Annotated in this window: 47 protein-coding genes and 1 pseudogene (2 of these 48 cut by a window edge); 30 read left to right on the forward strand and 18 right to left on the reverse strand. The window is 59.0% G+C overall.

Annotated elements, in window-relative coordinates; all coding sequences use genetic code 11:
• The 4 genes from CLV84_RS08045 to CLV84_RS08060 all read left to right on the forward strand — a co-directional run.
• On the forward strand, positions 1–1,046 hold the end of the coding sequence (locus CLV84_RS08045) for a sensor histidine kinase (RefSeq protein WP_104419200.1). The gene continues 1,297 nt to the left of window position 1, outside the view; only the last 1,046 of its 2,343 coding nucleotides appear in the window; its start codon lies beyond the left edge, outside the window; its stop codon occupies positions 1,044–1,046.
• Positions 1,036–1,788, forward strand: a complete 753-nt coding sequence (locus tag CLV84_RS08050) for a LytR/AlgR family response regulator transcription factor (RefSeq protein WP_104419201.1) — start codon at positions 1,036–1,038, stop codon at positions 1,786–1,788. The genes CLV84_RS08045 and CLV84_RS08050 overlap by 11 nt, the downstream gene beginning before the upstream one ends.
• A gap of 201 nt (positions 1,789–1,989) precedes the next feature.
• A complete protein-coding gene (locus CLV84_RS08055) occupies positions 1,990–2,895 on the forward strand; it encodes an NAD(P)/FAD-dependent oxidoreductase (protein WP_104419202.1) in 906 nt (301 codons plus the stop codon).
• Between the two features lie 12 nt (positions 2,896–2,907).
• Positions 2,908–3,534 carry a hypothetical protein gene (locus CLV84_RS08060; RefSeq protein ID WP_104419203.1) on the forward strand — a complete coding sequence of 209 codons (627 nt, stop codon included), beginning with the start codon at positions 2,908–2,910 and terminating at the stop codon, positions 3,532–3,534.
• Between the two features lie 13 nt (positions 3,535–3,547).
• On the opposite strand, the gene CLV84_RS21815 is transcribed toward CLV84_RS08060, so the two are convergent.
• The gene (locus tag CLV84_RS21815; RefSeq protein WP_170067619.1) at positions 3,548–4,072 is read right to left on the reverse strand and encodes a cupin domain-containing protein; all 525 of its coding nucleotides are present in this window, start codon (positions 4,070–4,072) and stop codon (positions 3,548–3,550) included.
• Positions 4,073–4,241: 169 nt separating this feature from the next.
• On the opposite strand from CLV84_RS21815, the gene CLV84_RS08070 reads away from it, so the two are divergent.
• Positions 4,242–4,913, forward strand: coding sequence for a hypothetical protein (locus CLV84_RS08070; RefSeq protein ID WP_170067620.1), 672 nt, complete (start codon positions 4,242–4,244; stop codon positions 4,911–4,913).
• A 154-nt stretch (positions 4,914–5,067) separates the two neighbouring features.
• On the opposite strand, the gene CLV84_RS08075 is transcribed toward CLV84_RS08070, so the two are convergent.
• Together CLV84_RS08075 and icd are read right to left on the reverse strand one after the other, a co-directional pair.
• Positions 5,068–5,445 carry a four helix bundle protein gene (locus tag CLV84_RS08075; protein WP_104419206.1) on the reverse strand — a complete coding sequence of 126 codons (378 nt, stop codon included), beginning with the start codon at positions 5,443–5,445 and terminating at the stop codon, positions 5,068–5,070.
• Between the two features lie 192 nt (positions 5,446–5,637).
• Positions 5,638–6,867: an NADP-dependent isocitrate dehydrogenase gene (gene icd, locus CLV84_RS08080; RefSeq protein ID WP_104419207.1), complete on the reverse strand. Its 1,230-nt coding sequence runs from the start codon at positions 6,865–6,867 to the stop codon at positions 5,638–5,640.
• 164 nt (positions 6,868–7,031) lie between these two features.
• On the opposite strand from icd, the gene CLV84_RS08085 reads away from it, so the two are divergent.
• Positions 7,032–8,135 carry an AI-2E family transporter gene (locus CLV84_RS08085; RefSeq protein WP_104419208.1) on the forward strand — a complete coding sequence of 368 codons (1,104 nt, stop codon included), beginning with the start codon at positions 7,032–7,034 and terminating at the stop codon, positions 8,133–8,135.
• Here CLV84_RS08085 and CLV84_RS08090 read toward each other — a convergent pair.
• Positions 8,132–10,654, reverse strand: coding sequence for an AsmA family protein (locus CLV84_RS08090; protein ID WP_104419209.1), 2,523 nt, complete (start codon positions 10,652–10,654; stop codon positions 8,132–8,134). The two genes, CLV84_RS08085 and CLV84_RS08090, sit on opposite strands and share 4 nt — an antisense overlap.
• Before the next feature lie 176 nt (positions 10,655–10,830).
• Between CLV84_RS08090 and CLV84_RS08095 the strand changes: the two genes are divergently transcribed.
• Positions 10,831–12,693 carry a DNA topoisomerase IV subunit B gene (locus tag CLV84_RS08095; protein ID WP_104419210.1) on the forward strand — a complete coding sequence of 621 codons (1,863 nt, stop codon included), beginning with the start codon at positions 10,831–10,833 and terminating at the stop codon, positions 12,691–12,693.
• Between the two features lie 253 nt (positions 12,694–12,946).
• Here CLV84_RS08095 and CLV84_RS08100 read toward each other — a convergent pair whose 3' ends face one another.
• Complete coding sequence (locus CLV84_RS08100) at positions 12,947–13,771, reverse strand: universal stress protein (RefSeq protein WP_170067621.1); 825 nt, start codon at positions 13,769–13,771, stop codon at positions 12,947–12,949.
• Positions 13,772–13,872: 101 nt separating this feature from the next.
• On the opposite strand from CLV84_RS08100, the gene CLV84_RS08105 reads away from it, so the two are divergent.
• The 3 genes from CLV84_RS08105 to CLV84_RS08115 all read left to right on the forward strand — a co-directional run bounded on the left by CLV84_RS08105 (position 13,873) and on the right by CLV84_RS08115 (position 16,046).
• Positions 13,873–15,075, forward strand: a complete 1,203-nt coding sequence (locus tag CLV84_RS08105; RefSeq protein WP_104419212.1) for a GNAT family N-acetyltransferase — start codon at positions 13,873–13,875, stop codon at positions 15,073–15,075.
• Positions 15,076–15,255: 180 nt separating this feature from the next.
• On the forward strand, positions 15,256–15,486 hold the full coding sequence (locus CLV84_RS08110; protein ID WP_104419213.1) for a hypothetical protein: 231 nt from the start codon (positions 15,256–15,258) through the stop codon (positions 15,484–15,486).
• Between the two features lie 122 nt (positions 15,487–15,608).
• Positions 15,609–16,046, forward strand: a complete 438-nt coding sequence (locus CLV84_RS08115; protein ID WP_104419214.1) for a hypothetical protein — start codon at positions 15,609–15,611, stop codon at positions 16,044–16,046.
• On the opposite strand, the gene CLV84_RS08120 is transcribed toward CLV84_RS08115, so the two are convergent.
• Positions 16,022–16,924, reverse strand: a complete 903-nt coding sequence (locus CLV84_RS08120; RefSeq protein WP_104419215.1) for a hypothetical protein — start codon at positions 16,922–16,924, stop codon at positions 16,022–16,024. The genes CLV84_RS08115 and CLV84_RS08120 overlap by 25 nt on opposite strands.
• 37 nt (positions 16,925–16,961) lie before the next feature.
• Here CLV84_RS08120 and trpS point away from each other — a divergent pair, with 37 nt between their 5' ends.
• Positions 16,962–17,966 (forward strand): tryptophan--tRNA ligase, encoded by a 1,005-nt coding sequence (trpS, locus tag CLV84_RS08125; protein ID WP_245911413.1) that lies wholly within the window; start codon positions 16,962–16,964, stop codon positions 17,964–17,966.
• 6 nt (positions 17,967–17,972) lie between these two features.
• On the opposite strand, the gene CLV84_RS08130 is transcribed toward trpS, so the two are convergent.
• The 8 genes from CLV84_RS08130 to CLV84_RS08165 all read right to left on the reverse strand — a co-directional run bounded on the left by CLV84_RS08130 (position 17,973) and on the right by CLV84_RS08165 (position 25,725).
• Positions 17,973–19,286, reverse strand: a complete 1,314-nt coding sequence (locus CLV84_RS08130; protein WP_104419217.1) for a gluconate:H+ symporter — start codon at positions 19,284–19,286, stop codon at positions 17,973–17,975.
• A 45-nt stretch (positions 19,287–19,331) separates the two neighbouring features.
• Positions 19,332–21,377 carry a 3-deoxy-D-manno-octulosonic acid transferase gene (locus tag CLV84_RS08135; protein ID WP_104419218.1) on the reverse strand — a complete coding sequence of 682 codons (2,046 nt, stop codon included), beginning with the start codon at positions 21,375–21,377 and terminating at the stop codon, positions 19,332–19,334.
• Complete coding sequence (locus tag CLV84_RS08140) at positions 21,378–22,127, reverse strand: hypothetical protein (RefSeq protein ID WP_104419219.1); 750 nt, start codon at positions 22,125–22,127, stop codon at positions 21,378–21,380. It abuts the gene before it with no gap.
• Positions 22,127–22,942, reverse strand: a complete 816-nt coding sequence (locus CLV84_RS08145) for a TPR end-of-group domain-containing protein (RefSeq protein ID WP_170067622.1) — start codon at positions 22,940–22,942, stop codon at positions 22,127–22,129. Before CLV84_RS08145 ends, CLV84_RS08140 begins: the two co-directional genes overlap by 1 nt.
• A 93-nt stretch (positions 22,943–23,035) precedes the next feature.
• Entirely contained in the window at positions 23,036–23,617 is a 582-nt protein-coding gene (locus tag CLV84_RS08150) for a hypothetical protein (RefSeq protein ID WP_104419221.1), read from the reverse strand.
• Between the two features lie 70 nt (positions 23,618–23,687).
• Positions 23,688–24,182, reverse strand: a complete 495-nt coding sequence (locus CLV84_RS08155) for a TlpA family protein disulfide reductase (protein WP_170067623.1) — start codon at positions 24,180–24,182, stop codon at positions 23,688–23,690.
• A 72-nt stretch (positions 24,183–24,254) separates the two neighbouring features.
• Positions 24,255–25,058, reverse strand: coding sequence for a phosphatase PAP2 family protein (locus CLV84_RS08160; protein WP_146088753.1), 804 nt, complete (start codon positions 25,056–25,058; stop codon positions 24,255–24,257).
• Between the two features lie 10 nt (positions 25,059–25,068).
• Entirely contained in the window at positions 25,069–25,725 is a 657-nt protein-coding gene (locus tag CLV84_RS08165; RefSeq protein WP_104419224.1) for an RluA family pseudouridine synthase, read from the reverse strand.
• A 189-nt stretch (positions 25,726–25,914) separates the two neighbouring features.
• On the opposite strand from CLV84_RS08165, the gene CLV84_RS08170 reads away from it, so the two are divergent.
• From CLV84_RS08170 to CLV84_RS08180, 3 genes are all read left to right on the forward strand, one after another.
• Positions 25,915–28,938 (forward strand): SusC/RagA family TonB-linked outer membrane protein, encoded by a 3,024-nt coding sequence (locus CLV84_RS08170; RefSeq protein WP_104419225.1) that lies wholly within the window; start codon positions 25,915–25,917, stop codon positions 28,936–28,938.
• Positions 28,939–28,949: 11 nt separating this feature from the next.
• Positions 28,950–30,638: a RagB/SusD family nutrient uptake outer membrane protein gene (locus CLV84_RS08175; RefSeq protein ID WP_104419226.1), complete on the forward strand. Its 1,689-nt coding sequence runs from the start codon at positions 28,950–28,952 to the stop codon at positions 30,636–30,638.
• Between the two features lie 346 nt (positions 30,639–30,984).
• Positions 30,985–32,487: a nucleoside hydrolase-like domain-containing protein gene (locus CLV84_RS08180; RefSeq protein ID WP_104419227.1), complete on the forward strand. Its 1,503-nt coding sequence runs from the start codon at positions 30,985–30,987 to the stop codon at positions 32,485–32,487.
• Positions 32,488–32,539: 52 nt separating this feature from the next.
• Here the strand turns inward: CLV84_RS08180 and CLV84_RS08185 are convergent, their stop codons facing one another.
• Together CLV84_RS08185 and CLV84_RS08190 are read right to left on the reverse strand one after the other, a co-directional pair.
• Positions 32,540–33,271 carry a LytR/AlgR family response regulator transcription factor gene (locus tag CLV84_RS08185; protein ID WP_104419228.1) on the reverse strand — a complete coding sequence of 244 codons (732 nt, stop codon included), beginning with the start codon at positions 33,269–33,271 and terminating at the stop codon, positions 32,540–32,542.
• Positions 33,268–34,308 (reverse strand): sensor histidine kinase, encoded by a 1,041-nt coding sequence (locus tag CLV84_RS08190; protein WP_104419229.1) that lies wholly within the window; start codon positions 34,306–34,308, stop codon positions 33,268–33,270. Before CLV84_RS08190 ends, CLV84_RS08185 begins: the two co-directional genes overlap by 4 nt.
• Before the next feature lie 328 nt (positions 34,309–34,636).
• Here CLV84_RS08190 and CLV84_RS08195 point away from each other — a divergent pair, with 328 nt between their 5' ends.
• Entirely contained in the window at positions 34,637–35,824 is a 1,188-nt protein-coding gene (locus CLV84_RS08195; protein WP_104419230.1) for an outer membrane beta-barrel protein, read from the forward strand.
• Positions 35,825–35,863: 39 nt separating this feature from the next.
• Here the strand turns inward: CLV84_RS08195 and dnaE are convergent, their stop codons facing one another.
• Both dnaE and CLV84_RS08205 read right to left on the reverse strand, forming a co-directional pair.
• On the reverse strand, positions 35,864–39,403 hold the full coding sequence (gene dnaE / locus CLV84_RS08200) for a DNA polymerase III subunit alpha (RefSeq protein WP_104419231.1): 3,540 nt from the start codon (positions 39,401–39,403) through the stop codon (positions 35,864–35,866).
• Between the two features lie 559 nt (positions 39,404–39,962).
• On the reverse strand, positions 39,963–40,229 hold the full coding sequence (locus CLV84_RS08205) for a hypothetical protein (RefSeq protein WP_146088754.1): 267 nt from the start codon (positions 40,227–40,229) through the stop codon (positions 39,963–39,965).
• A gap of 146 nt (positions 40,230–40,375) precedes the next feature.
• On the opposite strand from CLV84_RS08205, the gene CLV84_RS08210 reads away from it, so the two are divergent.
• The 15 genes and pseudogenes from CLV84_RS08210 to CLV84_RS08285 all read left to right on the forward strand — a co-directional run.
• Positions 40,376–40,792: a hypothetical protein gene (locus tag CLV84_RS08210; RefSeq protein ID WP_104419233.1), complete on the forward strand. Its 417-nt coding sequence runs from the start codon at positions 40,376–40,378 to the stop codon at positions 40,790–40,792.
• A 39-nt stretch (positions 40,793–40,831) separates the two neighbouring features.
• Positions 40,832–41,695, forward strand: coding sequence for a fumarylacetoacetate hydrolase family protein (locus CLV84_RS08215; protein WP_104419234.1), 864 nt, complete (start codon positions 40,832–40,834; stop codon positions 41,693–41,695).
• Position 41,696: 1 nt separating this feature from the next.
• Entirely contained in the window at positions 41,697–42,083 is a 387-nt protein-coding gene (locus CLV84_RS08220; RefSeq protein WP_104419235.1) for a RidA family protein, read from the forward strand.
• Position 42,084: 1 nt separating this feature from the next.
• Positions 42,085–43,200 carry an alanine racemase gene (locus CLV84_RS08225; RefSeq protein WP_104419236.1) on the forward strand — a complete coding sequence of 372 codons (1,116 nt, stop codon included), beginning with the start codon at positions 42,085–42,087 and terminating at the stop codon, positions 43,198–43,200.
• Between the two features lie 511 nt (positions 43,201–43,711).
• Positions 43,712–44,815: a dipeptidase gene (locus tag CLV84_RS08235; protein ID WP_104419238.1), complete on the forward strand. Its 1,104-nt coding sequence runs from the start codon at positions 43,712–43,714 to the stop codon at positions 44,813–44,815.
• Positions 44,816–44,927: 112 nt separating this feature from the next.
• Positions 44,928–45,647: an RluA family pseudouridine synthase gene (locus tag CLV84_RS08240; protein WP_104419239.1), complete on the forward strand. Its 720-nt coding sequence runs from the start codon at positions 44,928–44,930 to the stop codon at positions 45,645–45,647.
• A gap of 72 nt (positions 45,648–45,719) precedes the next feature.
• Positions 45,720–48,098, forward strand: coding sequence for a TonB-dependent receptor (locus CLV84_RS08245; protein WP_245911414.1), 2,379 nt, complete (start codon positions 45,720–45,722; stop codon positions 48,096–48,098).
• Between the two features lie 3 nt (positions 48,099–48,101).
• A complete protein-coding gene (locus CLV84_RS08250) occupies positions 48,102–49,037 on the forward strand; it encodes a DUF4249 family protein (RefSeq protein ID WP_104419240.1) in 936 nt (311 codons plus the stop codon).
• 99 nt (positions 49,038–49,136) lie between these two features.
• A pseudogene (locus CLV84_RS08255) lies at positions 49,137–49,424 on the forward strand (ion channel); the annotation flags it as partial.
• Between the two features lie 199 nt (positions 49,425–49,623).
• The gene (locus tag CLV84_RS22295; RefSeq protein ID WP_406603336.1) at positions 49,624–49,827 is read left to right on the forward strand and encodes a DUF6624 domain-containing protein; all 204 of its coding nucleotides are present in this window, start codon (positions 49,624–49,626) and stop codon (positions 49,825–49,827) included.
• 165 nt (positions 49,828–49,992) lie between these two features.
• On the forward strand, positions 49,993–51,150 hold the full coding sequence (locus CLV84_RS08265; RefSeq protein WP_104419243.1) for an outer membrane beta-barrel protein: 1,158 nt from the start codon (positions 49,993–49,995) through the stop codon (positions 51,148–51,150).
• Positions 51,151–51,291: 141 nt separating this feature from the next.
• The gene (locus CLV84_RS08270; RefSeq protein WP_104419244.1) at positions 51,292–52,467 is read left to right on the forward strand and encodes a hypothetical protein; all 1,176 of its coding nucleotides are present in this window, start codon (positions 51,292–51,294) and stop codon (positions 52,465–52,467) included.
• A gap of 160 nt (positions 52,468–52,627) precedes the next feature.
• Positions 52,628–53,005, forward strand: coding sequence for a BlaI/MecI/CopY family transcriptional regulator (locus CLV84_RS08275; RefSeq protein ID WP_104419245.1), 378 nt, complete (start codon positions 52,628–52,630; stop codon positions 53,003–53,005).
• On the forward strand, positions 53,002–55,716 hold the full coding sequence (locus tag CLV84_RS08280) for an ankyrin repeat domain-containing protein (protein WP_104419246.1): 2,715 nt from the start codon (positions 53,002–53,004) through the stop codon (positions 55,714–55,716). The genes CLV84_RS08275 and CLV84_RS08280 overlap by 4 nt, the downstream gene beginning before the upstream one ends.
• Before the next feature lie 60 nt (positions 55,717–55,776).
• A protein-coding gene (locus CLV84_RS08285; RefSeq protein ID WP_104419247.1) for an outer membrane beta-barrel family protein crosses the window boundary here: on the forward strand, positions 55,777–57,671 show its 5' portion. The gene runs 493 nt beyond the window's last position; the window shows 1,895 of its 2,388 coding nt (coding positions 1–1,895); its start codon is at positions 55,777–55,779; its stop codon lies off the right edge, out of view.

Here is a 57,671-nt window from a genome sequence, read left to right on the forward strand (position 1 = left end):
CAACAACCTTAGAGGGGATTACCCTTTTCTACGACACCATTACTGCGGGCAAATCGGAATTTCAGGCCCGGGAAAACCACCTCGGATTTCGTTTTCGGGCGGTCGACCTGACTTATCCGGAACGGGTCCGCTATCGGTATCGACTATCGCCACTGGAACCCGACTGGTCTCCGGAAACGCGGGAGAACGCCGTAAGCTACGCCGGTCTGCCCGGAGGTACCTACACCTTTAGCGTAGCGGCCAGCACGGACGGGAACACTTGGGGGCCGCCGGCGACCTATGCCTTCACGATTGAAAGTCCGCTGTTACTCCAGCCCGCCGTCCTGATCGCCGGGGTCTTGCTGCTCAGCGGTATACTGGTCTTGGGCTTTTACGTTTACCACCGCCGGCTACTGAAGCAACAGTTGGCGATACGCGACGGTCTGCAGCGGCAAAACGACTTGCTCCGGCTGGAACAGCAGGCTAGGCAATTGCAAATGAACCCCCACTTTCTCTTCAATGCCCTCAACGGCATCCGGGGGTTGGTGGACCGTACCGAAGCCCGCGAACAACTCAGTAGGTTTGCTGCCCTCATGCGGGGCATTCTGCACAATAGCCGACAGGAAACAATCACCCTCGCCGAAGAGCTGGCGACCCTCGAGCAGTACCTAAAAATGGAACAATTTTGCCAGCCGCGGCCCTTTACCTACCGCATCGAAACCGCCGAGGGCCTGGACCCGGAAGAAGTTGCCCTGCCGCCGATGCTCTTACAGCCCTTCGTAGAAAATGCGATCCTTCATGGCTTCGGTGGCCTGGATCGGGAGGGAAGCTTACTCCTTCGATTCTTTTTGCGCGGGCGCAGGTGCCACGTTGAAATCCAAGACAATGGTGTGGGCCGGCACGCAGCCGAAAAGCGGCGGGAAACCCGTAGTCCCGGTCACAAATCCGTAGCGGTCGGGATCACGCGCGACCGTATCCTCGCTATGGGTGGGCGGCTGACCATTACCGACGCGGTTCCCCACGGGACGCAGGTTCAACTTGAAATTCCCGTATTCTATGCCTGGTAGCGCCACCTATACCGCCGTCATTGTCGAGGATATGCTTCCGGCCCTGGAAAGCCTGCGCCGGGACCTGGCCGATTACTGCCCCGAGGTTAACGTGATCGGTACCGCCGGCGGGGTGGTGGAAGCGGCCAAACTGCTGCGAAAATCGCAACCCGATCTGCTTTTTTTGGACATTCTGCTCGGGGACGGAACCAGTTTCGACCTCCTCGAGATCTTGCCGGAACTGACGGCCCGCTTGATCTTCGTGACCGCTTCGGATGAATTCGCCGTCCGGGCATTTCGCTTCGCCGCGGTGGATTATCTCCTTAAACCCGTGGAAGGGGCGCAACTTCGCGCGGCCGTGGACCGTGCCCTCGCTCAGATCGGCCCCGCCCCCGCCGGCCGACTGGACCTGCTGCGGGATACGCTGCGTAATCCCCAATCGCTACCGGACCGGCTTTCCTTACACACCGCCGATAATATCCTAGTCACCAAGATCGACGACATTATCCGCTGCGAATCCGACAACAACAATACCCGCTTCATCGTCGAAGGACAGAAGCCAGTTTACGTGACCAAAACGCTCAAGCACTACGAGCGCCTGCTGACCGAACATTCCTTCGTGCGGGTCCACCAATCGCATCTGGTCAACTTTCGCCACGTGATCGAATTTAAGAAAATAGACTCCGGCTATTTGCGACTCAGCAACGGTGATGAAGTGCCGGTGGCCAGCCGCAAGCGTGCCGAGGTGGTAGCCCGACTATAGGCATGGTCCCGGGGTTGCGTGGAAGCACCATTGTCCGGGGGATCCTGGATTGAGCGAAGGCGAAAGAAGCGCGGTTTGCCGGCCCCGCGATTCACCTGCGCACCGTCGCCCACTTCCCGATTTTTTACCAGAAGAGGGAAAACGAACCATGCTAATGCAACTCAATCGCATTAGCGTGGTTTTCCTGAAAAATCTCCTCATATGCAGCAGTCTTACGAAGTGATCATCATTGGTGGCAGCTACGCCGGTCTTTCAGCGGCCCTGGCGTTGGGCCGGTCGCTGCGGCGTACGCTCGTGATCGATGCGGGCGATCCCTGCAATAAGTCCGCCCCGGCTTCCCATAATTTTCTCACCCACGACGGGGCCGCGCCGGCGGAGATCGGCCGGATGGCGCGGGAAGAGGTGCTCCAGTACAAGACGGTCGCTTTCCTGGAGGATTCGGCTAGCGCGATTAGCGGGGCGGACGGTGACTTCCGGGTATCCACGCACGCTAACGGGAGCTTCCAGACTAAAAAGGTCGTTTTTGCCACGGGACTGCACGACGAGCTGCCGGACATTCCCGGCGTACGGGAATGCTGGGGAAAAAGCGTCATCCACTGTCCCTACTGCCACGGCTACGAGGTGCGCCACCAGCCTACCGGCATCCTGATGAATAGCGAGCATACCCTGCAGATGGTCAACCTGATCCGCAACTGGACGGAGCAGCTCACGCTATTCACCAACGGGCCGGCTACGATCGACCGGGATAAAGTGGCGGCCACCGGTACCCGGCTGGTCGAGCAGCCCATCGATCATCTGCTGCACGACGCCGGTCAGCTGCGGGGGATCTGCCTGACGGACGGCTCGGAAGTCGACCTGCGGGCGCTTTACCTCCACCCGGTCCTGACCCAGAAATGCCCCCTGCCCGCCGCGATGGGCTGCGAACTCGCCGACAACGGTACGCTGTGGGTGGACGAGTTCAGTATGACCACCGTTCCGGGCATCTACGCCGCAGGAGACTGTACCACCCATATGCGGGCCGTTTCTTACGCTACGGGCGGCGGTACGCTGGCGGGCGCCATGGTCAATCACGGACTGGTCATCGATCAATCGGCCGCCCGGGCCTAAACCACCAGCCAGATGCACCCGATCGCGATCCTCCTAGTCGTCCTGACCTGCTGCGTCGTTGCCTGCGGCGAATCGAATCCGACCGATACCGACTCCGACTCCGGCCAGACCCCGGTTGCGGTCGATCCTACTACCTTGATCGTACCCGGTCGCCAGCTGGGCCGGGTGCCCGTCCACGCCCGCCCCGAGACCCTGGACAGCCTGCTCGGCGCCCCGTACCGGAGCGATTCGGGGGCGGGCACGACCGTGGCGTACTACCGCAGTCCGTTCCCCGGCGATACCACCACCCTCACGGCCATCCTGACCTTCGAGCCGGACGACAACATGCGCAAGGAACTCCAGACCCTTCGCACCGCCTCACCGATGTACCGGGACAGCTTCGGCCTGGGCGTCGGCAGCGCGCGGGCGGATATCCTGCGCCGATACGCTCTCCGGAATCCGGTCGGCCGCTTCCCGGACGGTCGCGATTCCGTGGTGGTGTACCCGACGGGAACCGGGCTGACCTTCGAACTCGATCCGGCGGGTGTATGCAGAGGCCTTAGCGTGCACGCCACCGACCACCGCCCGACCGGGAATTATCGGCCGGATTATCCGGAGATGGCCACGGAGGAGGTCGCTCCGGATGAGGCAAGGGAATAGCGATGGCTGGTCCTTATCCCATCGTATTCGGTACCGACGCCCAAACCCGCTTCAGCACCCCCCGCTCGCCGATAGGGTCCTGCTCCGGTACCGGCAGGTCGTCCGGTTCGCGGTGCTCGGCCGCGCCGGTGATGAGATTCCAGCTGCGCCCGCCCGGGTAGGCACCGAAAACGCGGTAGTCGGTCTGGGAATAGCAGGCGTGACCGGTGCCGGCGGGGAGGACGATCGCGTCGCCCGCGGAAGCCTGCAAATCGTAGCCTTCCGGGCCGCCCAGCTGGACGGTACATCGTCCGCTGAGGAGAACCAATACTTCGTGGGTGTTGCTGTGGTAGTGGGGGTAGGGGTAAATACCGGCGATCCAGGTGTTGCCCCAGCCGCGGGTTTGCAATTGTTTGGCGACCCGGTCCTTGATGCCTGGCTTGTTGTCCGAGAAAGCGTTCGGGTAGATGATAACGGGCAGCCGGTTGTTGGGAATCCACTCCCAGGGTTGCAGGTAAATGAGGGTGGCGTTGTCCAGTTCTTTTATTTTGGTATCCATGTTGCTTCGGTTTGGGGCTAGGGATTGATAAAAGGTAGTGGGGGGCACCGGGGTTCGTCGCGCCACCTGGCACCCGCGCTCCGGCGCCAGTCTAGCTCTTCCGGACGAAGGCGGGGGATTAATCGACCAAGCGGTCAACCACCGGGGGCTCAACCGCTGTTTTCCTCCCATGATTCTCTTGCTAATTATTTCCCTTTTGCTGGTCGCCATGATGGTGTATATGTTCAACCAGTGGAGCCGCAACCGCATGCCGTCCAAAAAGCAGCGCGCCCGGGTGGTGCGCGAGTTGAAGGCGGACATGGACACGTGGAGCTCGGACTTGGTAAAAATGAACAAGGAGGAGCTCGACCTCTTTAGCCTCACCCAGGACAAGCAGGTGGTCAAGCGAGGAACGGGCACCACCGCAAAGGGTACCTTCACTACGATCTTTCACGAGCCCGTGGTCAGCTACAGCTACCGCAAATACTTAGGTAAGCAGGTGAACGAACTGCTCTACGCCCGTACGGCCCAGCACGACTTCGTGTACTGGACCGAGAACGGCATTACGAGCCTCGAGATTGACGATCAGCCCGTCGGCAAGATCGACAACAACGTGCTGCTCGGTCAGCGCACCGGGAAGGAACTAGCCCGCATTGAAGCCACCCCCCGCGAGAATTACCTTCCCGTCAGCGTCGGCAACCGCGAGGTCGGTGCGCTGGCGAGCCGAGCCGCTAAGGCGGACGATCCGCTGAGTCAGCGGGCCTTCGAATTTATCCCGGACGATTTGAACGATAAGGAGGAGCAGTTGCTGATGTCGTTGACGATGCGGGAGTTGGTTAGGCGGAGTGTGGTTGTTGGGTAAGGGGGGATCGGTTGTCTGTTGTCAGGTATCGGTTGTCGGTTGTCTGTTGTTGGGTGTCAGTTGTCGGGTATCGGTTGTTGGGTGTGGGTTATTTGCTTTTGGGTGTGGGGTGTCATTTTTCGGGTGTCGGTTGTCGGGGAGGGTGCGGTATGAATTAATCGGTTGTGGTCTTCCAGTTGGTTGAAACGTACTTCGTGAAACTGTAGAGTCGCTTGCCTAGCTCATCGTATTGGTAATATAGTTTGACGGCCTCCGCTTTGCGATCTGGATAAAGCTTCGCGATTTTACGTAAGTGATTGATCGTCTCCAGGTTGCTAGCGTAGGAAAAGGTGAGGAACCTGATAAAGTCCTTTTTGTAACGCCGTCTCCCGTATCCTTCTACAATATTGCTGTTGACGGAATCCGCCGATCTACGGATTTGGCTCCCGAGTTCGTATTTCTCGTGTTTCGGCAGGCCCAACGAGAACTTGTGGGTAGCGAAAAACAGCTCTAAGGAAAGCTTGTACACTTCCAAATCAAGGTAGGATTTCATTTTCTCTAAGTGCAAGTGAGGTTTAATATTAAACAATAAGTGTGAGATTAAAAAATATTAAACAAATAATTTAAAAACCCACAACCCACAACCCACAACCCACAACCCGACGACCCCAACCAGAAAAAAAAGGGGCCATCATCCGAAGACGACGACCCCTAGGGTGAATCTAAAATCAGCTCAGATTCGCTTCTACATGTTCGCGATGATCTCGTCGCCGAACTCGCTACACTTCAGGAGGGTGGCGCCGTCCATTTGGCGTTCGAAATCGTAGGTGACGCGCTTCTTGGAGATGGCGCCTTCGATGCCTTTGATGATGAGGTCGGCGGCTTCCGGCCAGCCCATGTAGCGGAACATCATCTCTCCGGAGAGGATGACGGAGCTGGGGTTGACCTTGTCCTGGCCGGCATACTTCGGGGCGGTACCGTGGGTAGCTTCGAAGATCGAAATGCCGGTGGTGTAGTTGATGTTGGCACCGGGAGCGATGCCGATACCGCCTACCTGGGCGGCGAGGGCGTCGGAGATGTAGTCGCCGTTCAGGTTCAGGGTGGCGATGATGCCGTATTCCTTCGGGCGCAGGATGATCTGCTGGAGCATGGCGTCGGCGATGACGTCCTTGATGACGATCTCCTTACCGGCGTCGGTTTTGAGTACGTGCCAGGGACCGCCGTCTAGCGGGGTGGCACCGAAGTCCTTGGCGGCGGTTTCGTAGCCCCAGTCACGGAAGCTGCCCTCCGTGTACTTCATAATGTTTCCTTTGTGGACCAGCGTTACGCTATCCTTATCGTTGTCGATCGCGTACTGGATGGCAGCCTTCACGAGGCGGCGGGTACCTTCCTGGCTGACGGGCTTGATACCGATGCCGGCCGTATCGGGGAAGCGAACCTTGGCGTGCTTATCCGGGTAGTTTTCCTTGAGCCAGCCGAGAAACTTCTTGTTCTCCTCGGTGCCTTCGGCGAACTCGATGCCGGCGTAGATGTCTTCGGTGTTCTCCCGGAAGATGATCATGTCGACGTCCTGGGGATTCTTGACGGGGCTGGGTACGCCGGTGAAGTACTGTACCGGGCGAACGCAGGCGTATAGGTCCAGCTTCTGGCGCAGGGCCACGTTCAGGGAGCGGATACCGCCGCCGACGGGAGTCGTGAGGGGCCCCTTGATGGACACGAGATACTCCTCAATGGCGTCGAGGGTGGCTTGGGGCAGCCATTCGCCGGTCTGGTCCATGGCCTTTTGTCCGGCGAGGATTTCTTTCCAGACGATTTGCTTTTCGCCGTCATAGGCTTTTTCCACGGCGGCTTCGAGGACGCGGCTGGCGGCGGCCCAGATGTCGGGACCAATACCGTCGCCTTCGATGAAGGGTAGGATAGGGTCGTTAGGTACGTTTAATTTGCCGTCGGTTATGGTGATTTTGGATCCGGTCATTGGATGTTCTCAGGTTTAAGTTGATGCGCCCTAAACAGGGCTGGCCGGCGAAAATAGCGAATTGTCGCAGACTGTCTAGTCTAACTGGTCAATAAGGGTCGAGGTTTAATAACACATAACTACGGTTTGCATCGTTTAAGCTACACGAATACTCAACAGCCTAGATGTCCATTTTTCGCGTTGCCGCCTGGTTACTAACGATCGGTATGATCATCACGCTGATCGTGGTGGGCAAAAGCTACCTGGTGCCCATTTTCGTTGCCCTGGTACTGTGGTATCTGGTGAACGCGCTCAACGATCAGTTTCGCCACCTTCCCTTCGTAGGTACCCGCCTCCCGAACGCCGTCACCCTGGGGATGTCGTTGGTGTTTATCGGCCTGGCGCTCTACGCCATTTCGGACATGATCGTCAATACCGTCAACGGCTTTATTCTGGAGAGCGGCATTTATCTACCCAAGATCGAAGCCCAGATCGCCCGGGCCTACGAGCGCCTCGGTATCGATCGCACCCCGCCCTCGGTATCCGACCTGGAGCTCGGCCAGCAGGTGCTCGGCAACTTCGCACTGGTGCTGGCCGGCGTCACCAGCGCGGCCAAGGGAGTGGCATTGGTTCTGCTGTACGTGCTCTTCTTCCTGGTCGAGCAGCAGACGTTTCCCCGAAAACTGGAAGCCCTGGGCCTGGATATGCGGGGCAGTACCCGCTTTACTCGCACCCTGGCCGAGATCAACTCCGCCATGCGGACCTACCTGGGGGTGAAAACCGTAACAAGTATTGCTACCGCGGTCCTTAGCTTCGTGATCTTCGTCGCTATCGGGCTGGATTACGCCCTTTTTTGGGCCTTCCTGATCTTTCTGTTCAACTTCGTACCCACCATCGGTTCCATCACGGCCACCGCCCTGCCGGCCCTGTTGGCGCTGGTCCAGTTCGATAACCTCACCCCCTTCCTGGTCGTGGTGCTGGGCGTTACGGGGGTGCAGATCCTCGTCGGCAACATCATCGAGCCACGACTCATGGGCAGTACGCTTAATATCAGTCCGCTGGTAGTCGTGCTGACCCTGATCCTCTGGTCCATGTTGTGGGGAATCGTCGGTATGCTGCTGAGCGTGCCCATTACGGTTGCCATCATCATCATCTGCGCCCAGTTCGAACAGACGCGCCCCATCGCGATCTTGCTGAGCCGTACCGGGGAGGTGAACACCAAAAAACTCAAGCGGGACCGACATACGGTGCCCACTCCGCAGGAAGAAGCCGTCGCCGATCCAACTTAGTCCAGTTCTTCCGGCAGGGCGATATCCGACAGCGCGGTAGATTTCATGCCGCTCACCAGCCCCTTCCAGTAGCTGTTGAAGAAACTGCGAATCGGTTGGTGCTCGTGGTATATTTCACCCAACCGGAACTCCTCCCCCCGGCTGTTGCCGTCTTTCACCACTACTCCCGACAGTAGGTTCTTCAGCCAGGATAAGCCGCCGTCGACCAGCTTCACGTTCAGGTCGCGGTAGAGCATGGTCAGGGTGCCGCGGATCGTGTCCTGGTGCATGCGCGCATCATAGGTCAGCTTTTCGATAACGCCTTCCTCGATGACCGCGCCGGCCGCTACCCGCATTAATGGATTGACCCGGGCCAGGTCGTAGGTGCCCAATTCGCCCCGTGCGGAATAACCCCGACCGGGCTCCCGGCGGGACAGTCGGAACTCGGCGTGCAACGGCGTCGTCTCCTCAAACGTAGCATCGATTATGGCCAACACCGAATCGCTGCGGCAGATTTCGGTATCCAAATCCTCGAGCACGATCACCCCGTCCGTGAAGTGGATGGTTTTTGCATCCATTACCGAATCCACGACTCCGTAAGCGATATCCGTCGAGCGAAAGCGGGCCTTATTCAGTACGATGCGCATTCCCAACTTACGCAGGGCCTCTACCGGCATCGGCCGTTCGTTGCCGCTCACTTCGATGGCCAGGGATTCCACTACCCGCAGGCGAAAATCGCTGGCGGCCAGGGAGTCGATATGCATGACTTCGCCGCGCAACAGCCCGTCCCGGCGAATCCCCGCCATGCGCAGGTCGTCGAAGGAGAAATCCATATGGGTCTTTGCCAGTTCTCGTTCGAATAGTTCCGCTTTGCTCACCCGTGTCTGCCGTTGCAGGCTATCCATGGTGAGCAGGGCGGCCCGGCTGTCGTACGCGATTTGACTGAAGTAGTAATCGACGGGGAGCTCTTCGCTGCCGATCAGTCGGAGCTCCCGCATCCGGACGTTCCCTTCGCCCAGGGCCTCCGGCTCGAAAGGAACCGGAATGTCGCGCTGGTCCACGTAGAGGCCTTCTCCCTGCATGTCCTTCCGGCCGTCGGAGCCGTAGCGGCTAAAGGTGGCGTTTTCGAGGCGGGCGCGTCCGGCGGAGATGGGTGGCTGTACCTGGACGTCGTTGAGGGTAATTTGGGGCACGGAAAATTCGTAGTGACCGCCATCCGCCCGGTACACCGCGGCCCGGGCCCCGTCGAGTACGGCTGATTCCAGTACGGCGGGGCGGTCGCCGAGGACTGCGGCCCGGTCGATGCCGGCTACGGTCAGTTTGTCGGTGGACCCGTTAACCTTGTCCCCTTCAACTTGCACGTTTTCCACCGTAGCCTCGCCGGACGCGCTGCGGTAGTTCAGGTTTTCGCCGCTGATCGTTTGTTTATCCAGCATGACGGTGAAGGATGGGAGTACCAACTCCGTAGCGCCGAGTTCACCGGCCGCTAGCGGAAATTGGAGCCCTTGCTGTTGCAATTCCAGTTGCCGGAGGATCACCGCGAGCCCTTTTTGGTTATCGAAGCTCAGGCTGTCGCTATCGACGGAAACCCGTTCCAAGGATAGGCTGTCGCGGTACCTCAGTCCGCTGGCCGTCACGCCCCCCGCGTAGCTGGCCGTTCCGAAGTCTCCGGACAGCTCCAGGTCGATTTGGGGAAAGCGAATCGTGCCTACCCGCAGGGGGGAGGTTTGCGACGTATCACGGGAGTTTCCGGAAGTTGCCGGCACCTGCGCGCTGCCGCCCAAACTGCCGATGGAAAAGCTGTCCACCGATACGGTTTCCGAAAGATCGCCGGCGTTTAGGCCGGAAAGCACGAGGTCCTCGGCCCGAATGTCCGTTTCGGAGCCCCGGCGCAGCGTAAGCGCGGCAATGGCCACGGATTCGGAGCCCGTGCCGTAACCGATACCGCTGGCCACGATGCGGAGATCATTGGTGGTATTGGCGTACACCGTGGAATCGGCACTCAACTGGAGGGATCGGATTTCCGCCGGCCGCAGGGGGAAGTGAAGGGACTGTACCGAGAGTCCGAGGTCGACCAGCTGGACCTCCCGGCCACTGACGTCATCGGTGAAATCGAGATAGATGCTGTCCAGTTCGACTTCTACCAGTTCCAGCGCGAAAGAACTGCTGTCGTTGCTATTCCCGCTGCCGGTGCGCCGCAGATCGGCATCGAGACCGTGCAGGCGAAGGAGCTCGATTTCAATCGGGTCGGATCCGAAGAGGCTAAAGAGGTGCAGGCGGTCGACGGCCACGGTGCTGAGCCGGCCCCGGGCCGAGAAATTTGCCCGCTCCTGGTCGAAATTCACCTGGCGGGCCTCCAGCCGAAGGGGGAACAGACCGTAGGAATATTCTCCTACCGTGAGCTGATTGCCGCCTTCGTTGGCCGAAGCGATGGCCTGATCGATCCGGTGGTCAATGTACCAGCGCGCGCCGAGGTACAGGGCTACGGGAAGGAGGAAGAATAGGTACCACCAGTGCAAGCGGAAGGGGCGGACGGACATAGGCGAGCGGGCAAGAAGCGAAGACTTTGGATAAAGCGCAGCCCGTTGGCGAATGTTTGGGCGCCGGGGCGCAGGTGCAGCGATCGGAACGCAATCTACCCGGTAAACGATAAACAAATTGTTTGATAATATTCTACGGATTTCGTATGTTTGCGCACTAAGATCAGTAGCGTTCCATGGCAGAAACCACTTATACGGAAGATAACATCCGCTCCCTCGACTGGAAGGAGCACATCCGCATGCGGCCCGGCATGTACATCGGCAAACTGGGCGATGGTTCCAGCCCCGATGACGGGATCTATATTCTGCTTAAGGAGGTAATCGACAACTCCATAGACGAGTACGTGATGGGGCACGGCCGGCAGATCGACGTGACGATTGAGGATGGCACCGTACGTATCCGCGACTACGGGCGGGGCATTCCACTCGGAAAGGTCGTCGACGTCGTATCGAAGATCAACACCGGCGGTAAGTACGACAGCAAGGCCTTCAAGAAGGCGGTAGGACTGAACGGCGTCGGCCTCAAGGCCACCAACGCCCTTTCCGACGACTTCCGGGTCTACGCCGTCCGGGAGGGCAAGCTCAAGCAGGCCGACTTCTCCCAGGGAAACCTGGTGAAGGACCACAAGGCGACTAAAACGGAGGAAACGGACGGTACTTACGTGAGCTTCGTTCCCGATAGCTCCATCTTCAAGAAATACCGCTTCCGCAATGACTTCGTAGAGAATCAGCTCTGGAATTACGCTTACCTCAACGCGGGACTGAAGATCAACTTCAACGGCAAGACGCTGGTGTCGAAGAACGGTCTTCGCGACTTGCTGGAGCGGAAGACCAACGTGGAGCAGCTGCGGTACGACATCATCCACCTGAAGGATACCGACATCGAGGTGGCCATTACCCACGGCAACGCTTACGGGGAAAATTACTTCAGTTTCGTCAACGGTCAGTTCACCACCCAGGGCGGTACCCACCTGACCGCCTTCCGCCAGGCGTTGGTCGAGACGGTGCAGAAGCACTACAATAAGAACTACGACCGCAAGGATATCCTGGCCAGTGTGATCGCGGCCATCGCGATCAAGGTGGAGGAACCGGTCTTTGAATCCCAGACCAAGACCAAGCTCGGTAGCACCGATATGGGACCACAGGGGCCAACCGTCCAGACATTCCTCCGGAATTTCCTGATGGAGAAGCTGGACAATTTTCTACACAAGAATCCTACCATCGCCCAGTCGCTGGAGAAGCGGATTAAGCAAAGCGAACGGGAGCGCAAGGAGATCGCCGGCATCAAGAAACTGGCCAACCAGCGCGCGAAAAAAGCGAACCTTCACAACAAGAAGCTCCGCGACTGCCGCGTCCACTTCAGCGACAATGCCAAGACGAAAGACGAGGAGACCCGTTTGGCGACGACCATCTTCATTACCGAGGGTGATTCGGCGAGCGGCTCGATTACGGTTGCCCGCGACGTACAGACCCAGGCGGTCTTCTCGCTCCGGGGTAAGCCGTTGAACTGTTTCGGCCTAACGAAGAAGGTAGTCTACGAGAACGAGGAATTCAATCTCCTCCAGCACGCCCTCAACATCGAAGACGACGTCGACGAAATTCGGTACAACCGGGTGGTGATCGCCACCGACGCCGACGTGGACGGGATGCACATCCGCCTGCTGTTGCTCACCTTCTTCCTGCAGTTCTTCCCCGATATGGTCGAGAAGGGGCACCTATACATCCTGGAGACACCGCTCTTCCGGGTTCGGGACAAGCAGAAAACCTACTACTGCTACAGCGAGGAGGAAAAGCAGGACGCCGTCCGTAAGCTGCGCGGCAAGGCGGAGATCACCCGATTCAAAGGACTCGGCGAGATTTCGCCCAACGAGTTCAAGGACTTCATCGGAGAGGGCATTCGCCTGGAACCCGTCGTCATGGCCGCCAATACCAACATCGATGATTTACTGAGCTACTACATGGGTAAGAATACGCCTTCCCGCCAGAACTTCATCATCGATAACCTGCGGGTGGAGCGGGATGAGGAAGAGGTGGTGTAGTTCTTTAGTCGGGTAGTTTGTTAGTTCTTTAGTCGGGTAGTCGGGTAGTCGGGTAGTCTTTTAGTCGGGTAGTTAGTTTGTCTTATTGAGGGGCAGATCTTGTAGTCGGGAAATTTGTCATCGGGAGTGAACACGCTGGTTTTCAGGCGGTTGCCGACTAAAAGACTAAAAGACTAAAAGACTAAAAGACTAAAAGACTAAAAGACTAAAAGACTAAAAGACTAAAAGACTAAAAGACCAAAAGACTAAAAGACTAAGCATTCAAGTGAAAGACCAGAACCGGAACCTCCGGATGCAGCACCATCTGCTTGGTAGCGCTCTTATGGAAGAGATTTTCCCAGAAGCCGCGGTGTTCGGTGACCATAACGGCCAGGTGGACGGGATTGGCGCGTAGATAATTGACGAGGCCTTCGCGGACGGTATCACCTGTGACTTCGACGATCTCGAAGGCGAATTCGGGGTCCGGGTTATTGAAAAGGGGGGCAAAGAGCTTCTCGCGCTCGCGGCGGTTATCGCCGTCATCCTGGTTGACGTGGACGAAATGGATCCGGGCACGGAATAGATCGTTAAAGTCCATGAGCTTCAACACGGCTTTTCGGCTTAGGCTCAGGCTGTTGCTAGCGTAGAGGATGTGGCGGTAATCGTCGAAGCGGGCACCCTGGGGAACGAGCAATACCGGGCAGTGTGCCTTTTGGGCTACCTCGGAGGAGATACTACCGAACACCGATTCTAATACGTCACTATCTCCGGTTGCACCGAGTATGACCAGGTCGTAGCGCTTACTCTCGTCAACGATCTTGTCGGCGGGAAATCCAAGCATGAGTTCGCTGCGGCGGCGTACTTCGGGGTGGGGCGTCCGCATCTTCAAAAATTCGCCCAGCGCGTCTTCCCGGGCGTCCATCAATTCCCCCACGGGGGCGGCGGATAGCGCTTCACCGGCGGCAACGGTCTGGGGAGTAAAGACATGGATGACGTGGATGTCTCGAATGCCGATCGAGGCACAAAAAGCTTCTGCGTAGCGCAGGGCAGCGGCGGAGCCTTTGCTGAAATCGATGGAGACTAGGACGTTCTTTATCATGTTCGTACACAGTAAGTAGGGCGAAAGATAACCGGACGGTTCCACTTCCCGGCAATCCATTCCCGCTTTAGGCTGTTATCATCCGGATTGCTACTTCCCCCATGCCCGTATCCTGCCCGTCCATTCGTCCGCCTACCCCCCGCATCGGTACCGAGTGGCAGAAGGTACCCGGCGCGGCCGGTTGGCGGCTCAAGCACTTTCGTACGCCGGCAGACTGGACCGACTGGGCCCGCGATTTTTCCGAAGGGAGTATTTGGATGAGCGCGTCTTACCTAAAGTTCCTCCACGAGCACCCGCAGGGAATGGACAGTGAGGCAATCGCCTTGCGGCACGACGACTATGACCGTCCGATATTGCTATCCGTGCAGTCGACTGGATTCCGCCTTGCCGATCAGGTTCGGGCCAGTATATCCGGTGGGGAATGGACAAGCCGGGTGTGGCGGCGCGTCCTCGGCCAAATTCCGTTGCGCATTAAGGTAATCGGGCAACTGCTGGTCTCCGGACCGTTCGGAGGTACCGGCCTGGACGCCCTGCCACCGGATCAGGCGGTCGATGTATTGGAAGCCACTGGACGGTACCTGATGCAGACGGGCAGCGGATTTATGGGACTGGTGATCAAGGATCTGTTTCCGAAAGACCACCCGGTTACAAGCGGATTGGAGGCGCGGGGATTTGCGCCGCTCGGGGTTGACCCGGTCATGTGCCTGGACCTGACTGCCTTTGCTAGCTTTTCCGATTACCTGGGTGGGCTGTCCAGCAAATACCGGGTTCGGTACCGGCGGGCACGCAAAAAACTTGCTGGGTTAGAACGACGACGGCTGTCGAAGGAGGAAGTGCTTACCAAGCTATCGTTGATCCACGATCTGCACCGGGAAACGGCGGGTGGGGCGGATTTTAGTTTGGTCGAGGTATCGAGGGAATATTTCGTCTGGTTGCGGGAACGGGCGGACTTCCATGGTTATTTCGACGGCGAGGAACTGGTAGGCTTTACTACCGGAATGGTAAGCGGAGAAACCTATCACGCTCATTTTTTAGGGATGCGCGAGGCGTATAAATTCAGCCATCATCTCTACCATAATATGCTCTTTGACTTGCTGAAGGATGCTCTGCTCGCGCGATCGGTCGTGCTGGACTATGGGCGGACGGCCCTGGAAATTAAGAGTTCCTTGGGCGCCCGGGCTGAATACTGGGCGGTGGTGGCGCGGGGCCGCCACGGTTGGATGAGCCGCTGGGTCGGACCGCTTACCCGGCTCCTTCACCGGCCCCCGAATTGGGAAGCGCGTAGCCCCTTTAAGGGAGGTTGATGGTTGCGTTAAATTTGCATCATTTGGTGGTTGTCAAGACAACCCACGGGCGATAAAAGGGGTTCCATAGGATAGTTGATCACGCGAAATATTCAGTAGGTAAAATTTGCCTTGAACGCAATTTTATCCTATTTTCCACGTCGGTAGTTCACTGCCCGTAAGCCAAATAGACATCGTAAAATGAGCACCAGAAAGAACCTGAAGTACAAGTACCTGAAGACCAAAATTGCTCTCAGTCAAACCGTTCAGCAACTTCTGGAGATCAACCGAAAGCGAAAGTTCTTTCGCGAGGATCCTAAACGGGAAACACAGCTCAACGAGGAATTGAAAGTTCTTAACGCGACCGCCGAAATTCAGGCCCGTACCCTGAAAAGCTACGAGGAAAGCCTGGAAAAGCTCGAGCGGGCATAAGCCCGTCACCGCCGGAGCATTCTTAAGAATTTTCACGCTCGTTAAACAATCGATAAAGCGGCGTTTAGTTCGGATTTAATGGGTTGGTATCCAGACCTTTGGCATAATCAATATGCCCGGTCATGCGGTACGCCTCCCTTTTCCTTTTCCCCATCGTGGTGCTTCTCGGTGCTTGCTCGATTGAAGATCGTATCGAACGCCGCGAGGATAGATTGCTTGGCACGTGGCAGATCGATAAAGCTACCTTCAAAGATGACAATGCCCTTTTCGGGAGCAACGTAACCAACGAATTCCGGGGCGACGTGGTCACTTTTTTTCCTGATTATACGCTCTTGTACCAAACCGGAGTGGGAACCCTCTTCGACGGCTACTGGGCCATCTCCGCCGTTCGCGACCTGGACGACGATACCGAATTTACGCTGGACGCCGACTTCTTTGACTTTACAGGCCGACCGGATTTCCAGTGGCTGGGGACGATCAACCGGCTAACCGGCAACTCGCTCAACATAACCGTGTTCGAGCGGGGTGGGGTACTTCAGCTGCGGTGGGATAAGCTGTGATCGCGGCGGCGGTCGGCACGTTCTACGTAGACGATCTGCCCGGCAACGAAGATGTTCTGAAACAGGATGTAGAGCATCGGGCCGAGAACGACGAGTGGGTTGATGTATTCCAGTGCGATCCAGATGGACAGCATAGTGTTCTTACGACCGAATGCCAGGCTGCCTTCGACGGTGTAGCCGGGCGGACTGATGCGTCCGCCCACGGCGAAGTTGAACGACATCAGCACGGCTACCGCGCCAGCAGCTACGACCAGGAACAGGGTAGGGGTATCGTCGGCGGAGCGCAGGTAATGGGAGAGGCTCCCCGAAGCGACGGTGATGTTGCTCAGGAATAAGCCAAAGCCGTAGGGCGCTACTCGGCGGAGAAAAGAGCGGGCGGTTCCGCCGTAACGCCGCACCAATTGCCCAAGGACGAGTGGTACGACAATCGTACTCCCGATGGTCAGGATGAGGCGCCCGAGCGCGGCTACGGAAAGTTCCACTCCCAGTAGCCAGGGAAGGACTACGGGAACGGTGAGGGCAAAAACGCCGTGAGTGACCATGATCGCTCCCACCATGTAACCTGCGCTCCGGCGCATAAGCTCCGCAAGCACCGGCGTGATTACGGCCGTCGGGGCCAGGCCCATTAGCATAAGCGTAAGCCCCATATCCGGGTCGTACAACCGCCCCGAGAAATACGCCGCGAGCCCGACAGGGGGAAGCAGGAGCGCGATCCAGATCTGTTTTCGGCTGAAGATGCTGCTGTCGATGCGAATATTCAGAAAAGAAAAGAACAGTAGGGCCATCAGGAAAGGACGCAGCGTGAAGGTGTACGCGTCCAACTGGGGCAGGAAGAGGCCGGCCGCCAGGGCAATCAGGATGAGGATGGATTTGGTCATGGAGAAGCGGCTACCGGCACGGGCAAACCTACAGCTAATGTTTTACCTTCGCGCCATGTCCAACCGCCAGACCATCCTATCCGGTATCCAGCCCACCGGCAAGCTGCATTTCGGGCGCTACTTCGGGGCCGTTGAAAATTGGAAGCGCCTCCAAGAAACGTACGACTGCCTCTACATGGTGGTGAACTACCACGCCATGACCATGCCCTTCACCGCTAAGAAGCTGGCGGAGAACTCCTGGGAGCTTTGTTTCAACTTGCTGGCTTGCGGGATTAAGGTCGAGAACCTCTTCATCCAGAGCCTCGTTCCGGAGCATACGGAGTTGAACTGGATACTTAACTGCTTCAGCAGCTACGGGCAACTTACCCGGATGACCCAGTTCAAGGACAAGGGAGCGCAGAACGAAGACTTTGTCAGTGCGGGCCTGTTGACTTACCCCGTACTACAAGCCGCCGACATCCTGATATATAAGGCCGGGGTGGTACCGGTCGGGAAAGACCAGGAGCAACACCTGGAGCTCACGCGGGACATCGCCCAGCGATTCAACAACTTCGCGGAAAAGGAATTTTTTCCGATACCGGAGGCACTCTATACCCAGGTGCCGAAGGTGATGTCGACGGCCGATCCTACCCGTAAAATGAGTGCCAGCCTGGGGGATAAGCACAACATTGACGTGTTCGCCGACGAAGCCCGAATCCGGAAGCAGGTTCGCTCCGCGGTAACCGACACCGGTGAGGAAAGCGGGGATATGTCTCCCGGTGTGGCTAACCTCTTCAGTTTGTTGGCGGCGTCCGGGCGGAAGGAGGCGCACGATTCCCTGTTAGTGGACTACGAAGCGGGAAACCTGAAGTACGCCGATCTGAAGGAAGCCGTGGCCGACGGACTCGTAGCGATTGCCGGTCGGGTGCAAGAGAATCTTCGGGAACTGAAGCGCGACCGGCGGGGGGTAAAGGATCAAATCAAACAAAGCAGCTTCGAGATCCGCAAGCGGGCCCAGGAAACCGTGAAGGAGGTGAAAGCGATCTGTGGTTTGGTGAAGTGATTCGGCCTACACGCCGAAAGCGTCCAGTAGGAAGCACCCGGCCAGGCCGATAACGCTGACCAGCGTTTCCATTACGGTCCAGCTACGGAGCGTTTGGGTAACCGACAGCCCGAAGTATTCCTTGAAGAGCCAGAAGCCGGTGTCGTTCACGTGGCTACAAGTGAGGCTTCCGGCGCCCGTGGCGAGTACGAGTAGCTCGGGCGAGACCTGTCCGGTACCCGCCAGGGGCAAGGCAATTCCCGCCGCGGTGATCGCCGCTACCGTAGCCGAACCAAGGGTGATCCGTAGTGCGGCCGCGATCATCCAGGCGATGAGCAGGGGGTGCGCATTAAAGTTTTCGAGGGTGGTGACGATGTATTCGCTCGTTCCGCTGTCCACCAGGACCTGTTTGAACGCACCGCCACCGGCGATAATCAACAGCACGGCAGCCATGGGAGCCAGCTGTGCCCCCACCCGCGACATGAGGTGACCGATCGACTGTCCGGTCCGGGAACCGAGTACGGCCATGGCAACGATCACGCCGACCAGCAGCGCAACCGTGGCATCACCGAGTACCAGCAGAATGGCGGATCCGGCAATTTCCTCGTTCAGGGATTTCAGGGCGGCCACCCCTCCGAGCAGGAATACCGGTAGTAGGGCGCACAGTAGGCTCGGCAGGAACCCTGGCCGGTGGGAAGGGATTTCGGCATCATCTAAGGCCGCGGCGCCAATGGTCTGCGGCATGCCCGCCAGGGTTCGGGAGAAAAGCGGTCCGGCAATGATCACGGAAGGAACCGCCAAGATCAGGCCGTAAAGCAGGGTTTTACCCAGGTCCGCCCCGTAGGTGTCGGCAATCAATACCGGCGCGGGGTGAGGGGGTAGAAAGCCGTGGGTCACCGAAAGGCTAGCCACGGAGGCTACCGCTACCATAGCCAGGGGAAGGCCCGTCTTCTTCGCCGTGGCGAAAATGATCGGCGCCATCATGACGAACCCGACGGAATAGAATAGGGGAATACCGATTAGGAACCCGACCAGGCAGAGCCCCCAAACGACCGAATACCCCCGTTGGCTACCGACGAGCCGGTCCGTAATTTCCTGCGCTGCTCCGGTCTCGGCAATGACCCCGCCCAGGGCTGCCCCCAGACCGAGGATGAGCGCCAAACCACCCAGGGTATCTCCGACCCCCGCCGTAACGGAAGTCAGGGCATCAGCGGCGGGCATCCCAAGGAGCAGGCCCGCCGCAATGGCCACCAGGATGAGGGCGATAAAGGGGTGCCACTTTAAAAAGACGATGAGGACGAGCAGGCCGACAACGGCCAACAGGGTAATAATGATCGGCATACGGCCAAGATAGCTTATCCTGACTTGCGGCAGCTCGACGAATGGCTAACGGGTGAAGAGCCCCAGCAGAATCAGCCCCGGTCGGTCGGCGCTCTCTACTTCGAGTCGAAGCAGGTGAGGGCCTTCGACCCGGTTGTCGTATTCGATCATCGGATAGGGATCCGGATCCTGGTCTCGCCGCACGATGTTTAGCTCCGCATCGGCCAGGTAGATGTCCAGGTCCTTTACGGAATCCGAACCGGTTGCGGCCAGGAAATTTCGGCCCGGGGCTAGATCCAGGTTGCTGAGGGTGGTTCCCTGGCCCCCGTCGAGCAGGTAGCCGTAGACGCACCAGTTACTGCGGCCCGAGCCGAAACGCTGTGCTCCTCCCGCCGCGCGGACCGCCCCGGAAGCCGCCCCGAACTGGGTGCTAACCCTTCGGTACTCGCGGTCGGACAGGGACTTTCCGTTCGAACTCAGTATACCGAGCGCGACGAAGGTCGTCGCCGTCGTACTATCCGGTAGGTGGAGTTGCAGCGTGAACCTGCCCGTCTCGACCGGGGTGAATTCCACGATCGGCGTCCCGTCCAGTTTATCGTCATCGGCCAGCAGGCTGTCTCGCGGATCCCTCAGGTACAGGTCGAGGTCGTTATCCCGCACTTCCGAGGATGCGATGAACGCGTACTCCCGGCCGGCCTCGAGCGTGACTTCGAGGGAAACCGTCTGCCCGGCTTCCAGCTCGGCAGCCGCCAGGCAAAGTCCGGGGCGCCATTCTTTTCCCGACAGCGCAACCATCAGATTGCACTTACCGTAAAGGCCATCGAGGGTCCGCACCATTCGGTCGGCGGATTCCCAAGACTGGGCCGAAAGCGGAAGGGCAAAGAGAAGCAGCATCAGGAGCCGGCTGATGAGGGCCGCAGTACGTTTGCCGGAACCCCGGTGTAGGTCCCGGTAGGCCAGTTGGGAGCGGGAGGCGGACTGCCGGCTGGCGGGATCGGTCAGTTCGGTCCAGACCGATTCCAGTTCTTTCGGACTTTCCACGCAAAACGCCCCGCCCCGGTCCCGGGCCGCTACCGCCTCGGGAAATTTATGGTACTTCGGCCCGAACAGCACCGGCAGCCCGTAGCTTAGCGGTTCGAGCGTATTGTGGAGTCCGCTTCCGAAGGCGCCACCGACGTAAGCGACATCGCCGTAGCGGTACGCCCGACTCAAGATACCGATCGTATCGAGCAACAAGACCCGGCGGTTCCCGGCCGCTTCGGTGTAACGTTCCGCGCCGAAGCGGCTTTGCCAGTTGGCGAGTTCGCCGGCATCGAGCTGGTGGGGAGCCAGTACTAGTTTCCACCGGTCGCGGAAGCGGGGCCAGGCGCTGGCAATGAGTTCGACGTCCGGTGGCCAGACCGAGCCGGCGAAGAGGACGGGCCCGTCGGCACAAAATGCCTCCAACCGCTCGTCGGCGAAGGGAGTCTCGGCGAGGGCCACCGTGCGGTCGAGCCTCGGGTCACCCGTGACGGTTACGTTATCGTAGCCGACCTTCGTCAATAGTGCCGCGTCCCGGGGTGTTTGTACCGCGAAATGGGTGAAGCAGGCCAGCATCTCGCGCCAGGCTGATCCGAACCACCGAAAGAAGGGCTGGCCGGGGCGAAAGCTCCCGGCAATGAGGAATGTTGGCACGTTTGCGTGCCGTAAACCGGTCAGGTAAGCGTGCCAGAATTCGTACTTCACAAAGACGGCCAGCCGTGGTCGAACCAGTTCCAGCCAGTCCATTGCGTTTTCCTTCCCGTCGGGTGGTAGGTAGGTGACCACTTCGGCCAGTCCGGTATCCTTACATCGCTCGTAGCCACTCGGACTAAAGAAGCTGACCACCACGGCCCATTCGGGGTGTCGCTCCCGCAACTCCATCAACACCGGGCGGCCCTGCTCGAACTCGCCGAGACTGGCGGCATGCAGCCAGAGTACGGGCCGGCCCTGCCGGTGGAGCCGGAGAATCGCTTCCCGCTCCAGGTGCTGACGTCCTTTGACCCAAGCCAAGGCTTGCCGGTGACCGATCCGCGCCGCCAGGCGGATACCCAAGTGGTACGTGCCCACCCCCGTGCGGTAGAGCCACCGCAATCAGTAAAAAATTGCTTCTCCCGCGCCGAGGTAGATAGGAATGATTAAGCCTACCCGAAGACCCAGCACGATATCGCTGCGCCCCGCACCGGGCGGCGGCGAGCCGAGGGCGATGTCGTACGACCGCAGGGACCGCGTAAAGCCGGCTAGCAACTCTCCGCCGACGTAAAAATTCAGTCGCCGGTTCAGCGCCAGTTGCTGGTAACCCACGAACTGGTAAATGGCCGGTCCGCCAGCCAGACGGTCGTATCCCGCCTGCACCGCCGGATCGAGTTGGGGAACGTACTGCACGGGGTCCTCCTGGAATCGGATACGACTAAAGAAGTAGCCGATGGCCGTAGTCGTCTTTAGCCCCGCCCGGGAATTCGAGCCAAGGGGAAAGGTATAGCCGAAACGAGGCCCAAGGAAAAGGTGGCGTTGACGCAGCTCCACCTGGGCCGGTTGGCGTTGATTGCCGATCAGGAATCCGCCATCGGTACGTAAACCGGCGAGAACGTCTTCCCGCACCGTACTGCCGAACCCGAATCTCGCCATCACGCCGATTTGCCAGTTTTTCCGGTCAGGCAGGAAGTCCACGCCCCCATCCACCGCGAAGCCTCCCCCGAAACGGTCGGCCAGATCTCCCGCCGTGACAAAGGGGCCGTAACCAAAGGAGAACAGGAGTGCTCGATCCAGATTTACGGTTCCTGCAAGGTCCTGCGCGCCCAGCGTGGAGGAGATCATTAAGATCGCGATGAGCAAGTTGCGCATCACCGCAGCTTTTGCCGTTGGTTCTGGTATTCTAGTTGCGTCAGGATGCCGGCTTCCCGCAACTCCCGCAGCCGGTTGATCTGCTCCAGGAGGTCGTGGTGGGCAACGAAATCTTCCTGGTGATTCGGGATTTCATCCGTCGAGGTATCGTGGCCGGATTCCAGGTTGAGGTCCAGCAGATTCAGGCGGCGGTAGTTGTTGTTGCGGAAGGTCCGGTACGCCTCGGTTTCGCGGAGATCGGTCAGCGCGGGGTGGGTTTCGATGCGTTCCGGTTTCGGCAGGTCGTACGTCACGGCCAGTTCGAGGGCGCGGATGGCGGGATCGACGTGATTCATCAGCGCGTGACAGCAGGCGATGTTGAAGTGGGCAACCGGGTCGGAAGGGGCCTGCTCAAGGGCCTCTTCGAAGGCTTCCACGGCCAGATCATAATCACCCGAGCGGTAATATTTGACTCCCTCCGCTTTGAGGGAACGCAGGTTGGGCGGTCGTTTGCGGGTAGACTGGATGGTGGGGCGGCGGCTACTTTTCGGGTAGGTGTAGCCGGGAGCTACCAGCGCCTGGGGATCGTACTTGGCCGCCCATCGCTCGTAGGGAGTCGCCCAGAAAACGATGGCCGTGATCAGGGGGGCTAACACCATGCCAACCATAAGGAAGGGGAGGGGCATTTCCGGGCCCTCCTCCGCTAGTAGGGCGACGATGGCCCAAAAACCGACGAACTGGGCCGCGCCACGCCACCACTGGCCCAGGTAAAACCGGTGGACCCCGAAGACTCCCAGGAAGAAGGCGAAAAAGCCGGCTAGATCTTTCTTAAGCATGTGACGGCGGCGTGGAATTTCCGGCAAGGTCGTCAGCCGGTGCATACCTAACGCACGATAATCTACGAGGGTTGGGTTAGCATCGTCGGGTAATTACAAGCGCTTGCGCTTTCGCCGACTCAGCTCGTTGTATTCCTTGATCATGGCGGGCAGATCGCGGTACCGATAGCCCCGCTTACCGATTTTACCGGCCAGACCCGGGCTGGTGGGGCGAAAAAAATTCCGCAATTGCCGTTTATATCCGCCACGGGGTACGGCGATGAACTCCCCCCGCCCGTATTCGAGATAATACTCCGGCGGCGGTTCGGTGAATACCCGCAGCATGCTGTCGTCTACCCACCGGCCGCCCCCCCGGGGCAACCGGTAGAGACTTACCGCCCGACCGCTAACGTCCTCCTGTAGGAAGTACCACATCCCCTCGTGGCGGCGGCTTACGAACCGCAGGGGCTCACCGTTGTAATTAAAGCCGAACCCACTGACCAGAAAGGGGTGTATCGTGTATTCGTCTCCGAAGTCGTTGGTGAAGGTAATGAGGTTGCCCCCCGGCGCGTAGGCCAGCACGTTGAGGTATCCCGTGAGCTGAAACCCGTCCTTCGTAAGCAAAAACCCGCGGTAGGCATCGGCGGAGAGGGTGCCGGAAACTAGCAAAAATGCTAACAGGTAGAGCTGGCGCATATGCTATTGATTTGTGTCTCAAAATAGCAAAATATGGGTGATCGTTCTACCGGCCGCGAAAGATCGTCGGCTATTGGCTAACTAAGGGTTTTACTGCGGCTTCGAGGTCCGGCATACTCCGGAAAGGGCGCCGGTACACGTAGCGTAGTCCCTGCCGGTAGATCAGGGTGGTTGGCAGGGATCCGTCCCACTTTTCATCCAGCGCCCGCTTCCATTCGGCTCCCTCGTCCGTCAAAACCACCGCAGGCAGATCGATGCCTTTTGCACTCAGATAGGCGGGGATCCGTTCGATGGCCGCCACTTCCGTATCCAGGCTCACCAGGATGACCTGAAGGGTTTGGTCGCGGTGGTCCTCGGCCAGTGCCTGCAGCAACGGCAGTTCCTCCAGGCATGGTCGGCACCAGGTGGCCCAGAAGTTGATGAGGTAGGTGGTATCGTTCCGCTGGGCGAACAGGGGGGCTACCGCGCTGTATTCGGCGTAAACTTTGGGCGCGGACGCAGGAGCAACGATCGTCGAAACGGAGGGTGGGGGTTCCGAAGACCCGCAGCCAACGAGCGTAACCAAACAATAGAATATAAGGACAGGGCGCATAAGGTTACCGTTCGCTTTCAGTAAAGGTTTCCTGCGTCGGTCGGTTCACCCGAGCCGGACCGTCAGGAGAATACCCGAACCGCCCGGAACGACCGTCCACCTGCGCTCGGCGCCCCCTTTCCGGTGCAGCAGGGGCACCCCGTAGCCGATGATGGCTCCGAGGCCGTAGCCCGCCACGACATCGCTGGGAAAATGCTGGCCGGCCCGCACCCGCAAGTAGCCGCCCAGGGCGGGAAGGGTGGCCGAGGCGATCCAGACGTAGGTTCTGAGCTCGCTCTCCGGGTGGTAATCCGCGAATACCCGCGCTACGAAGAAGCTGGCCGCGGCCGTCGTACTGGTATGGTTCGACAGGAACGAGCTGCGGTCGTAGGCGGTTACGGCTAAGTCCGGGGCTAATCCGCCTTCGTAGAGGTAGGGGCGCGGGCGCTTCACGGTTCCTTTTACGATGTCGGTGAATCCCTGATTCAGCAGGATGGTTTCGGCAAACAGAACGGCCAGGGTACGGGCATCCTTGGCCATCCGTTGATCCGCGAGCAGCAGCGCGGGCATCACCAGCGAACCGTAGGCGACGATATCGGAGGCCGTGGCTGCGCCGTCGGAATCGTGCCGTAAGGCCGACCCGTCAAAGGGTGGAACGCCGGGTAGTTCCAGGTCGCGTAATAGGACGTCGTCGGTAGCGTGATTCAGGAAATATCCACCCGCCGCAGCTCCCGCTCCGACCAGCGTGATACCCAATTCCCGCTTCAGGGTCAATTGGTACGGGCCTGCTTGTAGTTGCTGACCGGATAGGGTACCGCTAAGGAGGATAACTTGTAGCCAGACGAGGTAACGCAAAATGGATTGGTGCACGGGGAATGGGTTATCGGGCGATCGGCCAGTATTCCGGCAGGGGAGCGGTAACCGAGATCGGCGCGTCCGATTCCGGGTCCGGGAAGGTTAGGCTGTATGCGTGCAGGGCGATTTGATTATCTCCCAGTATGCGCTTCGAACCGTAGGCTACATCACCCATTATGGGTGCTCCCGCCGCGGCCAATTGGGCGCGAATCTGGTGAAACCTTCCCGTCAGCGGGGTAATCTCGTACTCGTAGAGTGCGTCCCGGTGCTGCACGAGCCGGTATTCGAGCGTGGCCTCCTTGCCATCGGGTACGGGGCGGGTGTTCGCTACGGCCAGCTTATTGGTGGGGTTGCGAATCAGGTAGTGTCGCAGCTTTCCCTCCGGTTCGGGCAGGGCCACCGCAGTGACGGAGCGGTACGTTTTCCGGGTTCGGCCGCCGGCGAAGGCGCGGTTTAACCGTACCAGGGTCGACTTGCGCCTGGCTAGTACCAGTGCTCCGCTGGTGACCCGGTCGAGCCGGTGTACGATGCCTACGTAAGGAGCCTTGGTTGCGCCGGGGCGTTTCCACGTTTCCAGAGCCCGCGCTTCTACCGTGTCGTACTGAAAATGGCGTTCGGTGGCGATCCCCGCCGGTTTGTTGATGGCTACCCATCCGGAGCCCTCCTGTAAGATTGCTAGCATCGGTGCAAGGTACAGGGTAGCCGAGATACTTGGTTGTTTATACAAGTATCTCGGCCGAGGTAGAAAGTTGTTCGGGGCTTGTCATTTAAACAATTAAGTTGTAGTATTGAGAAGGAATATGAAATTTTGATCGGCTATCGCGGGTCGGTCCAGTGATAAATGCTTTACTCACTAAATCAACTTTAGATCATGCAAAAGTTATTTCTATTGCTGCTGCTAAGCGGCCTAACCGGCATGTCGGCAGCCTCCGGTCCACCGATTGGCTCCGATTGGTTTCCGGTCACCGGGACGGTCACCGACGAAAGCGGGATGCCGCTGATCGGCGCCACCGTGCTCGAGGAGGGCACCACCAACGGCACGGTGACCGACATTGACGGGACCTTTAGTATTGACGTGCAAACCGACGATCCCCACCTCGTAATTACCTACACGGGGTATGAAAGCCAGATCGTGCAGGTCGGTAACGTGACCGAATTCGAAATCGTAATGACGGAAGACGCCGAGACGCTGGAAGAGGTGGTTGTCGTCGGTTACGGTATTCAGAAAAAGCGGGACGTGACGGGGGCCATCGCCACGCTCGGTGCAGAGGAGCTGCAAAAGATCGCTACCCCCAGCGGAGCCGCGGCCATGCAGGGGCAAGTGAGCGGGGTGGACATCATCAGCGGCGGCGGCCGACCCGGCGCCAACCCGACTATCCGTATCCGCGGCCGGCGTTCGATCTCCGCCTCCAACGATCCGCTCTTCGTCATCGACGGCATACCGCAAACCAGCGGCACCAATGCTATCGCCGACATTAATCCCCAGGACATCGAGTCCATGGAAATCCTGAAGGACGCCGCGGCCACGGCCGTTTACGGTAGCCGGGGATCCAATGGCGTGGTCATCGTAACTACGAAGCGGGGATCGGCCGGCCGGACCATCGTGAGTTACGACGGCTACTACGGGAGCACCAGTGCACTGAACACGGTGGACATGATGAACGGAGCGGAGTTTGCAGCTATGAAGCGCGAAAGCCAGCGCGAGGGTTGGAACGGTGCGATCCCGGCCGACGAAGAGGTGTTCCAGGATCCAACCGAGCTAGAGAGCATCGCCGCGGGGCGGAGCACCGATTTCCAGGACCTGGTGATCAACAATGGTTGGCAGACCAACCACCAGCTGGGCGTACGCGGCGGTAACGAAAACACCCAGTTCAATATGTCACTGGGCTATTTCGACGAACAGGGCATTTTATCGAATATGGACTTCCGCCGGCTTACCGCTCGGGTCAACCTGGACCAGAACATCGGCAGCATCTTTCAGGCCGGCATCAGTTTCACCGTCTCCAACTCGGTACAGAACTTCGGTTCCGACGCTACCATCGGGGAGGCCCTGGCCAACAACCCCCTAGGCGTGCCCTACAACGAAGACGGATCGGTGCGTTTCCTGCCGACCAACGACGGTATCCGAACCAATCCCCTGGCAGAACTCGTGCCCAATGCCTACATCGACGAACGCCGGGTAACGCGCATCTTCGCGCCGATCTATGTGAAGGCCGACCTCCTTCCCGGCCTGGTATTTACGACCAACTTCGGACCCGATATTCGCTACTTCCGGCAGGGTGAATTCCGCGCCAGTGAAACCAACGATAATCGCGGCGGTCCGGCCGATGCCGAAGTAGGCAACAACCAGGATTTCGGGTATACCTGGGAAAACATCCTCAACTTTAACCGCACGATTGGCGGTAACGACGAACTCGGACTGACCTTTCTGCAGTCCATCCAGAGCCTCCGCTACGAGCGGGCCTACGCTTCCGTACTGAACCTGCCCTACGAGCAGCAGCTATTCTACAACATTGGTACCGCCGAAGTAAAGGGCAACCTGGCCTCCGATCTCCGGGAATGGAAACTGGCTTCGTTCATGGGCCGCGCTAACTACTCGATCGATGGGAAGTACCTGTTCCAGGCGAGTCTCCGGGCCGACGGTTCCAGCCGTCTTGCCGAAGGCAACAAGTGGAATTACTTCCCGGGCGTCAGTATTGGCTGGCGGATCGGTGCGGAACCATTTATGCAGAATTTATCCTGGCTCAACGATTTTAAAATTCGGGCCAGCTACGGTGAAGTCGGCAATACGGCCGTCGATCCCTACAGCACTCAGGGCGCCCTGCAACGCACCGTGTACGCCTGGGGCGGAGACCCGGCCTTCGGTTTCGCGCTCCGGGACATCCCCAACGACCAACTCAGCTGGGAAACCTCCAGAACCTTCAACGCCGGTATCGACCTGGACGTGCTGAACGGGCGCATCAACGGATCGATTGAGGTGTACCGAACCAACACCGAAAATATCCTCCTGGCCCGCAACCTGCCACCGACTTCGGGCTACAGCAGCATACTCCAGAACGTGGGGTCCACCCGTACCACAGGTGCCGAATTCGTATTAGGGGCCGGTATCCTTCAGAATCCGACCGGCCTGTCCTGGGATCTGGACTTCAACATCAGCGGCTACCGGGAGGAGATCATCGAGCTGGCCCTGGTCAACGATGAAGGCACCCCCATCGACGACATCGGAAACCAGTGGTTTATCGGCCAACCCCTGAACGTATTCTACGATTACCGGAAGATCGGCATTTACCAGTCCAATGAAGTCGAACTGGCCGATGCCCGGGAAAACAAGGTGCCGGGAGAAATCAAACTGGAAGATATCGACGGCGACGGGGAAATTACCCCCGCCGACCGAGTGATTCTCGGATCCGACGTACCGGACTTTTTCGGTGGTATTACCAACCGCTTCAGCTACCGGGGAATCGACCTGTCGTTTTTCTTGTTCTTCCGTCAGGGACAAATGATCCAGAGTCGCTTCCACGAGGGAAACAACAGCCTCTTCGCGCGCTACAACAACCTGGACGTGGATTACTGGACGGTGGATAACCCCACCAATGCCAACCCCCGGCCCAATGAGAACCAGGAATTTCCCCGGAACGGATCGACGCTAACGTACTTCGACGGCAGCTTTGTCAAGCTCCGGAACGTACAGTTAGGCTATAACCTTCCCGATAACCTGGTACAGCGTATCGGCCTGTCGCGCCTACGGGTCTACGTTTCCGGCCAGAACCTGTGGTACAGTGCGGCATTCGACAGCTACGATCCCGAATTGCAGGATCCGGCCATCCGTGAGAACGGCGAAGACCTGATTCCGAGCACTAAAATCTTTATGGGCGGCCTGCGGGCAACCTTCTAAACGAACTTGACATGAAACTCAACTATATTTTTCCTTCCCTTCTACTAACCGCCATCGGTTTCGGGGCCACCTCCTGTGAGCAATACCTCGAGGAGGAATTGGTCTCCGGAGTTTCCGCGGCTACCTATTACCCAACGGTCGCGGGGTTCGAAGACGCGGTCAAAGCCACCTATTCCTTCATGAAACCCTTCTACGGGGTGGAACGGGGCTTCACCATGACGGTCTTCGGAACCGATACCTACACCAATGGCGCCGACGGTAGCTATAAAGGCTTCAATGCCTACGACGGTCGGCTCAATGGCGCCGACGCTTTTGTCCGCGATACCTGGCGCGACCTGTACCGCGGGGTCAATCAGGCCAACGCGGTCATCAACCGTTCCCAAACCCTCGAGGAATTGTCCGAGGAAGACAAGACCAACCGTTTAGCCGAGGTGCGTTTCCTTCGGGGCATGTATTACTTCGATCTGGTACGTATGTACGGGGACGTCCATCTGTCGCTCGAGGAAACGCAGGGGATCGAAGTGGAAGCCAACCGTACCCCCCAGTCGGAAATCTACGCTCAGGCCATCGTGCCCGATCTTGAATTCGCCATCGCTAACCTTCCACCCAGTCAGGCGGAATACGGCCGGGCCACCAAACCGGCGGCGGAAATGCTGCTGGCCAAGGTGTTGCTGCGGCGCAGTTACACCAACTTCGCCGAAAGTGGCGACGCCGCCCGGGCGGAAACGCTCTTCACCAACGTGATCGAGAACTATGATTTTCGCCTGCTGGACGATTACGCCGACCTCTGGAACATCGATAATGAGCAGAACTCCGAAGTCGTGTTTGCCGTACAGAACAACAAAGGACAGGTGGACGAAGGACTGGACGGAAACGGAAACCGGGGTCACCTCTACTTCCTGTTCGAGTACGACGTACAGGCCGGCATGCTCCGCGATACCGAAAACGGTCGGCCATGGAAACGGTTCAAGCCAACCGACTACACTATGAGCCTCTGGGACCGGTCGGTCGATACCCGCTACGATAAGTCATTCAAACACGTATGGTACGCCAATAATGAGGCTACCATTCCCACCTGGACCGCTGCCGATGCCGCCGCTGGCTACGGCACGGAAGGCCAGCCCAAATTCGCAGTGGGCGATACCGCCGTGTTTATACCCGGACCGGGGATGGATGCGTACTGGACGCCGGAACGGCAAGCGGCGGCCCCCTACCTCGTCTTTACTTCCGATGAGTACACCGAGCGCAATTTTCCGACACTGAAAAAATGGGTAGATCCCACCCGACCCAACCGCCAGCACGAGCCAGGTCAGCGGGACATGATCCTCATGCGCCTGGGAGACGCCTATCTCCTGCGCGCCGAAGCCCGTCTGAAGCAGGGGGACACCGAGGGTGCCGCCGAGGATATCAATGTCATCCGCGTGCGCGGAGCCGTAGAGGGGATGGAGGAAGCCGTCATGATTACCGCAGCGGACGTTACCCTAGATTTTCTGCTAGACGAGCGGGGCCGTGAACTCGTGGGCGAAGGCCACCGCTGGTTCGACCTGACCCGTACGAATACGTTGGTCGAAAGGGTAAGGGAACACAATCCCATCGGCGGGCCGAACATCCAGGATCATCACGTTCTGCGCCCGATCCCGCAGGATCAGATCGACCGGACTCAGGGTGGCTATCCCCAAAACCCGGGCTACCTGAACTAGGCAAGTGGAATTTTTATGTTGTTTAAACGCGTAAAGCCAACAATCGTGTAAACATTTCACCCAATCCTCACCTTTATCGAGCATCTGGTTCTCATTGCTACCAACTAGCGGTTACGTTACGCGTAGGTGAGAATCAATCGATTTAAGTGAGTGTCAAAATGAGTCTATCGAGAGCAGGGCTGCACGTGATGTGTTGCCTTGCTCTCCTTTTTTTCTATTCCATGCTTCCGATAGTCCCCGGTAAGGCCCTGCCTCCCGAATCGGCGTAGCGGCGGTATATTTCCACCCGCTTACGAGCCGTCGATTTCCCGCGAAGCTCACCCATTCTGAAAATGCTCGATCAATCATGCGCATCCTGCTTGCCCTGCTTCTTTTTTGTTTGCTTCCGCTGACGCAACCGCTCGATGCCCAGGACGGCCGTCCGCGCACCATCGTAACCACCGACGGTGAAATCGATGACGTGGACTCCTTCGTCCGGCTGCTACTCTACGCCAATGAAATGGAGTTGCAGGGGCTGATCTACAGTAGCTCCATGTGGCACTACAAGGGCGATGGGGCGGGCACGACCATGGTTTCCGAAATGGACATGACCCGCGACATGTACGGCGAGCGAACCGATCTCCGCTGGCCGGGGGAATCGTGGATGCAGGAAATAATCGGTGATTACGCGGCCGTGTACGATACGCTCAGCATCCACGCGGAAGGCTATCCTACGCCCGAATCGCTGCTCGCCTTGGTCAAGGTGGGCAACATTTCCTTTGAAGGGGAAATGGAGACCGACACCGAAGGGTCCGAGCACATCAAGGCGATCCTACTGGATGCCGATACTGCGAAAGTTTACCTGCAGGTTTGGGGTGGCACCAATACCATTGCCCGGGCCCTGAAGTCCATCGAGGAGGAGCACGGCGAATCGGATACCTGGGATGCGGTCTACCGTCGAGTAAGTGCCAAAGCCGTCATCTACGCCGTGATGGATCAGGATGCCACTTACCGGGACTACATCGCCAAAGCCTGGCCGGACATTGCCGTGCTCTATAACGCGGGGCAGTTCGGCGGATTAGCCTACAATTGGCAGCGTGCCGTACCCCGCCCCCTCCAGCACTGGATGGAAGGCCCCTTTATGCAACATCACGTGATCCTGAACCACGGTCCGCTACTGGCGAATTATTACAGTTACGGCGACGGCCGGCAACAGGCGGGAGATCCCGAGCACATTCACGGAGATCCGAGCCGGCTCGATAGCGCCCAGTGGGGCAGTTTTAAACCCTACGACTTTATTTCGGAAGGAGACTCCCCGGCTTTCCTGCACCTGGTGAACGTGGGCCTGAACAGCCTCGCCCATCCCTCCTGGGGAGGTTGGGGCGGCCGGCTCGTGCCTTCGGACCAGGTTGCGAATCGGTGGGAGGACGGCGGGGCGGCCGCCGACTATAATCCGTTCAGCTCCCGCCGCGACAATGCCTACGCCCTTACTCGCTGGCTGCCGGCCCTGCAGCGCGACCTGGCCGCCCGGGCCGACTGGTGCGTAATGCCCTTCGACCAAGCTAACCATCCCCCCGCCGTAGATTCCGATGGCGCGACGCTCCGCACCGTTAGCCCCGGAGACAAGCTGACCCTCCGCGTGAACGCCACCGATCCTGACGGGGACGAATTGTTCTATCACTGGTTTCAGTACGGCGAGGTCGATTCGTATCCCGGCGAGGCCATGATCATCCTGGAAGGTCCCGAGTTGCGGGTGCTGGTTCCCCGGGACATGGAATCCGGTCAGACGCTTCACCTGATTGCGGAGGTCACCGATGGCGGTTCCCCGTCGCTTACGCGCTACGCGAGGGTGGTATTGGTTGCGGAGTAATCGGTCGGGTCGTTCCCCGGGTAGGGGGCCTGCGCTCCGCCGCCCTAAGGCGTTACAGTTGGCGGTCTTCGATGATGGCCTTCAGGTCCCGACGGTAGGTATCGCTGACGGGGATGGTCGTTTCTCCGATCACGACCTCGTCCCGGTGTACCTCCTCGATCCACTTCATGGCGACGATGTAGGAGTGGTGTACCCGTACGAAATCGCCGGCGGGAAGCGTCTCCATTAGTTTTTTGAGGCTTTGTAGCGTCGTAATCCGTTTGGATAGGGTGTGGATCTTGACGTAATCTTTCAGCCCTTCGATGTGGGTGATTTCATCGAAGTTGATCCGCACGGACTTCGTTCCGTCCTTGACAAAAAAGAAAGGGGTGGCGCCGGGCGCGGGTGTAAGAGTGTTCGAAGGAGCCGTCGGCGGATCGCTACCCTCGGTCAAATCGTGGGAAATGCGCTCCACGCACTTCAGGAAACGTTCGAAGGTAATGGGTTTGAGCAGGTAGTCGGTCACCTCCAGTTCGTAGCCTTCCAGGGCGTATTCGGAGTAGGCGGTAGTGAGTACGACCACCGGTTTTTTCTTCAGAACCTTAAGCAGGGAAGTACCGGTAAGCTCGGGCATCTGGACGTCGAGGAAGAGGATATCGGGCGGAGATTCCTGCAGTTGCTCCAGTGCTTGTAAGGGGTTGCCGAGGGAGGCCGTCAGGGTGAGGTTGGGTACCCGTTCGATATACTGTTCGAGGAGGCGGCGCGCCATGGGTTCATCGTCGACGACCAGACAGGTAAGATTCATGAAAGATCGAGTTTAAGGATGACCTCGTAGCGTTCGTCCATGTCGGAAATGCGGAGGTAGTGGTGGTCCGGGTAGGATAATTCCAGCCGGCGTTTGACGTTCTGTAAACCGATGCCCGACTTGTTTTTCAGCACTTTGCTGTCTTCGGCGAGCTTGCCGTTCGCGACCCGGTACTGGAGTTCGTTGCGCTCTACCTGAAGGTGAACGGTGATCCAGGGAGCGGTGGCCGAACTGCTTACGCCGTGTTTGAAGGCATTCTCCAAAAATGTGATCAAAATCAGGGGGGCGATGCGCACGCCGGAGGTTTTTCCGTCGACCTCGAAGGTGATCGGAACGGTCTCTTCCAGGCGCAGCCGCTCGAGGCTCAGGTAGTTTTCGATGTATTCGATTTCCCGTTCGAGGGGTACCTTCTCGTGGTTGCTCTCGTAGATCATGTACCGCATCATCCCGGACAGCTTGGCGATTACCTCCGGGGTGCGGCTGCTGTTGTTGACCGCGAGGTAGTAGAGGTTGTTGAGGGTGTTAAAGAGAAAGTGCGGATTGACCTGGGCCCGGAGAAACTGGAGCTCGGAAGTAAGTTGTTGGTTTTCCAGTTCCTTCCTGCGGGCTTCCAGTTCGAAGTAATCTTCCACGAACTTCAGCAGACCGACGCACACCACCGCGAAGAATACGCTCATCAGCACGTTGACGCCAAAGCGGGAACTGTACATCCAGTCGTCGGGGCCGAGGTAATACGCCAGTACCGCCTGCTTTCCCTTCAGAAATAGGTAGGATAAGAAAGCAAAAACGGGGAGAAAGGTAAGGAGGTAGCGCCCGGTATTCTGGTAGCGTAGCAGCCGCGGTAGAAAGACGAAATAGTTGAGGTAGGCGATGGCCATGAGGCCGATAGTGTGAAAGGTAAGGTCGCCGAACACACGACCCCAGTCGGGCTCACCCTTCCGCGCGTAGCTGATCGTATAGAAGAACAGCGAGGCATACACACTCCAAAAGGCGAAGTGCAGGATAAACTTTTTATGTCGCTGAAAGAGGTTGGCCATAGGTCGTGTAGGGAAAGCTAAGGTAAGGCCCCCTGCTTTGCGGGGCGGGGGCGATCTAGCAGGCTAGGGAACTACTCGCCCGTTGCCCCGCCTCACTCGACGGTTGGTGGCGTCACGGAAACGGAAGCCTCCGTTGGCTTAGCCGCTTTCTGAAGAGGCGAAAGCTTGACACTTACGTCTGGCAGGCTTTGGCTAATTGCAGGGCTGCGTTGACCCCCACCGGTCAGAAAGGGAAATCGTCCTGCCCGGGCTTTTTCCGTTAAGGGGTGGACGTGATTATGCGACAGGTAATTTCTCGACGTTCGTTAAGGGTAATACCCCCGTTTTTATGCCGCGTAACCAGGTACTCATCGGTTTAGCTTTCCTTCCTGCCTTCATCCTGGCCCAGTCGGAATACCGCTCCGGTTACCTTATTACGGAGGGGGGTGAACGAAGAGCGGTGGAGATTTTCGACCAGGACTGGGCAGCCAATCCCGATCATTTCCGGTACCGGACGTCCGGCGGAGAACCCCGGCGGGGAGACTTGAGTAACGTAGTGGAATTCGGTTTGGAAGGTCGGGAACTTCGCTACCTGCGCGCCGAAGTAGATATCGAATCGTCTCCCCGCCAGCTGAATAGCCTGAGTGAATCGCCGTTACCGCAGTATACGCACGATGAGGTGTTCTTAGAGGTGCTGGTTGATGGGGCGGCCGATCTGTTCTACTACCAAACCGGACAGTTGGTCCAGTTTTTTTACCGGCTTGGTGACGGGCCTATAAAACCGCTGATCAACCGGACTTACCTGAGTGATGAGCGGATGGTGGTCCAGGATCTGTACCGGGACGTCCTCCAGCGGTGGGTGAACTGCGGCGCCACCGATAGGCAGATAGCGCAACTGGCGTATCGGCGAAAGGATATGCTCGCCTACTTCGAAGGTTACCACCGGTGCACGGGAGAAGCATTTACCAAGTACGAACGGATCAAAGCCGACCGCCGTTTTCGGGTGGCCCTCCGCCCCGGCGTCGATTACCATTCAACCTCCATTGGAGTAAACATTCCGGGTGGTGGGACGAAAACCGTCGAGTACGGGAGCACCGTGGCGCCCCGATTGGGGGTCGAGGCCGAGCTATCCTTTCGCTTTTTGCACGGAGAGTGGGCGTTGGTTACCGAAGCCTATTACCAAAGCTACCGATTGGAATGGCCGGAAGAACCCGCAGCCGAAGCCGTTGACATGGAAATGAAATACCTGAGTGTACCCTGGGGCGTACGGCGCTATTTCGAGCTATCGACCGCTACAGCAGCCTATTTAAACCTGTTCGGTCAGTTCCAGTTTCCGTTCGGTGCCTACGTTCAACGTCCATTGTACCGCCGTCCGATCTACATCAGTTTGGCCGGCGGCGGCGCGGCTGGGCTCCGGTTCGGGGATCACGTCCTGGCCGAAGTACGGTATTTGCTGCCGCAGGACCTCGTACGGAGACAGCGCGATCTCGATCACCGACTGCAAACCATGGCATTGGTGGTCGGCTATCAGTTTTAAATCGATACCGCTTACACCGTCCATAACCGATAGGCGCCCTTAGGCAACGCGGTACTTGATGCCCAGCCGTTCGATCTCGTTGATGAAGTCGGTATCGGCATCCACCAGGCGTTCTCGGCTGATCATTTTCAGCTTGATGTCGTCTTCCTGGTCGTAGAATACCATTCGTAGCTTCTGTTGTCCCTGGTACTGCTGGCAGAGGTCGTCGAGGGAGCGGACCAGCTCGGGCGAGATATCGGAGAGGGGAAGTTTAAGGATGATGGCGTCGGTCATCTCGCGGCCCAGGCCTTCGAGGAGTTTGACTTCGTTCACGCTGATCTCGACTTCTTCACTGTTCCATTTTGGCCGGTAGCTGGCCTTGACGAAAACGGCTTTACCCTGGTTGAGGACGTGCTTATACTTTTCGTAGTCTTCCCCGAACAGCTTGAATTCAATAGTTTCATCGAAGTCGCTGAGTTCGAAGATGCCCCAGCCGTTGCCATTCTTGGAGACCATGTGGCGGGAGCTACTGATCATGCCCGCGAGGCGTAGCGGCGTTTTACCGTAGCGTTGGGGATCGAGCTCGCCGAGGGAGCAGGTGACGAAGTTGTCGATTTCCAGTTTATAGCCATCGAGCGGGTGGCCACTGACGTAGATACCGGTTACTTCCTTCTCCCGACGGAGCTTTTCGGGTAGGGTCCATTCGTTGGCCTGGGGGGGCTCGGGTTCATCCGGCAGCACTTCGTCCTGTATCGCTCCGAATAGCGAAGAGGCCGCCGAGGCCAGCTGGCTCTGGTAGGCGTTGGCGTACTTGGTGACGTGCTCCAGGTAGCTGTCGTACTTCTCGCTGGGGGCGAAGTATTGGGCGCGATGGGTTTGCCCGAAGCAGTCGAAGGCTCCCGCATCGACCAAGGCCTCGAGGACGCGTTTGTTTACGCAGCCCGGCTCTACCCGCTGCATTAGATTGAAGACGGAACTGAAGGGACCTTCCTGATGGCGTGCCGCCAGGATGCCTTCGACCGGACCTTCGCCTACTCCTTTGAGGGCGGTCATACCGATACGGATCGCCCCATCCGCGTTAACGGCGAAGTCGGCCTTGCTTTCATTGATATCTGGGCCGAGTACCGGCACGTTCATCCGCTTGCATTCCTTAAGGAAGAAGGTCAGCTTGGTCTGGTCGGTGCGGTTGTGGGTGAGCACCGAGGCCATGTACTCCGCCGGGTAGTGCGCTTTGAGGTAGGCGGTCTGGTAGGCAACGAAGGCGTAGCAGGTACTGTGGGATTTATTGAAGGCGTAGGAGGCAAAGGCTTCCCAGTCCTTCCAGATTTTGCCGAGCTTGTCTTCGGGGTGGCCATTGGCCGTTCCCCCCTCGATGAAGGTGGGGAACATCTTGTCGAGTACCGCCTTCTGCTTCTTCCCCATGGCCTTCCGAAGCACGTCGGCCTGCCCCTTGGAGAAGCCGGCGATGGACTGGCTCAGCAGCATGATCTGCTCCTGGTAGACGTAAATACCGAAAGTCTCCTTCAGGTATTTCTCCTCCCCGTCGAGGGTGTAGGTGATGGGTTTTCTACCGTGCTTCCGGTCGATGAACTCCGGGATGTATTCGAGCGGGCCCGGCCGGTACAGCGCGTTCATGGCGATCAAGTCGTCGAAGGTCGTCGGCTTGAGGCTCTTCATGTGCTTCTGCATCCCGCCGGACTCGTACTGGAAGATGCCGTTGGTTTCGCCGCGCTGGAAGAGCTCGTACGTTTTCGGGTCGTCGAGGGGGATGGCGTCGATGTCGATATAGACGCCGTGATTGTCCTTCACCATCGTCAGCGCGTCCTTGATGATGCTCAGGGTCTTGAGCCCCAGGAAGTCCATCTTCAGCAATCCGGCCGTCTCCGCCACGGAGTTGTCGAACTGGCTGATGTACATGCCGGTATCCTTATCGGCGGTAACCGGTACGTGGTCGGTGACCGGGGTCGGGGTGATGACTACCCCACAGGCGTGCACGCCGGTATTCCGGATGCTCCCTTCCAGTTTGGAGGCGGTACGGATCATCTCACCGATCTCGTCCTGTCGGTCGGCCATTTCGCGGAAGCGGTAGGCTTTTTCCGTGTCGTCGCCGTTTAGCTTACCCTTGAGCTTGGCGGCGATGTCCTTCGGGGCGAGAACGTCGCGCAGGGTCGCGCCGAGTTGGGCGGGGAAGGATTTGGCGACTTTGTCCACTTCACCCAGCGGGACGTCCATTACGCGGCCGACGTCGCGGAGGGAGGAGCGGGCGGCCATGGTGCCGTACGTAATGATCTGGGCTACCTGCTGCTGGCCGTATTTATCGATGACGTAGTCGATGACTTTCTGGCGTCCGACGTCGTCAAAGTCAATATCGATATCGGGCATGGATACCCGCTCCGGGTTGAGGAAGCGCTCGAACAGCAAGTCGTATTTAATCGGATCGATATTGGTGATCCCCGTACAGTAGGCGACGGCCGAGCCGGCGGCGGAACCCCGTCCGGGACCTACGCTGACCCCCATCTTGCGGGCGGCGGCCGTGAAGTCCTGTACGATGAGGAAGTAACCAGGGTAGCCGGACGCTTTGATGACTTCCAGCTCGAAGTCGAGCCGCTCGGTAACGATGGCGTTCAGTTCGCCGTAGCGCTTTTTGGCTCCCTCGTAGGTGAGGTGCCGCAGGTACTCATCTTGAGTCTTGAAACCAACGGGCATGGGGAAGTTGGGCAGCAGTACGTCGCTGGTCAGCTTCAGGTGGTCGATCTTGTCGTGGATCTCCAGGGTGTTGGCTACGCTCTGGGGCACGTCCTTGAACAGGTGGCCCATTTCCCGCTGGGATTTGAAGTAGAAATCGGAGCTGGGGAATTTAAAGCGGCTCATATCTTCCATGAGGCTGCCGGTGTTCACGCACAGCAGAATGTCGTGGGGCAGGTAATCGTCTTCCTCAACGTAATGACTGTCGTTGGTACAGATCACCTTGACGTTGTGCTTCTTCGCGAAGCCAAGCAACTTCTGGTTCACGTCTTCCTGGCTGATGCCGAGGCCGTCGATGTCCTCCAGTCCGCGGTGTCGCTGCAGCTCGATGTAGTAGTCTTCGCCGAATACGTCGAGCCACCATTTGAGGGCAATTTCAGCTTCCTCGTCTTTACCCTGCAACAACAACTGGGGAATTTCCGCACCGATACAGCAGCTGGTGGCGATGATCCCCTCGGAATACTTCAGCAGCAGCTCCCGGTCGATCCGGGGGTACTTGCCATAAAGTCCTTCGATGTACCCCAAACTGCAGAGCTTGGAAAGATTCTGGTAGCCCAGCTTGTTCTTGGCGAGCATCAGTTGATGATAGCGGACGTCCTTTTCGCCCCGAGCCCGGCTGAAGGCCTTCTTATGCCGGTCCTCCACGAGGTAAAACTCGCAGCCGATCATGGGCTTCAGCCCGCGTTTATCGGCCTCGGCCACAAACTTGAAAGCCCCGAACATATTGCCGTGATCGGTCAGCGCGACTCCCTTTTGCCCATCGGCCTGCGCCTTGTCCATCATAACCCCGATCTCGGACGCTCCGTCGAGCAGCGAGTACTGGGTGTGGCAATGGAGGTGGCAGAATTCAGGCATCAGCGGGGCGTTTTTCGACCTCGGTAAGGTAGCCAGAAAACGTCTTTTTCAAACAAAAAGTTATCAACAGGGTGTTGGGAGAAGCTCCCTGCGGTCGCTTGTTGCGCTGCGCGTTGGTGTGCCTGCGGATTAGTGCGCTGCGCCTTAGTCTGCCTGCGGATTAGTGCGCTGCGCCTTAGTGTGCCTGCGGCTTAGTGCGCTGCACGTTAGTGTGCCTGCGGCTTAGTGCGCTGCGCGTTAGTGTGCCTGCGGCTTAGTGCGCTTCGCGTTAGCGTACCTGCGGCTTAGTGCGCTGCGTGTTAGTGTGCCTGTGGCTTAGTGCGCTGCGCGTTGGTGTGCCTGCGGCTTAGTGCGCTGCGCGTTAGTGTGCCTGCGGCTTAGTGCGCTGCGCGTTAGTGTGCTGCCAGTTAGTCATTTTCGAATACGGACAGAGTATAGCTAGCACTGGCGGTCCCCCTAAAAGACTACCCGACTAAAAGACTAAAAGACTACCCGACTAAAAGACTAACGGACTAAAAGACTACCCGACTACCCCCTAACAGACTACCCAACTAAAAAACTAACGCAAAATCCCCAACCCATCCTGCCGTCCCAAAATATCTTCCAGCTGTTCGATGCGGTCCGGGTTACCGGTGAGCCAGGGGGCGAGGCGCTCTTCGAGGAGGGTTTCCGCACTTTCGGAATGGAGGTTGTCGACGGTTTCCTGACGTTCGTCGTCGGTAAAGGCCGGATGTATGTATTCCAGAATCGACTTGCGAATGCCGTTCTTTTCGTTTTCGGGTTGGCGCAGGGCCGTTACGGTGGAGTGGATGAGGGCTTCTACCATGGTAGCGTTCGGTTTTGTGATTTGCTTTGCACCTGCGTTTACCGCCCACATGCGTAATATGTTTGCCGGAAGCGGCGATACCCAGTGCGGGCATGGGGGGAACAATGCGGTTGCCGGGAAATTTATTGCCTTGTTATTTTGTGGCGATGCCAGTAAAGTTCAAGTTCACGGCCCGAGGCTTTTTGGTGGTGTGGCTCAGCGGATTGTTGACGCTGTCCATGCGACCGGCCAGTTTCGTACTTACCCTGGTCGAAGTCGAGGAGCTCGTCAACGACCAGGTGGGCGAAGAGTGGACGCATTCGGTAGCGGTAGACGGCTGGCAACTGGACATCTACGACAGCATCGACCTGGCCAGCGCCGAAGCGTACGAAATTCAGTGCACCAGCCAGGAAGCCGACCCCTATTATCCGGATTTCGGAAGCCGAACGCTGCGGATGACGGAGGCAGAGATGGTGGCCGCGGCCGCTACCGGCGGATTTACCGTGGAGGTGACGGTCCAGGAACGGCACGGGGAGCACGCCGGTAAGGAGGCGGTTTGGCGGTATCACTTCGCCCTGCGCTAAGCTTGCCACGGAAAAGCTAACCGGGGCTATCTTGGGGCCATGAAATTAATCCGCTTCCAACCCTACGAATCTATTCCCAAGCCCGGGATCCAGCGACCCGACGGCACCCGCATCGATGTATCGGGTTTCTGCGCCGACTATGACGAATTCTTTTTCGGAAGTGGCGGCCCCACCCGGTTGGCTGCCTGGTTGGAGGAGCACGGTGATCACTGCCCGGTTGTCGATCCCGCCACCCCGCTGGCTGCCCCCTGCGGCCGACCCTCCAAAATCGTATGCGTCGGAATGAATTACGCCGCCCACGCCGCGGAAACCGGAGCGGAGCCCCCCACGGAGCCCGTCATTTTCATGAAAGCTACTTCGGCGATCACCGGTCCCTACGACGATATCGTACTGCCGAAAGACAGCACCAAAACCGACTGGGAAGTCGAGCTGGCCGTCGTCATCGGTAAACGCGCCAGTTACGTGACCGAAGCCGAGGCCATGGACCACGTGGCCGGCTATGTACTCCATAACGACGTCAGCGAACGCGCCTTCCAGATCGAGCGCGGTGGCCAGTGGGTCAAGGGCAAGAGCGCCGATACCTTCGCGCCGCTCGGACCGTTCATCGCTACCGCGGACGAAATCGAAGACCCCCACGACCTCCGGCTCTGGCTAAAGGTGAACGATGAACTGGTACAGGACAGCACCACCCGGGATTTTATCTTCAACCTGCCGCAGTGCATCAGCTACATCAGCCGCTTCATGACCCTCCTCCCGGGGGATATCATCAGCACCGGAACCCCCAGCGGCGTTGGCCTGGGCATGAAGCCAAATCGCTACCTGAAGGCCGGCGATACGGTGGAACTGGGCATCGATGGATTGGGAACCAGCAAGCAACACGTAAAAGCCTACGGGCAGCAATAACATGGAGAAAACACGCATCACCCACCCCAGGAGGAAGGAGGATTTTGTTACCGGCGCTTACTCGGACGGCGTCATCGTCGGAAACATGCTGTTCGTCAGCGGCCAGACCCCGGTCGATTTCGCCACTTCCTCGGTCGTGCTCGGCACCATCGAGGAGGAAACCCGCCGGGTGCTGAACAACATCAAGGACATCCTCGAAGCGGGCGGCGCATCCCTCGACAACGTAGTGAAGTGTACCGTACACCTGGCCGATAGCGACGATTTCGACCGCTTCAACGCCGAGTACGCTACCTTTTTCGGCGGCGTGCGGCCCGCGCGAACCACGGTAGCTTCAGGCCTGAAGCACGGCATCAAGGTCGAGATCGACGTCATTGCTATCCTGGATTAGAATGAACTGGCAACCTGATCAACGCTACCGCGTCGACGGTCTCGACCGCATCGACTCACCGGCCCTGCTTGTGTTTCCCGAGGTGATTGAAAGCAATATCGATCGTGCCCTCGCCCTGACGGCGACCGACAACGGGCACTGCCTGCAACCCCACATCAAGACCGTCAAGAACCCCGATATCGCCCGCATGGCCATCGCCCGCGGCATCACCCGCTTCAAATGCAGCACCGTAAGCGAAGGGGAGTTGCTCGGATCGGTCGGGGCGGGAAAAGTATTGCTGAGTTACCAGCTTTCCGCGGTAAAGGCCCGGCGGTGGCAGGCGCTGCGGGCACTGTATCCGGACACCGAATTTGCCGCCCTGATCGATAATGCGGATAGCGCGCGGGTGGCCTCGGAACTGTTCGCCGAGAACCCCTTGCCGGTATATATCGATATCAATCCGGGCATGGACCGCACGGGGATTCCGCCGGAAAAGGCACCGGAATTGATCGATCGTATCCTGGAGCTGCCTGGGCTGGTGTTGCGCGGCTTCCACCTTTACGACGGCCACATTCGGGACGCCGAAGAAGCGGGACGTAAACGGCAGGCCGAAGCGGCGCTGGCGGAAGTAGCAGCATTGCGCCGGAGCGCGGGAGAAAAGACGGCCGAAAGACTGGAGATCGTCGTCGCCGGATCGCCTAACTTTCCCTTCTACGTCGGCTACCCGGACGTATGGGTCAGCCCCGGCACTTTCTTTTTGTGGGATGCCGGTTATGGTGTCTCCTTTTCCAATTGGGGGTTTGAGCCCGCTGCCCTGGTCCTAACCCGGGTGCTATCGGTCATCGACGACGAAAAGCTGTGCTTCGACATGGGATCCAAAGCCGTATCGCCGGACAAGGAACAGCCACGCATGGCATTTCCGGGTTTGCCGGACGCCGAGGTTGTCGGACAGTGGGAGGAGCACCTGGTGGTCCGCGTGCCCAATACCGCGGGAATCGCCGTAGGGGATCCCTATCTGGCTATCCCCGCCCACGTTTGTACTACGGTCAATCTTTACCAGGAATTGCTACCAGTGGTTGAGGGGCGTGTGAGTGGCAGCTGGCCGGTGGTGGCCCGGGACCGGCGGATTACGGTATGATGAGGGTTTGCGCGTAGTGATTAGCGATAACCAACTAGCGCATTTTGCTTTGGCTGCCGCATGGCACTGATCGCCTGCGGTTCGTGGTCAAACCCGGCATTTACGGATTCGCATCGCGGCTACCCCCTGTCGGTTTGGGTACGTTTGGCCACGCATGTTTCACTAAAGCCGGCCCAAACTTCCCTTGCCGCCAAAATCCGGGTACGCAAACGAACGGGTTAAAAACGGACCGGGTTAATCAGCAAATCGGGAGTAGGAGAGAAAGCACGCAGCGCATTCGACCGTTCGTGAAATCCACTATCGCGCGGGGAAAAATCCGTGGCTAATCCGTATTAAAAACCCGAGCCGCAGGCGAGCGAATCCCTTCGTGCCCATGTGGCATACGGAGGCCGCAAAGCGAATAATAGTCCAGCCTACCCCGGGTAAAAGCAGGAGCCAAATCCTGCCCATACCGGCGAAGCCAGAAAATACCCCGACCTTTTCCCGGACCGAATCCGCAAGAATTCCCTCCATGCCATCCCCCTTCATCGTAGACGCCCACCTCGACCTGGCCACGAACGCCATGGCCTACAACCGCGACCTCACCTTGTCGGTAGCGGCAATTCGTAAAAGAGAAAGGGCGGCCGGGCTGACGGATCACCCCGACCGGGGGCGTGGTACCGTATCGCTACCGGCGCTCCGGAAGGGTGGGGTAGGGCTGGTCTTCGCCACCCTGATCGCCCGGGTAGACCAGCCGGGGAAGGCACCGGCTTCCGTCCGCCTGCCTGGCTGGCATTCCCCCGCCCAGGCGTGGGCTGATGCCCAGCGGCAGCTGTGCTGGTACCGGGAGATGGAGCGTGCGGGGGAAATGCGCGCGATCACCGATGCGGGTACGCTCGAGGAACACCTGACCGAATGGGCCGACCCCTCATCGGATGCCGGAAAAGCCGTAGGGTACCTTCTTGCCCTGGAAGGAGCGGACTCGATCGTGACCCTCGATCACCTGCACCACTTTTACGGACAGGGACTACGCTCCATCGGCCCCGCTCACTTCGGCCCGGGACGTTACGCACCGGGGACGGGCAGCGACGGGGGCGGGCTGACCCCGGCCGGCCGCGATCTGCTGCGGGAGATGGATCGCCTGGGCATGATCCTGGACCTGACCCACCTCACCGATCGTGGCTTTTACGAGGCCCTCGACATTTTTCACGGGACGATCATCGCCAGCCACCAGAATTGTCGGACGCTCGTACCGGGCGAGCGGCAGTTCAGCGACGACCAAATCCGGATGATCATAGAACGGGACGGGGTAATCGGCGGCGCTCTGGATGCCTGGATGCTCTACCCCGGTTATGTGCGGGGCCGCGACGACCCCCAAACCCTTGACATCCGGCTGGAACGCATTATCGACCACTACGACCACATTTGCCAGCTGGCCGGTGACGCGGATCACATTGGCATAGGCAGCGACCTGGACGGACTATTCGGTACGGAGCAATCGCCGGCCGACCTGGATTCCATCGCGGATTTATCTAAGCTGGCGGGCATACTGGAGCGGCGGGGGTATGTACCGACGGACCAGGAAAAGATTTTTTCCGGGAACTGGCTACGGATCTTGCGCCACGTAATGCGTTGACGCCTTCGTCGGACGAGAACTCGTCCGACGACTAGTCGTCCGACCAACCAGCAACCGACGCTTCCCCCCCCTTCTGACGGTCATTTGCCGTTCGAAATCCTACCTTCCCGCCATGAAGATTCCCATCCTCTTCGAAGACGACCACCTGATCGTCGTAGACAAACCCGCCGAAGTCCTCACGGTACCCGACCGCCACGACCCCGAGGCGCCGAACCTCAAGCAGTTACTTTCCGACCGCTACGGAACTATCATCCCCGTCCACCGACTCGATAAGCCAACCAGTGGCGTGCTGGTCTTCGCCCGCACGCCGGAGGCCCACCGGGGCCTGAGTATGCAATTTGAGGCCCGGGAAGTAGAAAAAGTATACCTGGCCCTCGTCGACGGGGTGCCCGATCCGGAAGAGGGTGAAATTGACGAGCCGATTGCCCCGCATCCGTCGAAGGTCGGCCGGATGCTGGTCACCAACCGCGGGGGGAAATTCGCGCGGACGGATTACAAGGTAATGGAAGCCCTGGGTAAGTTCAGTCTCTTGGGGGTGCAGATCTTTACCGGACGAACCCACCAGATCCGCGTTCACCTGGCCTATCTCGGCCACCCGCTCATCGTCGATCCGTTCTACGGTAAGCGGACGGAATTTCTCTTGTCCGAAATCAAGGGCAAGCGCTACAATAAGGGCAAGCACGAAGAGGAGCGGCCGCTGCTGTCCCGCGTTCCCTTACATGCCGCTCGCCTTGGGTTTACCCACCCCATGACGGAGGAATGGAAGGATTTTGAGGTCGAGCTACCGAAGGATATGCGGGCCATGGTGAAGCAATTGGGAAAATTGGGCTAAGGTTTAACTTGTGGAAAGGTATGGCAAACGCGTCCCCGCCCTACCTTTAGCAGGCCACCTAATACACCCGCCTTGTTCCTGCGATCCCTGCTGTTCCTGCCAGTGTACCTGCTAGCGCTTTCCCTGACCGCCCAAACCACCGTCAGCGGCTACCTCACCGACGGGGCCAACGGTGAGGCCCTCCTGGCCGCCAACGTTATCGAACTGGGAACCGGCCAGGGCGCCGTAGCCAACGAATACGGCTTCTACAGCCTCACGCTCGGTCGCCGCGATACGCTGCGGTTGCGATTCAGCTACATCGGCTATGGCTCCCGCGATACGACCATCCTGAATCCGCCGCCCACCCTCGCGATCAACCAAAAATTACAAACCGGCTCGGAACTGGAAACCGTCGTCATTACCTCCGATCACGGCGAACGCATCGAACAGCGGACGCAGATGAGTACGGTAGAGATACCCGTGGCGGAGATTAAACGGGTCCCCGCCCTGCTCGGGGAAGTCGACGTGCTGAAAACCCTGCAACTTTTGCCCGGCGTACAGAGCGGGGGCGAGGGGGCAAGCGGCCTTTACGTCCGCGGCGGCAGTCCGGACCAGAACCTGGTGCTCCTCGACGGCGTACCGATCTACAACGTTTCCCACCTGCTGGGCGTTTTTTCGATCTTCAACGCCGACGCGCTCCGCAACGTGACGCTCACTAAGGGAGGCTTTCCGGCCCGCTACGGCGGGCGGTTGTCGAGCGTACTCAGCATCAACATGAAGGAGGGCAACCTGAACGAATGGGAGGGTGAAGGCTCGGTCGGGCTCATTTCTTCCAAACTCACGCTCAATGGCCCCATCAAAAAAGGCCGTACCAGTCTGCTGGTTTCCGGCCGCCGCACCTATGCCGACCTGATCGCCGGTCCGTTGCTGAAACGAACGGCCGGACCGGGGACCGAAACCGATCTGGGGCTCTATTTCTACGATCTTAATGCCAAGCTACAGCACAAAATCAGCGATCGTCACCGGGTTTTCCTGAGTTTCTACAACGGAAGCGACGTCTTCCGGACCGAGATCAGCGAAGGGCCCGAAACCTACGGCGGCGGAACCGACTGGGGGAACCTGATCTCCGCCGCGCGGTGGAACTGGCAGGTCGGGCCCAGGCTGTTCGTAAACACCACGGCCACCTTTAGTCGGTACCGGATCACCGTGAATAGCCTGAGCATCGAGGAGGAGGGGGAGTTTCGGGCGCGCTACCTAAGCGGGATTACCGACCTCGGGGGGAAGGTGGATATCGACTATATCCCCAATCCCGACCATTATCTCCGCTTCGGTGGTGGGTACACCAACCATGCGTACCGCCCGGGCGCCGTTTCGCTACTGAGCCGGTCGGAGGATGCCGTCAACCTGGATACCCTGATCGGCAGTACGGCCACCCACGCCAACGAACTCTACGCCTACGCGGAAGACGACATCACCCTCGGTGCCCTGAAGGTGAACGCCGGCCTGCATCTGTCCGGCTTTGCCGTGCGGGGCAAGTTCTATTCCAGCCTGCAGCCGCGGCTCGGCGTACGGTACCTGTTGCGCAACGACCTGTCACTGAAGGCCAGCTACAGCCGAATGCAGCAGTACATCAATCTGCTGGCCAGTGAATCGCTGAGCCTACCGACCGATCTCTGGGTGCCCAGTACCGAGCAGGTTCGCCCGCAGCAATCCTGGCAGGTTGCGGTCGGCGCGGCCAAAACTTACCGCTCCGCCTACGAGGTAAGCGTGGAAGCCTTCTATAAGAACATGGACAACGTGCTCTCCTTCCGCGAAGGGGCCAGTTTCCTCCTCGGCCTGGAATCCGACTGGCAGACGAAGGTGACCCAGGGGCAGGGAGAAGCTTACGGGGCGGAATTCTTCATTCAGAAGAAGGAAGGCAGGTTTACTGGCTGGGTAGGCTACACCCTCTCCTGGAATACCCGCCAGTTTGACGAAATCAACGGCGGACGGGCATTCCCTTTCCGCTACGATCGCCGCCACGACCTGAGCCTGGTAGGAAACTACGACCTAAGCGAGCGCGTCGGGCTTTCGGGCGCCTTCGTTTACGGCACGGGTAATGCCGTGACGCTGCCGGTGTATACATACGCGGTAGTCAATCCCCAGGCGGGATCACATTGGAACGATAACTTGTTTTTGGATCGCATCGAGACCAGCACGGAAAAGAACAGCTTTCGCATGTCGAACTACCATCGCCTTGATCTGAGCATAAGCTTCCGCAAGCAAAAGAAGTGGGGGGAACGCAGTTGGGTCATCAGCCTCTACAACGCTTACTGGCACCGCAACCCCTACTTCATGGAGGTCGGCCCGGAGTGGGTGTGTACCGACCACGGTAACGGCAGCACGAGTTGCGGGTACGGCGACCGGCTGGTGGTGTCCGAGGTCAGTATCCTGCCCCTTATCCCTTCGGTGGCCTACAACTTTAAATTCTGAACCATGAGAGGCGTGATCCCGATACTTGCCGTCACCGTGCTGCTCACTTCGGCCTGCGGGGAGGATCCCTTCCGGCAAGTGGTGGATATCGACCTGCCGGACCACGATCCCGCCCCGGCGGTGGTCCTAGAACTGGTGGCCGGCGATACGGTCGCCCGACATTTCGTAGCCCGTAGCTACGGCACCCAGGATGACCGACTAGAGGAAGACCTGGCCTATGACATCGTGCTTTATCGCGACGGCGCGGAAATACTGCGTCACAGCGGTAGTACGGATGACTTCAATAATTATGATTCCACGCGGGCAAATCTTACCCTGGGTACTCCACTCGACAGCGTGCCCGCCCGGTACCGCTTGGAAGTGAACGTCGCCGGCCTGGGCTCCGCCTCCGCCGAAGAAATTATGCCGCAGCAACCGGTAGCTCGCGTTGTGCGCTTCGAACGCGATGGCGCCCTATCGTCCGATGGGGAACGGGTGGATGCCCTCCGCCTTGCAATTTCGGACCCGCCGGGGGTAGCCAATTACTATGCCGTACAGTTGGGCTACCGAGGCATCGGGGCAACTTCCTGCAGCTATATTGACGGAACCGTTACCTGCGATTCCACCTATGCCGACTTTTCCCTCTTTGCCGAAACGCCGAATCCGTTGGTGCGGGACTTAGGATATACCTACCGGATGGGACTCAGCGATGCCTCATTCGACGGCCAGGATTACCAACTGGACGTACAGTTTTCATCCGCGGAGGTAGGCGAGAATGCGTCGCTATTCGTCGAAGTATTCGGTCTGACCGAAGCTGCCTTTCGCTACCTGGTCTCTAAGGAAGCTTTCGATGAAGCGCGCGGCAATCCCTTCGCCGAACCCGTGACGGTGAGTAATAACATCGACGGCGGATATGGCTATTTTATCGTTGCCAACCGGCGACGGTTGCCGCTGGAGTGACCTGAGCATCCTAACCTTCTACGAAGTAACCATTGAATTTACGGATAGGAGGAGTGGGTACCCCCACACGCCCCCGCCCCCTCGACGGACCGGCTCTACTGCATAGGCCTCGTCTTCAGTACTCTCGGGGTTGGCGACTTCGTACCCGGAAACGACGGGAGCCGCAACTTCACGGTCGGCTATTCGGTGCTGGGCTTCGCGGTGCTGACTACCGCCATCACCTACATCCTCTCCGTATTGTCCGCGGCTACCAATAAAACGAATCTGGCAACCTTCCTATCCAGCATGGGGGAGACGCCCCGGGCGCGCTACGACTACTGTACGCGGCAGGAATCCGCACGCGGTCGATACCACCCGCTGGCGGCAGTGGCGGTACCTGCCGATTGATAGTGCGGGGCGTACCCTGCTACGGGATCTTGTGGGTGAGCACGGCTTTCCTACCCGTGAACAGGTCGGTAAGGACGGTATGGAAGCCGTTTTTATGATCCTACAACACGCAGATGGAAACCCGGGCTGACTGTCCGACCGGCTTCCGGAGATACAAGCGGCCTTCGAGCGCGGCGATCTGGCCGGACAGCATGTCCCTTTGCTTACCGATCGGGTGGCCGTGAACGCGGACGAACCGCAAGTCTACGGGACCCAGGTCGCGGAGATCGATCCCGTCAGGAAGGTATTCCGGCTGCATCCGGTGCGGGATAGTGCCGATCTGGATCGCCGTCGCATGGAATTGCACATGATGCCGATTGCACGCTATAGGAGGCTCATGGAATCGATACCGTCCTCCAATTGATTGGATTCCAACTTACGGACGCGCCGAATGGCAGTCGTCAAAGATTAACTAAAAGACCTAGTTAAAACCGGCTAATGAATAAGGAAGTAGCCGATAAAAGGTAGCAACTTTATGTCCTCCCGGTTCAATAGGTTGCGCCGGTAGACCACCTAATAGCACCCAGTTATGCGTACACTCATTTGTCTGCTCGGTTTCCTCCTCCTCACGGAGGTTTGTTTCGCTCAGGTACAGTACCGACAGGGTACGGTCTACGTGGACGGGGCAAGCTCCCTTACCCTAAGCAACAACAAGTACCTCCAGCCGGAGAATACCTGGAGCGATCCACCCCGACCGGAATTTAACCGACTGGGGATAGCGCCCGGCCAGGTGGGCGTCTTTGCCTTTGACCGGCTTTTGGTTGGCGCCTACGCGAACTACGGGTACGGTTGGTACGGCGACCACTTCTTCGACGGTTCCAGAGGAGACTACCACAGTTACCGGGTCAATCCTTTCCTACGTTATTACATTCTCGCGGGATCGGAACGTAATTGGAATCTTTTCGCCGAGTTGGGTTTTGGAACCTGGAGTAGCAATTTGTCCTCGGGCTTCGAAACCGATTTTCACGTAGGTGTCGGCGTTGACGTCCCCCTCTGGCCGGGCGTAGTGGGCACGGCCAAATTGGATTATAACGCCTACGCCGAGGGACTTAATTACACCACTTTCGGTATTCGGGGAAACCTCCTACTTGGCCAGCTTGGTACCCGTATGCAGCAACCGATGGCCAAAGGAAGTTGGATGACCAAGAGTGATTTGGTCTCGGCTTCTATTGGACATATGCGTCGTGGTGACAACGACTGGGTGAATTATGGATATTCCTTCCACCCCACCGTGGGGTATTTCGTGGTCGATGGCCTGTTGCTGTCCGGTCTGGCCTCCGTTTCCTACAGCCGCAATCAGAACGATATCCAGCCCACGTCTATATTCGGCACCAACGCTAACTTGCGACACGTCAGTTTAGACACCGAACTCGAGGCCCGCTATTATCCCTGGCGCAACGGGAAGTTTTTACCCTACGCAGCGCTTGCCTTGGGATATAGCTCCCGGGAGTTTGAATCCGGGCAACCGGATACGGATGTGATCAACGACGAATCGTCAACGCAGTGGCGTGCCGCCGCGGGGCTGAGTTACTTCCTGGGGCAGAACGTCGCCTTGGAAGTGTCCGCCGCGTACCAACGGCAGGCTCGGAAAGTTGACTTCAACGATGGCTTTACTGGTAGCCCCAACGAATACCGGGACATCTCCCTCCAAACCGGCTTCGCCTTCTATTTCGGCGAAGGGCGATAGGGTAAGGAATCCGGTATGCAGCCCGTTGGCACCCTTTCTCGTCCGACCACTTTTCGTGCCGACCAACCAACGTTGCCACCCGAACCACCGTCTGACCGGTAGCGGGTATTTGCCCGCTTTACGGGCTATAATCAACTAAGCATGCTCCAGCGGACTTTCCTATGCCTTTTCGTGACCTGCCTCTTTAGCGCATTTCTTTCCGGCCAGGGTACGCGCGGGGGGAGCTTTTACCTTGACGGTGGGGCTTCCCTCCTGCAGTATGCGCGGATCGATTACCCGGAATTCGGAGTGTATTTTCAACCCTATCGCTTGCAGGGACGACAAGAGAGCTGGCGGGCCAATGTGTTGCCGATCGGCTATTTCTTGACGGACCGCTTCCTCGTCGGAGTCCGATTTGACTACCAGAAGACCTATTCCGATGACTACTGGGCCTCGGAACAAGCGTTCGGCGAATCCGATACCTGGTCCAGCCTTCGCCCCTTCGTGCGCTATTACCCCCTGAGCGGAAACGACCGCCGGTGGGACGTATTCGGCGAAGTCGGCTTCGGCCGGATCGGACTGAAGGGCTATACCGGCATTGAAACCGACTTCCATCTGGCCGCCGGAATCGATTACCGTCTCGGTTCGGGTGTGCTGGCCACCGCCCGACTGGCCTACAATGGGTTCGCCACCGATCTGAATTACACCACCCTCGAAATCGGCCCCCGCATCCTGCTCAACGAGATCAGCGGCCCGACCGGTCAGTCCCGCCTGGCGCGCGGAACCGGCTTCGTGCGCGGTGCGCTCTTCCGCGGCAGTGTCGGCCACATGCGCCGGCAGGGGGAAGACTGGCTGGACTACCGCTTCGAAATTACCCCCTCCGCCGGTTATTTCTTTGCCGACGGTCTCGCGGTCGTGGCCGAGGTAGACTGGAAGATCGGCGGAGAGTACAATTACCTCGAGGTAAACAGCTACCCGGCCCGCTACGGCAACCATGTACTGACCGATTTCCAGACTTCCCTGGGTATGCGCTACTATCCTCTCCGGACCTCCCGGCTGGTTCCCTTTGCCGGTCTCTCGGCGGGCCACTACCGCTACGAGTACGATCATGAGCTGGAAAACAGCGTCGATACCCGGGTAAAGGCCTTCACCTACCGCGGCACCCTTGGGGGGACTTATTTCCTGTCCGATCGCCTGGCCCTGGAGACCCTCGTTTCCTACACAAAGCGGGATGAACGCATGCGCTATCGGTATATCTCCGACGGGGAGTGGATAGATACCGCCTCTGATCGCCTGGTCGTGGAGGCCGGATTCGTAGTCTACCTGGGCGGCCAATAGCCCCCCAACCCGACCCCGAACCCCGCACCTCGAACCCCGCACCTCGAACCCCGAACCCCGAACCCCGAACCCCGAACCCACCTACGATAAAAATCGTACCTAAATTTGCATGTCTACGAGAAGTCTCGTACTTTAGCTACGAGAAAAATCGTAATAAGCCATGCAAAGCCCCCCCACCGCCTCCGAACTGGCGATCCTTCAGCTCCTCTGGGACAACGGTCCGCTGACCGTCCGCCAGGTCCACGACGCCCTGAGCGAGGAGAAAGAAGTCGGTTACACTACCACGCTCAAGACGATGCAGGTCATGCTCGACCGCGGCTTCCTGACCCGGGAGGCGCAGGGTAGGGGGCACATCTACGCGGCCGCCATCGCCAAGGAGGATACCCAGGACAAACTGCTGGACAACTTCCTCGACCGCACCTTCGGCGGCTCGGTCAAGGGGCTCGTGATGCGCGCGCTGGGCAACCGTAAGGCTTCCCGCAAAGACATTCAGGAACTCAAGGCCCTCATCGACCGGCTGGAAAACGAAGACCAATGATCACCCGACTCCTCACCCCCCACCTCGTCGACGCCCTCGGCTGGACTCTGTTGCACACCCTCTGGCAGGGCGCCCTCTTCGCCCTGCTGCTGGGCCTCGTGCTGATCCTGCTGCGTGCGTTCAGTCCCCGGGCTCGCTACTACGTCGCCTGCGGCTTCCTGGGTGCTTTCGTACTTACCGTCGGGCTTACCTTTTACGAGTTGTACGCTTCCGAGGATTCCTTGGCAGCGGTTCAGGACACCGGCAACTTGATAGTCTCCAACGAGTCCGGTACGCAACCGACTTCGGAATCCATTATGGCGCCGGAGCGCAGGAGAGAGGCAACTTCCAACGAAGCCGAGGCCGCTCCGCTTACCGCCTTTCTCCAGTCTGCCCGCACGTACTTCGACCGTCACCTGCCGCTCCTCGTGACCCTCTGGCTGATGGGCGTACTGGTCCTCCAACTGCGCCTGCTCGGTCAATTGGCCTGGGTGCAGCGGGTCAAGAGCTACGGTACCGCCCGCTTTCCCGCCGTCTGGGCGGAGCGGCTGCAGGACCTGGAACAGAAACTCGACATCCGCCGGCCAGTCCGCTACCTGACATCGGGTCGGGTGAGTAGTCCGTTCACCGCAGGCTGGCTGCGGCCGGTGGTGCTGTTGCCGGGCGATATGCTTACGTCCCTCCGCGAGAGTCAAGTCATGACCATCCTGGCCCACGAGCTGGCCCACATCAAGCGGCAGGACTTCGCCGTGAACGTGCTGCAGACCTTCCTTACGACCTTCTTCTTTTATCACCCCGGCGTCTGGTGGATGTCGGCCCGCATCCAGGACGAGCGCGAGCACTGCTGCGACGACCTGGCCGTGGCCGCTACCGGTGAGCGGATCGATTACGCCCGTACCCTGGTCGAGCTTCAGGAGAAAGAATTGCTGGCTCCGAAGCTGTCCATGGCCCTCAGCGGCCGGGGCTTCACCGGGCGGGTGAGTCGCCTGCTCAACGGCTACCTGAACACCGCCACCTTCGGCGAGGGGGTGATCACGACGCTGATCTTTGCCGCCGTGCTATCGCTGGCCATCGGGACTACGGGTGAGGTGCAGGCTTCGGGGACGTTGGCCGAGGCCGAACCTTCCGGGGAATTCAGTTCTCCTGCGCTCGGCGCCCAAATTATGTCGGAAGAAGAAACGGAGGCCATGAACCAAGCCATTCACGCCGCCGCCCGGGAAGCCGGACGTCAGACAAACCAACAGCACTTCCAGGCCACGGAACCGCGCAACCGCGAAGACTTCCACTTTGATTTTGACGCCGACGTAAACGTGCACGAAGACGGCGCGGAAGATGCATTTTCCCTGCTCATGCACGCTATCTACGACGGCGACCTGGAGATGGTCAAATACCTGCTGGAGAAGGTCAACGACCTCAGCCAGACCGACGAGCGCGGCTTCACACCCCTGATGGCGGCGGCCAGCGAGAACCACGTCGACGTAGCCAAGCTGCTGATCGAGCGCGGCGCGGACGTCAACCAGGTGCACCGACAGTGGACGGCGCTTATCGAGGCGGCCGACGAGGGTTCGCTGGAAGTGGCCGAACTTCTCCTGGACAACGGAGCATCCGTCAACTTCGACGGTGGTTCCGGCCGGAGTGCCAGCGTCATGGCCGCCTCGGAGGGGCACCTGAATGTTCTACAACTGCTCGAGGCCCGGGGGGCATACCTAGGGGACGGGGGAGGAAAGCTGTCGCCGTTACACGCGGCGGCACATGAAGGACATAAAGAGATTGTCCGGTACCTACTCGATCAGGGAGTGGAGGTGGACCACCGTGACGGCTGGGGCCAAACTGCCCTGATGTTTGCCGCGGAGGAACGACACACGGAAGTTGTAAGTATGCTGCTGGAGGCCGGTGCCGATCCGGAATTGAAGGATGTGAACGGGAATACCGCCCCCATCCGAGCGGCGAAAGAAGCCGCCGGAGAAAGTCTTCAGGAGATGGCCCAACACATGGGCGACCTGGCGGTGGAGCGCCTGATGGCCACCCCGGAGATCGTGCTCGGACCAGCGGAGGAGGGCGATCTCTTCACCCTCCGCGCCATGCTCGAGATGGGCATGGATGTGGACATTGCCGATCGGGCGGGACGTACCGCCCTCTTGAATGCCGCCGCAGAGGGGCATCTGGAGATAGTCGAATACCTGCTGGAGCAGGGTGCCAGCGTTCATGGTAAAGCGGACAGCCCGCTGTTCTCGCCCATCTTCCGGGCATCCCGGGAGGGGCACGCCCTGGTTGTGGAAACCCTGATCGTCCAAGGCGCACAGCTGGAAAACGGCTGCACCTACGAGGAGATCGAGAACGACGAGCGCACCTACCTGAACCGCTACAGTGGCATTACCCCCCTCGCCGTGGCGATACAGGAAAATCACCCCCGAACGGTGGAAGCGCTGCTCGCCGGCGGGGCCGACCCGGACGGTACGTTCGGACGAACCACCTGGCTGCTGCCGGAGGATACCGACTGGCAGGAAGTACGGCGCATGCGCGATGGCGATATCGCCCGCGAAGGCGAGTTACTGTACCGGTCCTCCGACTGGACCCCCCTACTGCAGGCCGTGGAAACCGGCGAGCAGCGGCTGGTCCGCATGCTGCTGGAAGCGGGCGCCGATAAAGGGCATACCACCTCCGACGGCATCTCCGCCATTTCTTTGGCGCGCCGTCTCGGGCACGACGACCTCGTTGCCCTTTTACAATAAGCGATTTAGAAGATAGCCGCGGCGGGCTGTACGCAACGCCGCGGTAACCAATCACCCAACATGAGAACCCTACTCCTACTGGGGTTGCTGGCCTGTGCTGGTAGCCTCCCAGCCACCGCTTTGTCCACTGTGGACCATTTACTATCCGGCCGGGTCGTCGTAGCCGCCACCGGGGATGCCCTCGAGTACGCTACCGTGTCGGCCTATTCGCCCGACACTACGCTGGTCAACGGCACGGTGACCGGCTCCGACGGCACCTTCCAACTGACCCTGCCGGCGGGCGATTACCTACTGCGCGTCGAGTTCATCGGCTACGCCGAGCAGCAGGTCGAGGTCAGCCTGCAGGCGCCTAAACGGCTCGACGACATATTAATCGAGGCCGCCGACGTCCATCTGGACGCAGTAGAGGTCACCGCCGAACGCAGCCGCATGAACCTCTCGCTCGACAAAAAGACCTTCAACGTCGGCCAGGACCTGCTGGCCCGCGGCGGATCGGCCAACCAACTGCTGGAGCAACTCCCCTCGGTAACGGTCAGTCCCGAAGGCGCCGTCAGCCTGCGCGGCAACGCCGGGGTGAAGGTGCTCATCAACGGACGGCCATCGGCCCTGGCGGACAATGGGGCCCTGGAGAGCATCCCCGCCGAAAGCATCGAACGGGTAGAGATCATCACCAACCCCTCGGCGCGCTACGAGGCCGCCGGTACGGCCGGCATCATCAATATCATCCTGAAAAAGGACCAGCAACGCGGCTACGGCGGCACCTTCAGCCTGACTACGGGCTTTCCGGCCGACCACCGCGCCAACGGGAACCTGAACCTCCGGCGGGAGAAATTCACCGCCTTCCTCACCGCCGGGGCGCGCTATTCCAATTACCGGGGCCGGGAGGACAATTCCCGCGTAAGCCGGTTGGGGGAAACCACTTACACCCTGGATCGTACCATGGACCAGGACCGCAACGACGTGGCCGCCAATGCCTACGCCGGCGTGGATTACCACCTCAGCGAGACGTCCACGGTGTCGGGCAGCTACTCCCTCTACTGGATGATCAACGACGACGAAGCTCTGACCGACTTCGATTACGGGGGTAGTGACCCGAGACAAGCGAGAAATTGGCAGCAGGCCATCGACTACCGCGAGCCGGGCCTGTACCAGCAACTGGACTTCACTTTCGACCGGCAACTGCCGAACGGGGCAAAACTCACCGCCTACCTGAAGAACGACCTGTGGGAGGAGACCGAGCGCGAACGGTCCACCTTCGAGGAGCTGGCACCGAGTTCGGGTACTACGCTCGACTACGTGACCGAAAGCCGGGAGGGTAGCCGCGACCACCTCCTGCAAATAGACTACCTGCGCCCCCTCGGGGAGGGAAAAACCCTCGAGGCGGGTCTACGGGGCGAAACCCGGGTGATCGTCGCCGAATACCTGGCCACCGACCTGCTGCCGGCCACCTCCGCGGTGCTGCCGGGCTTTGCTAACCGTCTGGATTACTTCGAGCGCATCGGGTCGGCCTACGTGCAGTACAGCCGGGAGGGGGAGAAAATCGGCTACCAATTGGGCCTGCGGAACGAATTCACCCTCGTACGTACGGAAAACGAATCCGCCGAAATGGACGACCTCCGGAAGCCCTACAACCGGCTCTTCCCGACCGCTAACGTGACCTACACCTTCACCGAGGGCCTGCGTAGTCAGCTGAGCTACAGCAAGCGGATTCAGCGCCCCGGCTTCTGGCAGCTGAACCCCTTCATGAGTCTTTCCGACCCTAACGGACTCTTCGTCGGCAACCCCGACCTGGATCCCGCCTACACCGACCGGCTGGAGATAAATGTGGTGAGCCAGTCGGATAAACTGACCCTGAACCCGGCCGTCTACGCCAGCCGTACCACGGACTTCTTCCAGTTCGTGGTCGACTACCGGGAAGCGAACGTCTTCGACCTGCAGGACGGCACCATCGTGGT

It is taken from the genome of Neolewinella xylanilytica (genome assembly GCF_002934605.1).
Taxonomy (GTDB): Bacteria; Bacteroidota; Bacteroidia; order Chitinophagales; family Saprospiraceae; genus Neolewinella; species Neolewinella xylanilytica.

What these genes read in the sequence shown, in the direction of transcription:
- CLV84_RS08050 (WP_104419201.1), top strand. Translation starts at nt 1,036, where the DNA reads ATGCCTGGTAGCGCCACCTATACCGCCGTCATTGTCGAGGATATGCTT.
- CLV84_RS08055 (WP_104419202.1), top strand. Translation starts at nt 1,990, where the DNA reads ATGCAGCAGTCTTACGAAGTGATCATCATTGGTGGCAGCTACGCCGGT.
- CLV84_RS08060 (WP_104419203.1), top strand. Translation starts at nt 2,908, where the DNA reads ATGCACCCGATCGCGATCCTCCTAGTCGTCCTGACCTGCTGCGTCGTT.
- CLV84_RS21815 (WP_170067619.1), bottom strand. Translation starts at nt 4,072, where the DNA reads ATGGATACCAAAATAAAAGAACTGGACAACGCCACCCTCATTTACCTG.
- CLV84_RS08070 (WP_170067620.1), top strand. Translation starts at nt 4,242, where the DNA reads ATGATTCTCTTGCTAATTATTTCCCTTTTGCTGGTCGCCATGATGGTG.
- CLV84_RS08075 (WP_104419206.1), bottom strand. Translation starts at nt 5,445, where the DNA reads ATGAAATCCTACCTTGATTTGGAAGTGTACAAGCTTTCCTTAGAGCTG.
- icd (WP_104419207.1), bottom strand. Translation starts at nt 6,867, where the DNA reads ATGACCGGATCCAAAATCACCATAACCGACGGCAAATTAAACGTACCT.
- CLV84_RS08085 (WP_104419208.1), top strand. Translation starts at nt 7,032, where the DNA reads ATGTCCATTTTTCGCGTTGCCGCCTGGTTACTAACGATCGGTATGATC.
- CLV84_RS08090 (WP_104419209.1), bottom strand. Translation starts at nt 10,654, where the DNA reads ATGTCCGTCCGCCCCTTCCGCTTGCACTGGTGGTACCTATTCTTCCTC.
- CLV84_RS08095 (WP_104419210.1), top strand. Translation starts at nt 10,831, where the DNA reads ATGGCAGAAACCACTTATACGGAAGATAACATCCGCTCCCTCGACTGG.
- CLV84_RS08100 (WP_170067621.1), bottom strand. Translation starts at nt 13,771, where the DNA reads ATGATAAAGAACGTCCTAGTCTCCATCGATTTCAGCAAAGGCTCCGCC.
- CLV84_RS08105 (WP_104419212.1), top strand. Translation starts at nt 13,873, where the DNA reads ATGCCCGTATCCTGCCCGTCCATTCGTCCGCCTACCCCCCGCATCGGT.
- CLV84_RS08110 (WP_104419213.1), top strand. Translation starts at nt 15,256, where the DNA reads ATGAGCACCAGAAAGAACCTGAAGTACAAGTACCTGAAGACCAAAATT.
- CLV84_RS08115 (WP_104419214.1), top strand. Translation starts at nt 15,609, where the DNA reads ATGCGGTACGCCTCCCTTTTCCTTTTCCCCATCGTGGTGCTTCTCGGT.
- CLV84_RS08120 (WP_104419215.1), bottom strand. Translation starts at nt 16,924, where the DNA reads ATGACCAAATCCATCCTCATCCTGATTGCCCTGGCGGCCGGCCTCTTC.
- trpS (WP_245911413.1), top strand. Translation starts at nt 16,962, where the DNA reads ATGTTTTACCTTCGCGCCATGTCCAACCGCCAGACCATCCTATCCGGT.
- CLV84_RS08130 (WP_104419217.1), bottom strand. Translation starts at nt 19,286, where the DNA reads ATGCCGATCATTATTACCCTGTTGGCCGTTGTCGGCCTGCTCGTCCTC.
- CLV84_RS08140 (WP_104419219.1), bottom strand. Translation starts at nt 22,127, where the DNA reads ATGCGCAACTTGCTCATCGCGATCTTAATGATCTCCTCCACGCTGGGC.
- CLV84_RS08145 (WP_170067622.1), bottom strand. Translation starts at nt 22,942, where the DNA reads ATGCTTAAGAAAGATCTAGCCGGCTTTTTCGCCTTCTTCCTGGGAGTC.
- CLV84_RS08150 (WP_104419221.1), bottom strand. Translation starts at nt 23,617, where the DNA reads ATGCGCCAGCTCTACCTGTTAGCATTTTTGCTAGTTTCCGGCACCCTC.
- CLV84_RS08165 (WP_104419224.1), bottom strand. Translation starts at nt 25,725, where the DNA reads ATGCTAGCAATCTTACAGGAGGGCTCCGGATGGGTAGCCATCAACAAA.
- CLV84_RS08170 (WP_104419225.1), top strand. Translation starts at nt 25,915, where the DNA reads ATGCAAAAGTTATTTCTATTGCTGCTGCTAAGCGGCCTAACCGGCATG.
- CLV84_RS08175 (WP_104419226.1), top strand. Translation starts at nt 28,950, where the DNA reads ATGAAACTCAACTATATTTTTCCTTCCCTTCTACTAACCGCCATCGGT.
- CLV84_RS08180 (WP_104419227.1), top strand. Translation starts at nt 30,985, where the DNA reads ATGCGCATCCTGCTTGCCCTGCTTCTTTTTTGTTTGCTTCCGCTGACG.
- CLV84_RS08185 (WP_104419228.1), bottom strand. Translation starts at nt 33,271, where the DNA reads ATGAATCTTACCTGTCTGGTCGTCGACGATGAACCCATGGCGCGCCGC.
- CLV84_RS08190 (WP_104419229.1), bottom strand. Translation starts at nt 34,308, where the DNA reads ATGGCCAACCTCTTTCAGCGACATAAAAAGTTTATCCTGCACTTCGCC.
- CLV84_RS08195 (WP_104419230.1), top strand. Translation starts at nt 34,637, where the DNA reads ATGCCGCGTAACCAGGTACTCATCGGTTTAGCTTTCCTTCCTGCCTTC.
- dnaE (WP_104419231.1), bottom strand. Translation starts at nt 39,403, where the DNA reads ATGCCTGAATTCTGCCACCTCCATTGCCACACCCAGTACTCGCTGCTC.
- CLV84_RS08205 (WP_146088754.1), bottom strand. Translation starts at nt 40,229, where the DNA reads ATGGTAGAAGCCCTCATCCACTCCACCGTAACGGCCCTGCGCCAACCC.
- CLV84_RS08210 (WP_104419233.1), top strand. Translation starts at nt 40,376, where the DNA reads ATGCCAGTAAAGTTCAAGTTCACGGCCCGAGGCTTTTTGGTGGTGTGG.
- CLV84_RS08215 (WP_104419234.1), top strand. Translation starts at nt 40,832, where the DNA reads ATGAAATTAATCCGCTTCCAACCCTACGAATCTATTCCCAAGCCCGGG.
- CLV84_RS08220 (WP_104419235.1), top strand. Translation starts at nt 41,697, where the DNA reads ATGGAGAAAACACGCATCACCCACCCCAGGAGGAAGGAGGATTTTGTT.
- CLV84_RS08225 (WP_104419236.1), top strand. Translation starts at nt 42,085, where the DNA reads ATGAACTGGCAACCTGATCAACGCTACCGCGTCGACGGTCTCGACCGC.
- CLV84_RS08235 (WP_104419238.1), top strand. Translation starts at nt 43,712, where the DNA reads ATGCCATCCCCCTTCATCGTAGACGCCCACCTCGACCTGGCCACGAAC.
- CLV84_RS08240 (WP_104419239.1), top strand. Translation starts at nt 44,928, where the DNA reads ATGAAGATTCCCATCCTCTTCGAAGACGACCACCTGATCGTCGTAGAC.
- CLV84_RS08250 (WP_104419240.1), top strand. Translation starts at nt 48,102, where the DNA reads ATGAGAGGCGTGATCCCGATACTTGCCGTCACCGTGCTGCTCACTTCG.
- CLV84_RS08265 (WP_104419243.1), top strand. Translation starts at nt 49,993, where the DNA reads ATGCGTACACTCATTTGTCTGCTCGGTTTCCTCCTCCTCACGGAGGTT.
- CLV84_RS08270 (WP_104419244.1), top strand. Translation starts at nt 51,292, where the DNA reads ATGCTCCAGCGGACTTTCCTATGCCTTTTCGTGACCTGCCTCTTTAGC.
- CLV84_RS08275 (WP_104419245.1), top strand. Translation starts at nt 52,628, where the DNA reads ATGCAAAGCCCCCCCACCGCCTCCGAACTGGCGATCCTTCAGCTCCTC.
- CLV84_RS08280 (WP_104419246.1), top strand. Translation starts at nt 53,002, where the DNA reads ATGATCACCCGACTCCTCACCCCCCACCTCGTCGACGCCCTCGGCTGG.